Source organism: Stutzerimonas stutzeri (genome assembly GCF_024448955.1).
In the GTDB taxonomy this organism is placed as follows: Bacteria; Pseudomonadota; Gammaproteobacteria; order Pseudomonadales; family Pseudomonadaceae; genus Stutzerimonas; species Stutzerimonas stutzeri_AQ.
This window is the reverse complement of the sequence record NZ_JAMOIH010000022.1, coordinates 1-56,861: the sequence shown is the minus strand read 5'-3', so window position 1 is coordinate 56,861 and position 56,861 is coordinate 1. Positions and strand designations below refer to the sequence as shown.

53 protein-coding genes, 3 tRNA genes and 2 pseudogenes (1 of these 58 running past the window's edge) are annotated in these 56,861 nt (G+C 59.4%); 32 read left to right on the top strand and 26 right to left on the bottom strand.

The window, feature by feature from the left end; all coding sequences use genetic code 11:
- A pseudogene (locus tag NA645_RS19335) lies at positions 1–648 on the bottom strand (Mks condensin complex protein MksB); its annotated part reaches 90 nt to the left of the window's first position; the annotation flags it as partial.
- Between the two features lie 188 nt (positions 649–836).
- Here NA645_RS19335 and NA645_RS19330 point away from each other — a divergent pair.
- From NA645_RS19330 to rimI, 3 genes are read left to right on the top strand one after another with little or no spacing between them, the layout of a single operon-like run.
- A complete protein-coding gene (locus NA645_RS19330) occupies positions 837–2,384 on the top strand; it encodes a 2-isopropylmalate synthase (protein WP_256050294.1) in 1,548 nt (515 codons plus the stop codon).
- A complete protein-coding gene (locus tag NA645_RS19325) occupies positions 2,381–3,208 on the top strand; it encodes an energy transducer TonB (RefSeq protein WP_256050293.1) in 828 nt (275 codons plus the stop codon). Before NA645_RS19330 ends, NA645_RS19325 begins: the two co-directional genes overlap by 4 nt.
- Positions 3,209–3,231: 23 nt before the next feature.
- Positions 3,232–3,684, top strand: a complete 453-nt coding sequence (rimI, locus tag NA645_RS19320; protein ID WP_256050292.1) for a ribosomal protein S18-alanine N-acetyltransferase — start codon at positions 3,232–3,234, stop codon at positions 3,682–3,684.
- A 105-nt stretch (positions 3,685–3,789) separates the two neighbouring features.
- Here the strand turns inward: rimI and NA645_RS19315 are convergent, their stop codons facing one another.
- Positions 3,790–4,332: a hypothetical protein gene (locus NA645_RS19315; protein ID WP_256050291.1), complete on the bottom strand. Its 543-nt coding sequence runs from the start codon at positions 4,330–4,332 to the stop codon at positions 3,790–3,792.
- A 184-nt stretch (positions 4,333–4,516) separates the two neighbouring features.
- Here NA645_RS19315 and otsB point away from each other — a divergent pair, with 184 nt between their 5' ends.
- From otsB to NA645_RS19295, 4 genes are all read left to right on the top strand, one after another.
- Positions 4,517–5,293 carry a trehalose-phosphatase gene (gene otsB / locus NA645_RS19310; RefSeq protein ID WP_256050290.1) on the top strand — a complete coding sequence of 259 codons (777 nt, stop codon included), beginning with the start codon at positions 4,517–4,519 and terminating at the stop codon, positions 5,291–5,293.
- A 13-nt stretch (positions 5,294–5,306) separates the two neighbouring features.
- The gene (gene otsA, locus NA645_RS19305; protein ID WP_256050289.1) at positions 5,307–6,716 is read left to right on the top strand and encodes an alpha,alpha-trehalose-phosphate synthase (UDP-forming); all 1,410 of its coding nucleotides are present in this window, start codon (positions 5,307–5,309) and stop codon (positions 6,714–6,716) included.
- 80 nt (positions 6,717–6,796) lie between these two features.
- Positions 6,797–7,444 (top strand): carbonate dehydratase, encoded by a 648-nt coding sequence (can, locus tag NA645_RS19300; RefSeq protein ID WP_256050288.1) that lies wholly within the window; start codon positions 6,797–6,799, stop codon positions 7,442–7,444.
- Positions 7,444–8,355, top strand: a complete 912-nt coding sequence (locus NA645_RS19295; RefSeq protein WP_256050287.1) for a DMT family transporter — start codon at positions 7,444–7,446, stop codon at positions 8,353–8,355. Before can ends, NA645_RS19295 begins: the two co-directional genes overlap by 1 nt.
- 257 nt (positions 8,356–8,612) lie before the next feature.
- Here the strand turns inward: NA645_RS19295 and NA645_RS19290 are convergent, their stop codons facing one another.
- The gene (locus NA645_RS19290; protein WP_256050286.1) at positions 8,613–8,915 is read right to left on the bottom strand and encodes a putative quinol monooxygenase; all 303 of its coding nucleotides are present in this window, start codon (positions 8,913–8,915) and stop codon (positions 8,613–8,615) included.
- A gap of 58 nt (positions 8,916–8,973) precedes the next feature.
- Here NA645_RS19290 and NA645_RS19285 point away from each other — a divergent pair, with 58 nt between their 5' ends.
- The 6 genes from NA645_RS19285 (at position 8,974) to NA645_RS20200 (ending at position 12,129) form a co-directional block, all read left to right on the top strand.
- On the top strand, positions 8,974–9,378 hold the full coding sequence (locus NA645_RS19285) for a VOC family protein (protein ID WP_256050285.1): 405 nt from the start codon (positions 8,974–8,976) through the stop codon (positions 9,376–9,378).
- Between the two features lie 160 nt (positions 9,379–9,538).
- Positions 9,539–9,922 carry a hypothetical protein gene (locus NA645_RS19280; RefSeq protein WP_256050284.1) on the top strand — a complete coding sequence of 128 codons (384 nt, stop codon included), beginning with the start codon at positions 9,539–9,541 and terminating at the stop codon, positions 9,920–9,922.
- A 484-nt stretch (positions 9,923–10,406) separates the two neighbouring features.
- On the top strand, positions 10,407–10,538 hold the full coding sequence (locus NA645_RS19275) for a hypothetical protein (RefSeq protein ID WP_256050283.1): 132 nt from the start codon (positions 10,407–10,409) through the stop codon (positions 10,536–10,538).
- A complete protein-coding gene (locus tag NA645_RS19270) occupies positions 10,531–11,745 on the top strand; it encodes a hypothetical protein (protein ID WP_256050282.1) in 1,215 nt (404 codons plus the stop codon). The genes NA645_RS19275 and NA645_RS19270 overlap by 8 nt, the downstream gene beginning before the upstream one ends.
- 75 nt (positions 11,746–11,820) lie before the next feature.
- Entirely contained in the window at positions 11,821–12,024 is a 204-nt protein-coding gene (locus tag NA645_RS19265; RefSeq protein WP_336605281.1) for a hypothetical protein, read from the top strand.
- 3 nt (positions 12,025–12,027) lie between these two features.
- On the top strand, positions 12,028–12,129 hold the full coding sequence (locus tag NA645_RS20200) for a hypothetical protein (protein ID WP_423836587.1): 102 nt from the start codon (positions 12,028–12,030) through the stop codon (positions 12,127–12,129).
- Between the two features lie 47 nt (positions 12,130–12,176).
- On the opposite strand, the pseudogene NA645_RS19260 reads toward NA645_RS20200, so the two are convergent.
- Positions 12,177–12,263 (bottom strand): annotated as a pseudogene (locus NA645_RS19260) (integrase); the annotation flags it as partial.
- A gap of 271 nt (positions 12,264–12,534) precedes the next feature.
- Here NA645_RS19260 and NA645_RS19255 point away from each other — a divergent pair.
- Complete coding sequence (locus NA645_RS19255) at positions 12,535–16,299, top strand: hypothetical protein (RefSeq protein WP_256050281.1); 3,765 nt, start codon at positions 12,535–12,537, stop codon at positions 16,297–16,299.
- 471 nt (positions 16,300–16,770) lie between these two features.
- Here NA645_RS19255 and NA645_RS19250 read toward each other — a convergent pair whose 3' ends face one another.
- From NA645_RS19250 to NA645_RS19235, 4 genes are all read right to left on the bottom strand, one after another.
- Complete coding sequence (locus NA645_RS19250) at positions 16,771–16,995, bottom strand: hypothetical protein (protein WP_256050280.1); 225 nt, start codon at positions 16,993–16,995, stop codon at positions 16,771–16,773.
- 76 nt (positions 16,996–17,071) lie between these two features.
- Positions 17,072–17,148 (bottom strand) — tRNA-Met (locus NA645_RS19245).
- Positions 17,149–17,287: 139 nt separating this feature from the next.
- The gene (gene dkgB / locus NA645_RS19240) at positions 17,288–18,088 is read right to left on the bottom strand and encodes a 2,5-didehydrogluconate reductase DkgB (RefSeq protein WP_256050279.1); all 801 of its coding nucleotides are present in this window, start codon (positions 18,086–18,088) and stop codon (positions 17,288–17,290) included.
- A 21-nt stretch (positions 18,089–18,109) separates the two neighbouring features.
- Positions 18,110–19,318 carry an MFS transporter gene (locus NA645_RS19235; RefSeq protein WP_256050278.1) on the bottom strand — a complete coding sequence of 403 codons (1,209 nt, stop codon included), beginning with the start codon at positions 19,316–19,318 and terminating at the stop codon, positions 18,110–18,112.
- Between the two features lie 101 nt (positions 19,319–19,419).
- Between NA645_RS19235 and NA645_RS19230 the strand changes: the two genes are divergently transcribed.
- The 3 genes from NA645_RS19230 to NA645_RS19220 all read left to right on the top strand — a co-directional run bounded on the left by NA645_RS19230 (position 19,420) and on the right by NA645_RS19220 (position 21,970).
- On the top strand, positions 19,420–20,328 hold the full coding sequence (locus NA645_RS19230; RefSeq protein WP_256050277.1) for a LysR substrate-binding domain-containing protein: 909 nt from the start codon (positions 19,420–19,422) through the stop codon (positions 20,326–20,328).
- 64 nt (positions 20,329–20,392) lie between these two features.
- Positions 20,393–20,587 (top strand): hypothetical protein, encoded by a 195-nt coding sequence (locus NA645_RS19225; RefSeq protein ID WP_256050276.1) that lies wholly within the window; start codon positions 20,393–20,395, stop codon positions 20,585–20,587.
- Positions 20,588–20,851: 264 nt separating this feature from the next.
- Positions 20,852–21,970 (top strand): metallophosphoesterase, encoded by a 1,119-nt coding sequence (locus tag NA645_RS19220; protein WP_256050275.1) that lies wholly within the window; start codon positions 20,852–20,854, stop codon positions 21,968–21,970.
- Positions 21,971–21,979: 9 nt separating this feature from the next.
- Here NA645_RS19220 and NA645_RS19215 read toward each other — a convergent pair whose 3' ends face one another.
- The 11 genes from NA645_RS19215 to NA645_RS19165 form a co-directional block, all read right to left on the bottom strand.
- Positions 21,980–22,678 carry a DNA-3-methyladenine glycosylase gene (locus NA645_RS19215; protein ID WP_256050274.1) on the bottom strand — a complete coding sequence of 233 codons (699 nt, stop codon included), beginning with the start codon at positions 22,676–22,678 and terminating at the stop codon, positions 21,980–21,982.
- 289 nt (positions 22,679–22,967) lie between these two features.
- Entirely contained in the window at positions 22,968–24,203 is a 1,236-nt protein-coding gene (locus NA645_RS19210) for a hypothetical protein (protein ID WP_256050273.1), read from the bottom strand.
- A 709-nt stretch (positions 24,204–24,912) separates the two neighbouring features.
- The gene (gene ychF, locus NA645_RS19205; protein ID WP_256050272.1) at positions 24,913–26,013 is read right to left on the bottom strand and encodes a redox-regulated ATPase YchF; all 1,101 of its coding nucleotides are present in this window, start codon (positions 26,011–26,013) and stop codon (positions 24,913–24,915) included.
- 129 nt (positions 26,014–26,142) lie between these two features.
- The gene (pth, locus tag NA645_RS19200) at positions 26,143–26,727 is read right to left on the bottom strand and encodes an aminoacyl-tRNA hydrolase (protein WP_256050271.1); all 585 of its coding nucleotides are present in this window, start codon (positions 26,725–26,727) and stop codon (positions 26,143–26,145) included.
- A 34-nt stretch (positions 26,728–26,761) separates the two neighbouring features.
- On the bottom strand, positions 26,762–27,379 hold the full coding sequence (locus NA645_RS19195; RefSeq protein ID WP_256050270.1) for a 50S ribosomal protein L25/general stress protein Ctc: 618 nt from the start codon (positions 27,377–27,379) through the stop codon (positions 26,762–26,764).
- A gap of 124 nt (positions 27,380–27,503) precedes the next feature.
- Entirely contained in the window at positions 27,504–28,445 is a 942-nt protein-coding gene (locus NA645_RS19190) for a ribose-phosphate pyrophosphokinase (protein ID WP_131650986.1), read from the bottom strand.
- Positions 28,446–28,528: 83 nt separating this feature from the next.
- A tRNA-Gln gene (locus NA645_RS19185) sits at positions 28,529–28,603 on the bottom strand.
- Positions 28,604–28,650: 47 nt separating this feature from the next.
- Positions 28,651–28,725 (bottom strand) — tRNA-Gln (locus tag NA645_RS19180).
- A 14-nt stretch (positions 28,726–28,739) separates the two neighbouring features.
- Positions 28,740–29,600 carry a 4-(cytidine 5'-diphospho)-2-C-methyl-D-erythritol kinase gene (gene ispE / locus NA645_RS19175; protein WP_256050295.1) on the bottom strand — a complete coding sequence of 287 codons (861 nt, stop codon included), beginning with the start codon at positions 29,598–29,600 and terminating at the stop codon, positions 28,740–28,742.
- Positions 29,600–30,220 (bottom strand): lipoprotein insertase outer membrane protein LolB, encoded by a 621-nt coding sequence (gene lolB / locus NA645_RS19170; protein WP_256050269.1) that lies wholly within the window; start codon positions 30,218–30,220, stop codon positions 29,600–29,602. Before lolB ends, ispE begins: the two co-directional genes overlap by 1 nt.
- Before the next feature lie 3 nt (positions 30,221–30,223).
- Positions 30,224–31,951, bottom strand: a complete 1,728-nt coding sequence (locus NA645_RS19165) for a tetratricopeptide repeat protein (protein ID WP_256050268.1) — start codon at positions 31,949–31,951, stop codon at positions 30,224–30,226.
- A 181-nt stretch (positions 31,952–32,132) separates the two neighbouring features.
- On the opposite strand from NA645_RS19165, the gene hemA reads away from it, so the two are divergent.
- From hemA to NA645_RS19135, 6 genes are all read left to right on the top strand, one after another.
- Entirely contained in the window at positions 32,133–33,401 is a 1,269-nt protein-coding gene (gene hemA, locus NA645_RS19160) for a glutamyl-tRNA reductase (protein ID WP_256050267.1), read from the top strand.
- Positions 33,398–34,480 carry a peptide chain release factor 1 gene (gene prfA, locus NA645_RS19155; RefSeq protein ID WP_256050266.1) on the top strand — a complete coding sequence of 361 codons (1,083 nt, stop codon included), beginning with the start codon at positions 33,398–33,400 and terminating at the stop codon, positions 34,478–34,480. Before hemA ends, prfA begins: the two co-directional genes overlap by 4 nt.
- A 78-nt stretch (positions 34,481–34,558) precedes the next feature.
- On the top strand, positions 34,559–35,386 hold the full coding sequence (gene prmC, locus NA645_RS19150; protein ID WP_256050265.1) for a peptide chain release factor N(5)-glutamine methyltransferase: 828 nt from the start codon (positions 34,559–34,561) through the stop codon (positions 35,384–35,386).
- 22 nt (positions 35,387–35,408) lie between these two features.
- The gene (locus NA645_RS19145) at positions 35,409–36,164 is read left to right on the top strand and encodes a molybdopterin-synthase adenylyltransferase MoeB (protein WP_256050264.1); all 756 of its coding nucleotides are present in this window, start codon (positions 35,409–35,411) and stop codon (positions 36,162–36,164) included.
- Positions 36,157–36,948 (top strand): glutamate racemase, encoded by a 792-nt coding sequence (murI, locus tag NA645_RS19140; protein ID WP_256050263.1) that lies wholly within the window; start codon positions 36,157–36,159, stop codon positions 36,946–36,948. Before NA645_RS19145 ends, murI begins: the two co-directional genes overlap by 8 nt.
- Before the next feature lie 85 nt (positions 36,949–37,033).
- Complete coding sequence (locus NA645_RS19135) at positions 37,034–37,552, top strand: acyloxyacyl hydrolase (protein WP_131650994.1); 519 nt, start codon at positions 37,034–37,036, stop codon at positions 37,550–37,552.
- Positions 37,553–37,653: 101 nt separating this feature from the next.
- Here NA645_RS19135 and NA645_RS19130 read toward each other — a convergent pair whose 3' ends face one another.
- From NA645_RS19130 to upp, 3 genes are all read right to left on the bottom strand, one after another.
- On the bottom strand, positions 37,654–37,968 hold the full coding sequence (locus NA645_RS19130; RefSeq protein ID WP_256050262.1) for a YkgJ family cysteine cluster protein: 315 nt from the start codon (positions 37,966–37,968) through the stop codon (positions 37,654–37,656).
- A 110-nt stretch (positions 37,969–38,078) separates the two neighbouring features.
- On the bottom strand, positions 38,079–39,341 hold the full coding sequence (locus NA645_RS19125) for a uracil-xanthine permease family protein (protein ID WP_256050261.1): 1,263 nt from the start codon (positions 39,339–39,341) through the stop codon (positions 38,079–38,081).
- Position 39,342: 1 nt separating this feature from the next.
- Entirely contained in the window at positions 39,343–39,981 is a 639-nt protein-coding gene (gene upp, locus NA645_RS19120; protein WP_256050260.1) for a uracil phosphoribosyltransferase, read from the bottom strand.
- A 176-nt stretch (positions 39,982–40,157) separates the two neighbouring features.
- Between upp and NA645_RS19115 the strand changes: the two genes are divergently transcribed.
- From NA645_RS19115 to NA645_RS19100, 4 genes are all read left to right on the top strand, one after another.
- Positions 40,158–40,715: a hypoxanthine-guanine phosphoribosyltransferase gene (locus NA645_RS19115; RefSeq protein ID WP_256050259.1), complete on the top strand. Its 558-nt coding sequence runs from the start codon at positions 40,158–40,160 to the stop codon at positions 40,713–40,715.
- 581 nt (positions 40,716–41,296) lie between these two features.
- Positions 41,297–43,111, top strand: a complete 1,815-nt coding sequence (locus NA645_RS19110) for a DUF1302 domain-containing protein (protein WP_256050258.1) — start codon at positions 41,297–41,299, stop codon at positions 43,109–43,111.
- A 107-nt stretch (positions 43,112–43,218) separates the two neighbouring features.
- Positions 43,219–44,580, top strand: a complete 1,362-nt coding sequence (locus tag NA645_RS19105; RefSeq protein ID WP_256050257.1) for a DUF1329 domain-containing protein — start codon at positions 43,219–43,221, stop codon at positions 44,578–44,580.
- 273 nt (positions 44,581–44,853) lie between these two features.
- Positions 44,854–47,475 (top strand): LuxR C-terminal-related transcriptional regulator, encoded by a 2,622-nt coding sequence (locus tag NA645_RS19100; protein WP_256050256.1) that lies wholly within the window; start codon positions 44,854–44,856, stop codon positions 47,473–47,475.
- 148 nt (positions 47,476–47,623) lie between these two features.
- Here NA645_RS19100 and NA645_RS19095 read toward each other — a convergent pair whose 3' ends face one another.
- The 4 genes from NA645_RS19095 to NA645_RS19080 all read right to left on the bottom strand — a co-directional run bounded on the left by NA645_RS19095 (position 47,624) and on the right by NA645_RS19080 (position 49,411).
- Complete coding sequence (locus NA645_RS19095; RefSeq protein WP_256050255.1) at positions 47,624–47,893, bottom strand: DUF3509 domain-containing protein; 270 nt, start codon at positions 47,891–47,893, stop codon at positions 47,624–47,626.
- Positions 47,894–48,016: 123 nt separating this feature from the next.
- Positions 48,017–48,277, bottom strand: coding sequence for a YebG family protein (locus NA645_RS19090; RefSeq protein WP_256050254.1), 261 nt, complete (start codon positions 48,275–48,277; stop codon positions 48,017–48,019).
- Positions 48,278–48,369: 92 nt separating this feature from the next.
- Complete coding sequence (locus NA645_RS19085; protein WP_256050253.1) at positions 48,370–48,834, bottom strand: multidrug transporter; 465 nt, start codon at positions 48,832–48,834, stop codon at positions 48,370–48,372.
- 115 nt (positions 48,835–48,949) lie between these two features.
- Complete coding sequence (locus NA645_RS19080) at positions 48,950–49,411, bottom strand: DUF721 domain-containing protein (RefSeq protein WP_256050252.1); 462 nt, start codon at positions 49,409–49,411, stop codon at positions 48,950–48,952.
- A gap of 313 nt (positions 49,412–49,724) precedes the next feature.
- On the opposite strand from NA645_RS19080, the gene secA reads away from it, so the two are divergent.
- From secA to ahpF, 5 genes are all read left to right on the top strand, one after another.
- The gene (gene secA / locus NA645_RS19075) at positions 49,725–52,463 is read left to right on the top strand and encodes a preprotein translocase subunit SecA (protein ID WP_256050251.1); all 2,739 of its coding nucleotides are present in this window, start codon (positions 49,725–49,727) and stop codon (positions 52,461–52,463) included.
- Between the two features lie 110 nt (positions 52,464–52,573).
- Positions 52,574–53,791: a bifunctional glutamate N-acetyltransferase/amino-acid acetyltransferase ArgJ gene (gene argJ, locus NA645_RS19070; RefSeq protein ID WP_256050250.1), complete on the top strand. Its 1,218-nt coding sequence runs from the start codon at positions 52,574–52,576 to the stop codon at positions 53,789–53,791.
- A gap of 93 nt (positions 53,792–53,884) precedes the next feature.
- The gene (locus NA645_RS19065; protein ID WP_256050249.1) at positions 53,885–54,826 is read left to right on the top strand and encodes a Nudix family hydrolase; all 942 of its coding nucleotides are present in this window, start codon (positions 53,885–53,887) and stop codon (positions 54,824–54,826) included.
- 203 nt (positions 54,827–55,029) lie between these two features.
- Entirely contained in the window at positions 55,030–55,593 is a 564-nt protein-coding gene (gene ahpC, locus NA645_RS19060) for an alkyl hydroperoxide reductase subunit C (RefSeq protein WP_131651008.1), read from the top strand.
- Positions 55,594–55,726: 133 nt separating this feature from the next.
- Positions 55,727–56,861: alkyl hydroperoxide reductase subunit F (gene ahpF, locus NA645_RS19055; RefSeq protein ID WP_256050248.1), on the top strand; the 1,135-nt coding region annotated here is incomplete at its 3' end.

Sequence of the window (56,861 nt, the reverse complement as noted above, 5' to 3'; positions counted from 1 at the left end):
GGATGCGCGCATGAGCGTAACGGCAGGCACCAACTAACCGAGTCGCTGCCGCTCGCTGAGCAGCTTTATCAGCACTTACTCGACGTGGCACACGCCTGCCCGAAAGCGCTATCTAGCGCGGCCAGTTGAATCATCGGCTCGACGTATTCATCCTAGATCGCCGGCACATCGGCATAGTGTGAAGCAGCGAAATCTGCCGGTCGCTGGGGCCACGCTGATCAGCGCTGCTTGTCGTTGATGAGTTTCTCAGCACGTCGTGCACGCGCATGCGAGCAGGCTCAGCTGGCAGGCGGGGCCTGACCATCGCGGACTTCGACGGCGTCCTGAGGATGCCCTGCCAGGCGTGCGAGGTCGCAAGTAGGCTTCGGTTTCCAAGCACAGGCCGAGCCGATGTTCGTGGCGCAGATAAGATAGGAAGCCGTGGATCTACGCGTTCAGTTCGAAGCGATTCGGGCTTTTCGCCACCGGGACGAGGATGTCCAGACGAATCCATTGATCGAGCAGGGCGGTGATGTCGGTAGGCGTGCCTTCCGGCAGTTGCGCGGCCAACTGATGTCGCAGTTCGATCAGGCTCAGCGTGCCGGCATCGAAGCGCTCGCACAGGGGCTCAAGCAACGTCCCACGCAGTACGCGCTTGGGTTCGATCATCTGAATCGGCTCTGTCGGCTGCAAAAAATAGTCGGCAACTGTACTGCCTGGGCCGGTGCAAATCAGCCCAAACCGATTGTTGGAGTCGCGCAATGAGCCGCTCGGCCTTCCCGCGTTGTGGGTTTCCGGCCACAATTCACACTTGAGGCGCCGCCTGAGTCCGCACGGCTGGCCAAGAGGAGTTCGATATGAGCAGCAACGACCGCGTCATCATCTTCGACACCACCCTGCGAGACGGCGAACAGAGCCCCGGCGCTTCCATGACCGGTGAAGAAAAACTGCGCATCGCCAAGGCTCTCGAGCGGCTGAAGGTCGATGTGATCGAAGCCGGCTTCGCCATTGCTAGCCCGGGAGATTTCGCCGCGGTCAAAGCGGTAGCCGACCACATCAAGGACAGCACCGTGTGCAGCCTGGCCCGCGCCGTCGATGCAGACATCGAGCGCGCGGCCGAAGCGCTGGCTGGCGCTAGCTCCGGACGGATTCATACTTTCATCGCCACCAGCCCGATCCACATGCAATACAAGCTGCGCATGCAGCCGGATCAGGTCATCGAGCAGGCCGTACGCGCCGTGACCAAAGCACGTAACCTCTGCGCCGATGTGGAGTTTTCTTGCGAGGACGCCGGACGTTCGGAAATCGATTTCCTCTGCCGCATCATCGAAGCGGCGATCAATGCCGGTGCACGGACCATCAATATTCCGGACACCGTCGGCTACGCCATTCCGCATCAATACGCCGATACCATCCGCCAACTGCTCGAGCGCATCCCCAACGCCGACAAGGCCGTGTTTTCCGTGCATTGTCACAATGACCTCGGCCTGGCCGTCGCCAACTCGCTGGCAGCCGTCGTAGCGGGCGCGCGCCAGGTCGAATGCACTATTAATGGCCTCGGCGAACGCGCCGGCAACGCCGCGCTGGAAGAAGTTGTGATGGCGATCAAGACCCGCCAGGACTTGCTCAGCGTGCACACCCGCATCGAGACCGAACATATCCTCAGCGCCTCGCGCTTGGTCTCCGGTATCACCGGCTTTCCGGTGCAGCCAAACAAAGCCATCGTCGGCGCCAATGCATTCGCCCACGAGTCGGGCATTCATCAGGACGGCGTGCTCAAGCACCGCGAAACCTACGAGATCATGTCCGCGCAATCGGTAGGATGGAATGCCAACAAGATGGTCATGGGCAAGCACTCTGGGCGTGCGGCTTTCCGCTCACGGCTGGATGAATTGGGCATCGTCCTGTCCGGCGAAGGCGAGCTGAATGCTGCGTTTGCGCGCTTTAAGGAGTTGGCGGACAAGAAGCACGAAATCTTCGACGAAGACTTGCAGGCGCTGGTCTCCGACACCCTGGCCGAAGACGTCCAGGAGCATTTCAAGCTGGTGACGCTGGAAGTAGCGAGCAAGACAGGCGAGATCCCCGATGCCAAGCTGGTGATCAGCGTAAACGGCAGCGAACAGAGCGCCGCAGGCCAAGGTTCCGGTCCGGTGGACGCGACCTTCAAGGCCATCGAATCGGTGGCCAATTCCGGCGCCACGTTGCAGCTGTATTCGGTCAACGCCATCACCAAAGGCACCGATTCGCAGGGTGAGGTTACCGTGCGTCTGGAGAAGGGTGGGCGCATCGTCAATGGCAACGGCGCCGACACCGATATCGTCGTGGCCTCCGCCAAGGCTTACCTGAATGCCTTGAACCTGATGCAGGTGGGCGCGAAGGCCCATCCGCAGGTGGCCGGGGTTTGATCGCCGAAGATCGGCGTCGGGCCTTTCTCGACGCCATGCAGATCACCACTTGGCTGCCACGGACCGAGCTGCCTTTCGCCGCGCCTTCGCGCCCGGAGCTGCTGCAGTTCGTCGAGCCTGAACCCGAGCCTGCGCCAGCTATCGAGCTCGAACGGCCAACCCCGAAGCCGACCCCTTCGGCGCTCCGGCCGGTAACCGCTACACCCGCTGTCACGGCGAGCCCGGCGGCCGACGCGGTGAGGGCCGCCATGCCACGGATCGCCGTGCCCGAACCGAAAAAGCCGGTCGCGAAAATCAGTGAGGCGCAGGCGGCCGCGGTCGAGCAGAAAGCCGTCGTGCCGCCGCCGCGTTTTGCCTTGCAGCTGCTGCGTGCCGGCAACGTGCTGCTGTTGGTGGAGCTGCCGACAGGCGAATCCTTCCAGAGCCGTGACCCGGCTTACATCCTGCTCAAGGATTTGCTGCGCGCCGCCTGGTTGCCGGACAAGCCCCAGCAGGTCGGCGACGGCGAGCCGATTCGCTGGCCGCTGTTGCATCGCGGCAGCCTTGATCAGGGGATCGAAGCTGCACGCGATTACGTGCAGGGCGTGGTCGCCGCTGAACTGGAGGGAATGGGTTGTGCCTGCCTCTGGCTGATCGGCTCGCCAGCCCTTCGTTTCGCTGGCGAAGTCGAGGCGGATGCCTGCTATCGCGAGCTCACCATAGAAGGTTTGGGACTCGCGCTGACCATGCCAGGGCTCGAACAATTGATGGAGCAGCCTGAAAGCAAGGCGCAGCTGTGGAAGGCCATGCGTCGTAGCATGCCGCGTTGGGTAACCGGTTTATGAGTGGCTCCCTTGAGTAGTGTTGAATGAGTGATGCAGTCAGCTTCCGCCCGATGACCGTGGCGGATATCGAAACCGTCTTGAAAATCGAATACGCCGCTTTCAGCCATCCCTGGACCCGAGGCATCTTCACCGATGCGCTGACGGCTTACGAGTGCTGGGTCATGTTCGAAGGTGACCAGCAGGTCGGGCACGGTGTGATCAACGTCATCCTCGACGAGGCGCACCTGTTGAACATTACCGTCAAACCGCAGAGCCAGGGCCGTGGCCTTGGTTTGCGTCTGCTCGAGCACCTGATGCAGCGGGCTCACGAGCGTGGCGGGCGAGAATGCTTTCTGGAGGTGCGCGCCAGCAATGCACCGGCTTACCGACTGTACGAACGCTATGGCTTTAACGAAGTGGGGCGCCGCCGGGGCTATTACCCGTCCGCTGACGGACGCGAAGATGCCTTGGTGATGGCCTGCACCCTGATCGACTGAACAGCGAAAGGGCATGCACGAAAAGGCCGGGCTCGAATGAGTCCGGCCTTTTCGTTTTGCTCGACAAACCTTTCTGCCTGAGCCCGATGAGGTCCCCTGACGAGATTACCGCCCCGGCGCTTTGTCCCGCCCCGAATCCAGCGGGGCGTCGCCGCCCAGTTCGTTGTCATCCATCACATCGTCGTTCTCGTGCAGTACGGCGTCGCCACCACCGAGGCCAGTATCCGGATCGCCATCGGCAGGACCATCCCAGGCCTTGCCATCCAACGGGTCATAACGGGCCTCTTCGGCCTCGTCCAGATCCATGCCGGCGCCGATGCGGTGCTCGGAAACTTCACTCAGTTCCTGATCGGCTGGGCCGCCATGGCCGCGCTCGTGGGGCGATCGTGCACCGTCTTCCTTGATCAGTGTTTCCGGTGCCAGGTCATCCATGGTTGCGCCGTCATCCGGCACTTCGCCGGCAGACATGCCGGCTTCGGCTACACGCTCCGGCGGAAACTCATCCTCAATCTCTTGCGCAGGGGCCTCGTCACCGATACGGCCCTTGCGCTCGTCCCGACGCTGGTCGAAATCGAGCTGCTCAATCGAACCCATGCGGTCTTCGGTATCGTCGATTTCAGTGGGTGTGTAGGGCTTGCGATCATTCATGACAACCTCCTGCGAAAGTGCGGTCTTGCAGATTGTGACCCGGTGTCGGGGTGAAGATTCAGGCTGGCCGCTGGCCGGCTCGGGCTTTATGAACCAAGCTGCAAGAGTCTTTCGCGTAACGCTTCCGGGGCTGTCGCGTTGCAAGCCGCGCGAACCACTGACGAGGATCAAGAGTCTCAGAAGCATGAACGAATCCCATGATCTATCCGGGCTGGACGTCCGCCACTGCGCTTTTTTCTTCGATGTCGATGGCACGCTGGCTGAGATACAGCCTCGTCCCGAACTCGTTTTCATCCCGCCTGGCTCGTTGACGGCGCTCGAACATCTGCATGTCAGCGAGATCCCCATAGCCGTTATTTCGGGACGCCCGCTCAGCCAGCTCGACGATCTGCTTGCGCCACTGCGCCTGCCAGCTGCCGGCGTGCACGGCGCCGAAAGACGCACCGCCGAAGGCCAATTGCGGAATCTGGCGCTGGACAACGTTCTGTTCGACCGCATCCACCAAGAGCTGGCCCGAGCGTGCGCCGAGCTTCCCGGCCTATCGCTGGAAAACAAGGATGTCGCCTTCGCGCTGCATTTCCGGCTGGCTCCAGAGCTGGAAGAGGCCGCTCGTGCTCTGGCTGAAGACTTCATTGGTCGCTACGGCGACGTGCTGGCCCTGCAACCAGGCAAATGCGTGTTCGAACTCAAACCGCGTGGCGCCAGCAAGGGCGAGGTGATTCGCACCTTCATGCAGGAAGCGCCTTTCAAGGGGCGAACGCCTGTCTTCATCGGTGACGATCTCACCGACGAGGCGGGCTTCAAGGCTGTCAATGAGTTGGGCGGGTTGAGCGTCAAGGTCGGCACCGGCGCGACCGAAGCCACGCAGCGTCTGGATTCGGTAGAAGCCGTCGGCGCCTGGCTCGAAAGCCTACTTAGCGCCCTGTCCGAACAGCCGGTAAATCCAATAAAACCAGACTGAAGCGAGAACCATCATGAGCCGACTAGTAGTGGTTTCCAACCGCGTAGCGCCTATCAAGGCGGGGAAGGTCGCTGCTGGCGGACTTGCAGTGGGCGTCTATGACGCGTTGCGCCAGGCCGGAGGCATCTGGTTTGGCTGGAGCGGTGAGGTAAGCAGCTCCCCGCAAACCAATAGCGAGACCATCGGTAACATCACCTACGTGACCCTCGGGCTGACCAAGCAAGACTACGATCAGTATTACCGCGGCTTTTCTAACGCCACGCTTTGGCCGATCTTCCATTACCGCATCGACCTGGCTCGCTACAACCGTCAGGAATACGATGGTTACAGACGGGTCAACGCCATGCTGGCGGAGAAACTCAAGCCGCTGCTCAAACCCGACGACATTATCTGGATCCATGACTACCACCTGATTCCCTTCGCCGAATGCTGCCGCCAGTTGGGCATTCGTAACCGCATCGGCTTTTTTCTGCATATCCCGTTTCCGCCGCCGGAAATTCTCACTGTTATCCCGCCGCACAATGAGTTGCTGAAGACGCTCTGCTTCTACGACCTCATCGGGTTTCAGACCGAAACCGATCGTCTCGCCTTTCAGGACTACATGACCCGTGAAGTGCGCGGCATTCTGGAGTCCGATGGCAGCCTGACCGCTTACGGCCAGAACTTCCGTGCCGGGGTCTATCCGATCGGGGTGGTCCCGGATGAAATCCACGACCTCGCCGAGTCTTACAAAGGTCGACGCAAGCCGATGCGGCGCACCACGGACATCGCCCGCAAGAAAATCATCAGCGTCGACCGCCTCGACTACTCAAAAGGTCTGTTGGAGCGTTTCAAGGCCTACGAGGCGTTTCTCGAACGTTACCCAGAGCACCGCCGCTCGGTCGAGTTCATCCAGATTGCGCCCACTTCCCGTTCCGATGTGAAGACCTACCAGCACATTCGTCAGCAACTTGAAAGCGCGGCGGGGCACATCAACGGTTGGCTATCGGATCTGGACTGGACACCGCTGCACTACCTCAACAAGAGCCATGATCGGCGCGTGCTGATGGGCCTGTTCCGTAACGCCGACATTGGTTTCGTTACGCCGCTGCGCGACGGCATGAACCTCGTCGCCAAAGAATACGTCGCCTCGCAAGACCCTGAAGACCCCGGCGTGCTCGTGCTGTCGCGCTTTGCCGGCGCCGCTCGCGAGTTGACCTCGGCGCTTATCGTCAATCCCTACGACTGCATCGGCATGGCCGAAGCGCTGGATCGAGCCCTGCGCATGTCGCTCTCAGAACGCAAGGATCGTTACGAGCACATGATGCGCGCCATTCGCGCCGCCGATCTCAATGCCTGGCGTGACAACTTTTTACGCGACCTGCGCGCCTTTTCGTCCCGACCGCGAGCCGAAGTCCCTTCCAATCCGCTCTTCACTGTCTAGCCTGTGACGTCCCGGCCTGCATGCTTGTCAAAACGTGGTCCGGTTCGTAACGTGCGTATCGGAGCACAAAGGGACAATCGATGAGCAACGATCTTCAACAGTTATTCGAAAACAATGCGCGTTGGGCTGAAGCCATCAACGAGGAAGACCCGACGTTTTTCGCCAAACTGGCCAAGCAGCAGACGCCGGAATATCTCTGGATCGGCTGCTCGGATGCCCGCGTGCCGGCCAACGAGATCGTCGGCATGCTGCCGGGCGATCTGTTCGTTCACCGCAACGTCGCCAATGTCGTGTTGCATACCGACCTCAACTGCCTGTCCGTCATTCAGTACGCCGTCGACGTACTCAAGGTGAAGCACATTCTGGTCACCGGCCATTACGGCTGTGGTGGCGTTCGCGCTTCCATGCGTGACGACCAGCTGGGTCTGATCGATGGCTGGCTACGCACCATCCGCGACCTCTATTACGAGCACCGTGACCATATCTCCACCTTTGCGACAGAAGAGGAGCAGGTGGACCGCATGTGCGAGCTCAACGTCATTCAGCAGGTCGCCAACGTCAGCCACACCAGCATCGTCCAGAACGCTTGGCATCGCGGCCAGGCACTGTCCGTGCACGGCTGCATCTACGGGATCAAGGACGGCATCTGGAAGGACCTCAACGTCACCATCAGCGGCCCCGAGCAAGTGCCACCGCAATACCGTCTGCGCCCGCAACGGTCAGTCTGATGGCGAGTCGCCAAGGATGGGCCTTCGCTGGTCTGCTGCTCGCTGTGCTTTGCTGGAGCGGTAATGCGCTGGTCGCACGGGCCTTCCACGACGCAATCCCTCCGTTGACTTTGTCTTTCTGGCGTTGGGTTCTGGCGACCTGTCTGCTGCTCCCTTTCGTCGCGCGATCGATCTGGGCTCACCGCACAGTGCTACGCGCGGCAAGCTGGCGTCTGCCGGTCATCGCTGCGCTGGGCATCAGCAGCTATAACTCGCTGCTGTACACGGCAGCGCAAAGCACCGAAGCCATCAACCTCACATTGGTGAATACCTGCCTGCCGCTTTTCACCTTCATCGGTGGTGGACTGCTGCTGAATGAATGGCCGGCGCGGCGCGCTTGGTTCGGTATGGCCATTGCGGCTGGAGGGCTGGTTTATCTCATCAGCCGGGGCAGCTGGGAGGTGTTCAGTGGGCTGTCGTTTCAGGCAGGTGACCTGATTATGCTGGTGGCGGTACTGGTTTGGGCGCTATACACCCTGCTGTTGCGGCGCTGGTCAGGCTTTCTCCAGCTTCCGCCGTTGACGTTGCTCGGCGTACTAATGCTGTTCGGCGTGCCGATGATCCTGCCGTTCTACCTGTTCGAACTGGCCCAAGTGGGTGGCTTCACGCCCACCCCAACCAACCTCGCCGCAATCGGCTACACCGCCATCTTCGCCTCGCTGGTGGCTTATCTATCCTGGAACCACGGCGTCAAAACCGTTGGCGCGGCGAAGGCCGCCATGACGACCTACCTGATGCCGGTTTTCACCGCGATTCTCGCCTGGCTGGTGCTGGGGGAAGGGGTGCAGCTGTTCCATCTGGTTGGTGGTGGGCTGATCTTTGCCGGCCTGCTGTTGGCGACCCAGACCACCATGCGCAAGGCGGCTCGCTGACGTCGAGCCCAGATAGCTTCAAATAGCCCTGCTTCGGCGCAATGCTGTTCGTTCGTAAGTTCGCCTCGAGGTCGGACCTCTCACGTTAAACGGCAGGTGCACACCAGCTCCTGTGGGAGGCGCAACCTCGCGGCGAATACAGGCCGCAGGCCTGTCCGAAACGCAGCGTGCCTAGAGTCGATAGTGTTCAAGTGAACAGCATTCACGCTCTTCGGCGGGGCTTGTCGTCGTCCGGCTATTTTCTATCGCCGTGTCCTTCAGCGTTTGCTGTTACCGCAAACCATCTGGCCCTTCATGGCCTCTTGCTTGACGATGAATTCGCCTACCAGCGGGCGACTCTGCAGATAGTGCTCAGTGGTCTTGTGGTAAGTGAAGGCCGATTCGTCGCGGTATAGCTCATAGAGATACACCAGATCAGGGTCATTCAGATCCTGCACGACATCGAACACAAGGCAATCCGGCTCGTTCTGCACCGAAGCGGCGGCGTTGACGCGCATGGCCTCCATGAACTGAGCGAACGAGCCAGGCTTGAGCTGCGTTTTCAAAATGAGACAGTACATAAGCATCCTGTTTTGTTTTATGGTTACGGCCTGATTGTATACAAAGAAGGATCAAGCCATGCCAACCCGTCCCGGTCGCCTGAATGGCCTGCGTCACCTGGCGCTGACCGCCCCGAATCTTGAAGAGTGCGAACGTTTCTATGTCGATGTGCTGGGCATGGAAGTGCTCAACCGAGCCAGCAAGGACCTCGTCTACCTGACCTGCGGCAACGACAACCTCTCCCTGGGCCGCGCACGGGAAAAAAGCAGCGGCGTCCAGGCGATGGATCACTACGGCTTTATTGTCGATAGCCTGGACGAGCTACATGCCTGGTATGAATACCTGAAAGGCCAAGGCGTAACGTTGCTGGATCGCCCTTTTGCCCACAGCGACGGCGCATATAGCTTTCATATGCTCGACCCTGCTGGGAACACGGTTCAGCCGCTTTATCATCCGGCAGTATCGGGGCAGCGGTTGCGTTGATGTAAACGCAGCGCGAGGTCGTGGCGAAGCTTGCTGATAGCACACGCCTCCGAATAATTAGGGACATGACCGTTCCCCTATCTAGCGGCAGCCATATGAAAAACAGTGCCGGTCAAGCAGTACTGACATAGTGGCAGTTGCAACAGACGAAAGCAGGCCTATGTCGAAGTCCGCTTTTGCCGATGACCATGACCGGCAGCTTTCGGCCAAAAGCAGCCTGAAGCCATGGCTAGCTCGGACGCTGGCTCATCAAGATTTACACGAAACCATCTTGAACTCCCTGATGCAGGCCCAGCTAAAGATAGCGGCTTGCCTGCATGTCCCTCCACGCTTTCAATTGCGAAATGCATTGCAGAAACTGATTAAGGCTGAAGCAGACTTAGCCAAATCAGAAGCAAATTTAGCTGCCGTAACCGCTGACCTAGCTGAGGCAAGAGATCGTCTACGTAAAAATCTGCGCGATAGCTGGAATTCCGGGGAAAGCCTGACCGAGTTGAGAACAATCCTAACAAGGACAACGCGCATTCTTAACAACTGGGACTAAGGACACCTAGTATGTCCATGGCGGTACGGGTATCGCCACAATGTTCAGTTTGCCGAGTCAGCACAGGGGCAGCTCCGGAAATTAACCTCAGCCCCCTATCTGAGATTTAGTGTACGAATCGGTACATCCACTATGACCATTAACGACACTAGGACTGCTTCGTAGTATGGGCTCACGGGATGCATCCAGGCCGTCTGAATGCCCCGAACACAGGTCCGAAATCATGTTGCCAGCTATCTTTCTTCCCCAAATTCTGATTGTCGCCGCTGAAATTGTAGCCACCGTAGCCGTAAGCACCCTTGCTGCCCGAGCTGCATCAGATGTCTACGACTCCGTAGTCAATAACTCCACTCCTGCACAGGCCCAGAGCGGTCAGGAGGATGTATGAGTCTCCTTGGCTGCTTGTGCATAAAGCTACCCACTTCACCAAAAGGGCATACGGCTGGGTTTGTTCCGTATGGCCAGTCGAAGCGAGATGGCTCTCATGACCACCGATACAATCGAGGTGGTGACCGAACTCCTGCTCAGAAGAGCGGCGATTCAAAGCGAACGAAGTGACCACTTGATCATGGAGAGCGATGCCGCTGCGGCGGCACGCGACGAAAAGAATGGCTAGAACATCACCTGACAAAGCAGCTGCAATTGACCTGCTAGACCGGCTCTACTTCAATCAGCTGCAGGTTCACATCGTTATGCGAAACCGCGAGCCGTATGCCTTTATGGCGCTACGCCGGCTCACACTCAAAGTTCAGGCAAGTGTGCAACAGAAAGGCTTACAGGGTGCTCGTGCTGCGAATGTGAAGCACTGGGTGTATTGCATACTGGAAATCTTTCTGTCCGACCACATCGACATGTTCAAGGCGCATTACGAAGCCCTGCCAGCGTCCGAAAAAAACGATGGGTTGGATCTGGAAACCATTACGCGCTTCTTGGAACACAGCCGCAATTTTTTTGCAGCAATGGGGATCGCCGTTTGCCACAAGACCGGTACCCAAGGAGACGGTCACATAGCGTCGGATATCGCTTTTTCAATTCTCGATGAGCTGCGAACGGAGCCGGCATGCATCAGGTACAGGCTTAGTGAACGAGCGCTGGCCATGGAGTTCGCAGACGCGCCGCTGGAGCTCTACTCCTGGCTATCAAAACTGGAAATTGTCCCGTCTGCAAAATTCAGCGGAAGGCGTGAGGTATTTACACATCAAGAAGTTGTCCTGAGAGCTGCGTCGATCGCGTCCTTCGAATCTATGCGTACTTACGTTGCGAGCCAGGTTAACGCAGAAGACGACCTTGGGGTGACAAGTCATTTATTAGGCACATTGGGAAAGTACGTCCGGCGCGATCTAAAGGAACACGTTCTCGACGCGGCCCAAGCGGTGCAGCGAAGGAGGATGTCACCATCGAAATCACATACATTCCAAGCAATCCCCTCCGACCTGAATGATCCGGAATTGGTAAAGATATTCTTTGCACGCTGCAAAGCCCTGGCCCCGTACATGCGCGCATGCCTCAGTAAGCAATCCACAGCGCTTACTGATATTGCGGCGGCAATGGTTGCGATTAGGAAGAGAACGGCTTCGCCACTTAAGGCTTTGTATGTCGAAGAAGGACACAGCGATTCGATAGCCCATGACGTTGTTTCTATCATGTTGGAAGGTGGCTTCAAGCTCAACGCTCGTACGGTACACCGACATTACGTAGAGGCTTTGCCTGCACACATTCAAAGCGCGGAGCGATATCACAGCTTTCTTTGCTCTGCTGGATACGTCCTGGCTGCGCACTACGATGATCAATTCCATTACATGCAAGTTACATACGAGCGGTGAAGCGCGTCTTTGTCGTCCGGAGGTCTCGTTACAGTTCTGGCAACACAAAGACCATGATCTGTATCGAGACCCGACATGACCGCCGAACGTAAATCTGCAGCTCTTGCCGCTGCACTGAGTGAAATCGAGCTTAGAGCAAATGCTCGCACTGAGACTCTGTCTCATGAAGGCAGAGCAATTCGGAACGAGGTATTTCCGTCAGGTAGCCTGGCCTTGGACATTGACCTAGGTTTTGGTGGTTTTCCGGCTGGTCACTTTGTTGAAAATTGCCGGCTCTGAGAGCTGCGCAAAACCACGATCTGTCTTGAGACGATCGCCAGAGCGCAGGCGAACGGCGGCACATGTGCCTTTTTAGATGCCGAGCATGCTCTTGTCGCAGCTTAGCTGTTCGGTGCTACCGTCTCAAACTTGGCCAATAGTCCCGTCGATGTCATATCTCTAAGTCGGAGCGGGGTTTTCTGCCCGACCAGTTTTCCTTTGTTCCAGGGCTGACGGCTGCAGGTAGCGATGGCGTTCATGGCAAGTCCTCCACGTGTGGGAGGACAAGGATGGCCAGCCAGAGCAGTGGTCGCTAACCGGCCAGAAGTGGCCAGTCTGCCCGATAAATACATACGTCCTCTTTTCCACCTATTCCATTGGAGACTTGTCTGCCGAGGCATGGCACAAGCCGCTGTCTGTAGCCATGCTGAGTGCCTAGCAGTTTCATTCTGGCGTGCGTTAGAGTCGCTTCTGCAAGGGGGGCATGCCGTCTCGGCCACCACCGCTGCGCCATGTGAAAGGAGAAAAACATTGAAGTGGATCAGTGCGCTTGAACTAGGGCAGTGGGCCGACACCCTCCAAGGCAGGGATAAAGTTCCCGAACTGGTGGCTGACCTCATCTGGGCCACCGCCTCCCGGGTGCGCCGGCTTCGTTTTTTGCACGGAGACATGGGGCAAGTTCGAGGCTTCGATGGCTATCTCGACGTCGATGCAACATCCCCGTTCGTGCCCGACGGAAAGTCGATTTGGGAGTTCGGAACCAACGGTGCCGGCAAAACCAAGGCCGAAGGTGACTACAGCAAGCGCACCAAAGAGGTCACTGCTGACGATCGTGCTGAGTGCACCTTAGTCATCGTTTCGCCCAGGACATGGGACACGCCACAGGTAAAAGTTGAGGACTGGCTTGATGAAAAAAACGAGCTAGGTGAGTGGAAGCGTGTCGTCTATCTTGATGGCCCGTTGCTGGAGGATTGGCTTGCGCAAAACCCGGCAGTCGCCTCGCGTTGGGCACGGCATGCATTCAGACGCGCCCCCCAACACGGAGTGCTCAGCACGGATGAGTTCTGGGAGTCCTTTTCCCGTCGCTTCGAACCTGCACTAGTCGAAGATGTTCTGCTCGCCGGGCGCGAATCCCAGGCAGAAGACTTGCTGCGAAACCTGGCCCAAGGAAGTGGGCGACTGGCGTTTGCCGCAGACACTACAGATGAGGTCATCGCCTTTGCGGTAGCAGCTATCCGCAAAGCACCCGAGCCGGTGCGCAAGTCGCTGGAAGCACGTACATTGATCGTTGAGACGGAGGAAGCCGCTCGACACCTAGTTAACACGAGCAACCTTATCTACTTGCCCAGACTGGCCGCGCGCAGCTGTGTTGGAATCCTGAAGACTTCGGGGCCAACAGTGATAAGCGCCGGAGCAGAGGACAAGAAGAGTGATCATGTAGAACTGGCACGTCCCACCAGTACTCAGCTTGGCAAAGCGTTCACCGGCATGGGCATGTCTGAAAGCGAAGGGTATAACGCTGCGCGTACCTGTGGTCGCAGTCTGGCGGTCTTGGCTCGACAGAAGCCAAGTGGTACCGCTGAATTGCCCACGTGGGTCGGCGATGCTGACGCACTGATACCGGCCATGCTGGCAGGAGCGTGGGTCTGCGATGTTGAACATGATCAAGAAGTCCTCAGCTCGCTCAGCCAGAAACCTTATGACGAAACCGAGGACGAACTGCTCAGATTCCTAGCCATGCAGGATTCGCCCATCGAGCGCATTGAGAATTTGTGGGCCACCAAAGCTCCAGTCGATGCGTTTCTACACCTTGCCCATCGGGTTGGGCGCCGGCACCTGGAACAGTTTAAAGCGGCTCTGATCGCCGTTTTCCAGAGTGCTGCGGCGTCGCACAAACCACCCACTGCAGACGAACCCTTCCTGCTACGCAGCAAACGCGACCAGGATACTTCTCATAGCGAACAGCTCAGAAACGGCCTGATGACTACACTGCTTCACATGGCCGTGCTGCATAGACATGCGGGGTTCACAGTTGCCGGAGGTAATCCGCAAGCCTTTGTAGACGACTTGGTCAGATCCATTCCTGGGCTATCGAGCGACTCCACGTTGATGGCCAGTCTGAGCCAGAATCTCGTGCTACTTGCAGAGGCATCTCCAGGCCCTTTTCTTGAGGCCCTCGAGCGCCAGCTTGAGGGCGCCTCGCCGAGCATCTTGCCCATTTTCGACGAGCATCCTGGAATGCTCACGCCAGTCACATACCACTGCGGAATGTTGTGGGCGCTGGAAGTGATCGCTTGGGATGCGAACTACTTTGAACGGGCAGTGCTGTGCCTGGCCAAGCTTGCGTCGATCGACCCGGGCGGCAAGTTAATCAACCGTCCCATCAACAGCCTGCGCGCTATCTTCCTCTCTTGGGTGCCGAGCACTTCTGTGAGGACGAAGCGTCGGTTGGCCGTTCTGCAATCTACCGTGAACACTGTCCCGAGCATTGCTTGGCCGCTCCTCGTCAGCTTGCTTCCCAGTTCAGGGGATACCAGCTCGCCAACCGAAAAGCCGAAATTTCGGGAGTATGGGCAGGATCACGGTGAAACCCTGACTTATGGTTTGGTCTGGGAGAGCGAGGCCAAGATCATCGCGCTAGCGATCGAAGCTGCAGGCTCGCTGCCAGAGCGCTGGATCACTTTGATTGAATCATTGCATAGCTTCCAGCAAGATCCATTCGAGTCCGCTGTCGAGCGGCTCGGCGAGGTGTTGAGCGTCGCCGACGTGGATAACCGAACGCAAATCTGGAAGGCCTTGAACGTGCAGGTCAAGCATCACCAGAAGTATCCGAGCGCAAATTGGGCGATGTCGGCGGAGCGGATTGAACGCTTGATGCCGCTGATCGACCAGTACGCACCCGAAGCGCTGGTAGAAAAGCATACTTGGTTGTTTGATGACTGGACGCCACCTGTGGACGGCATTGATGACGAAGGTGCCGATTTTGTCCAGCTCGTTGAAAATGCCCGCTTGCAGGCCATGACGGCGGTGCATGAGATGCTAGGCGTTCAGGGCGTCCTGCAGCTGGCGGGCCGCGCTAAGATTTCGCACTTCGTGATTTACTCCGCGTTGCGTCTTGAGCTGTCCTACGACGAGCGCCTTGCGTTGTTCACAGGCCTGCTTGCGAGTGCTGTGCAGGAGCGTGAGCTCGCAGCTGGAGCAGTTATGGCGGACGGGATCGTACGCTTCGAGGATAGGTGGAAAGAGGAGGTGCGTTCGGCGCTTCTGGGCAGTGGCCTGCCTTCTGACTGTGTAGCGAGGGTGATCGAGCGTATCCCAGAGGATAGGCAGACATGGCTGTACGTCGAATCTTTCGGCGATGAGATAGCGCGAGCTTATTGGACTGAAAAATCACCATACCCCCTCGAAGTAAGCACCGACGAGCTGCTTTATGCAGTGGGAAAATACCGAGAGATCGGACGTCCTGTCGCCGCCTTGAGCGCCGTATCCCGTAGAATCGGTGAGATTCCGACAGAGGAAGTCGTGTCGCTGTTGATGGAAGGCGTTGCAGAGCAAAACGCCAAGACTGGTGCTCGGCTGGCCACAGGTTTCTTTGACATTGAAAAGGTCATCAGGGAGTTGGCCGAGCGACCGGACATGACGCTGGAACAAATGGCGAGCTTGGAGTTTGCCTACCTACCTATGCTGCGCCATGACCCTAAAGCTTTGCATCGAATGCTGCTTGAGCAGCCGAGCTTCTTCCTGCAGATGGTATGTCTGGTTTTCAGGGCTAAGGGGGCAGAGCCGGTGGAAGCCTCTGCATTGCAGAAGAGCCGTGCCACTACTGCGTATCAATTGCTGAAAAGCTTGAAGTCCCTGCCAGGTCAGACGGATCGAGAGGTTAATCAGGATGCCTTGCTGGCGTGGTGCCTCGAGCTCCGATGCCTGGCAGCGGAACAGAATCGTCAGGACATTACCGATCAGCTGATCGGCCAAGTACTGGCGCATGCGCCAATGAGCCCTACGGATGGAGCCTGGCCACACGAAGCCGTTCGGCATGTCATCGAGACGATCGCTTCTTCGCATGTAGAACTTGGGATTCGAATCGAAAGGGTCAACATGCGAGGCGTGTTCTGCAAAGCGTTCGGAGAGGGTGGTGACCAGGAGCGGAGCTTGGCTCAACAAGCACAAGAATGGGCGCAGGCGTCGTTGGACTTCGTACGTACCCACGCAATGCTCGAGCTTATTGCGCAATCGTGGCTGGAAGATGCTGAACGTGCAGACACGATGGCCGCGCAGGAAGCGCTGCGTCATTGATCCGCGGTATGCGCGTTGCCAAGATGGTCAGGAGCCAGTTATTTGTTCCTGATCAATCCCAGTCGGGGCGGATTGCCTCATCGGTTATCACTTGCTGCAGGATATAGCACGACAGTACGCCTGTTACCGCTCAGCCAAACAACGGTTTCGACCAGATTATCTTGAAGGAACGTCGCTTGTTGAGCAGTGATCACTTGCCAAGGGGTTGAGCAGATGATCACTGCTGCTGTGTCGCTGCTCATTGGGAAAAACAGTCAGGTGACCGCTTTTGGCCGATAGCTGCCTTTCGCGTCAATCAGCAAGAGCAGCCGCTGTCGGAATGTCTAGCGGAGAGGAGGTAGCCCAGAAATGTCAGTCACTGCCTGCTCAAGCAGGGGCTGGCCAGTTATTCGTTAAGCCGAAACGGGAACAGGTTTGGTTTTTCGCCCTGTTTTAATCTTTCTCAGATGCAGCGCAGAAACCACATCATCCCTATTGCTTCCCCGCCCAGGGCATGACGATCTGCAAATCCCCAACAAGCAGCTGCGCCGCAACCATCCAAACCACCGCGCCAATCAACCCCAACGATAGATGCCCAACCACGATGCCGATCGCGATCTGTTTCCAGAGCCCGGCATGCTGATTGGATTGAGTCGCTGAGGAGGTGCGATAGGGCGTTTCGCGCTCAGCGCGGATGTTGTCGAAGTCGTCTCTCATGGTGCGCTCTCGGTGATGCTGGGCTAAACGGCGGGCACAAAAAAAGGGTTCAGCTTTCGCTGAACCCTTTTGAATTTGGTGGCTACGCAGGGACTTGAACCCCGGACCCCAGCATTATGAATGCTATGCTCTAACCAACTGAGCTACGTAGCCAAGTGGCGCGCATTATTCTCGTCGCGCCTGTGGCTGTCAACCCTCCTTCCGTGATTTTTCGTCCGTCTATCAAATGCTTATGCCGCGCCGCCGGTGGGCGCTTGAAGCCCGCGCGGTGGCGCGTCTGTTTGTGTGCCGATCAATCCCACATTGGCGCGAAGCCGGGGTTGGCCAGGCGCTCGTTGCGATCCAGCGTGGCGATCTGCTGCATCTCTTCATCAGTCAAGCGCAGCTCCTGAGCAGCCAGATTGGCGGCGAGGTTTTCGCGTTTGGTGGAGGAGGGGATGACGGCGAAGCCCTGTTGCAGCAGCCAGGCGAGGGCGACTTGCGCGGGGCTGGCGTTGTGGCTTTCGCCGATGCGTTGCAGCACCTCGTCCTGCATCACCTTGCCGTAGGCCAGCGGCATATAGGCGGTGATGTGGATGCCATGGCTGCGGGCAAAGTCGATCACCTTGCGGTTCTGCAGGAAGGGATGCACCTCGACCTGGTTGGTGGCGATGTTCTCGGCGCCAATGGCATCGATGGCTTGCTGCATATGGGCAATGGTGAAGTTGGAGATGCCGATGGCGCGGGTCAGGCCGCGCTCTTTGGCTTCCATCATGCAGGCCAGGTAGTCGGCGACTGCTTGTTCGTCGTTCGGTGATGGCCAGTGCACCAGGGTGAGGTCGACCTGCTGCAGGCGCAGCTTGGTCAGGCTTTCCTCAAGGCTGGGAATCAGCCGGTCAGCACCAAGGTTGCTGGTCCAGACCTTGGTGGTCACGAACAGCTCTTCGCGAGGCACATCGCTCTCGGCAATGGCCTGGCCGACTTCCGCTTCGTTCTCGTAGATCTGCGCGGTGTCGACGTGGCGATAGCCGAGCTCAAGGCCCATCTTCACCGAGTCGATGGCTTGCTGGCCCTTGAGGCGGAAGGTGCCGAGGCCGAAAGCGGGGATGCTCATGGGGGTCTCCTGTGTGATTGATCAATGCGAGGCGGCGAGGGCCGACTCTTGCGTGTCGTTGCCGGAGCTTGTGTCCAAGCTATCCAGCCGGCCGCTCCAATACGTGAGGGCCAGGGCGATCAGCACGACCAGCGCGCCGATCCAGGCGGTATGGATCAGACCCATGGATGCGACGATGTGTCCCCCGAGCCATGCGCCACCGGCGATGCCAAGGTTGAATGCGGCGATGTTCAGGCCGGAGGCGACGTCCACGGCGCTCGGCGTGTAGTGCTCGGCCTGACGTACCACGTAGACCTGCAGGCCGGGCACGTTGCCGAACGCTACCGCACCCCAGAGCAGAACCGTCGCCAGTGCCAGCCAAGGGTTGGCCGCGGTAAAGGTGAGCGTGAAGAGCACGGCGGCCAGCAGCGTGAAGATCAGCTTGAGCGCACTGATCGGCCCGCGCCGGTCGGCCAGCTTGCCGCCCCATATATTGCCCACCGCGACCGACACGCCATACACCAGCAGCACCAGGCTCACCGCGCCTGCGCCGAAGCCGCTGATCTCTTGCAGGATGGGCGCAAGAAAGGTGAAGGCGATGAAGGTGCCGCCATAGCCGACGGCAGTCATCGCATAGACCAACAGCAGGCGGGGCTGTTTCAGTACGGCCAGCTGCTCGCCGAGAGACGCGGGTTTGCTGTGCTGGATGTCGCGCGGCACGAACAGCAGGCTGCCGATAAAGGCGAACACGCCGAGCAGGGATACCGCGAGAAAGGTTTCCCGCCAGCCGAACTGCTGGCCAATGAAGGTGCCCAGTGGCACGCCCGTGACCAGCGCGACGGTAAGCCCGGTGAACATGATGGCAATGGCGCTGGCGGCCTTTTCCTTCGAGACCAGGCTGGTGGCGATGGTCGAGCCGATGGAAAAGAACACGCCATGGGCGAGGCCGGTGACGATGCGCGCGAGAATCAACGACTCGTACCCCGGAGCTTGCCAGGCGAGCAGGTTGCCGGCGGTGAACAGCACCATCAGCGACAGCAGCAACAACTTGCGTGGCACCTTGCCGGTCAGCGCCGTGAGCAGCGGCGCGCCGACCGCGACGCCGAGGGCGTAGAGGCTTACCAGCAGCCCGGCCGAGGGCAGGCTGACGGCCAGGTCATTGGCGATGGTGGGGATGAGGCCGACGATGACGAACTCCGTCGTGCCGATGGCGAATGCGCTGAGGGTCAGCGCGAGCAAGGCGATGGGCATGGAATGAAACTCCGGTTGGTTTGCATGGCGCGCAGTGTCTACCGCAGACTCATGCGGAAAAACCGGGTCTCAGGCCAAACATAATTGACTGTGAGTCACTAATGAAAACGACGCTCGACGAGTTGCAGGCCTTCACTGCGGTGATCGACACCGGCTCCATCTCCAGCGCTGCGGTGCAATTGGGGCAGACCGCCTCGGGCGTCAGTCGGGCCCTTAGCCGGCTCGAAGCCAAGCTCGCCACCACGCTGTTGCGCCGCACGACCCGGCGCCTGGAGCTGACGGAGGAGGGCGCGGCCTTTCTGATTCAGGCGCGACGGATTCTTGAGGCGGTGGAGGAAGCCGAGGAACAGATGTCGCGTCGGTTGCAGCATCCGGCCGGGCGCCTGCGGATCAATGCATCAGCACCGTTCATGCTGCATGTGCTGGTGCCGCTTATTGGTGGGTTTCGCGAGCGCTACCCGGATATCGAGCTGGAACTGCACAGCAGCGACCAGATCATCGATCTGCTCGAGCACCGCACCGATCTGGCGCTGCGCCATGGGCCGCTGCGTGATTCCACCTTGCATGCGCGGCCGCTGGGGCGCAGTCGGCTGCGTGCAGTGGCCAGTCCCGAATACCTGGCGCGGCGTGGTACGCCGCAGCAGGTGGAAGACTTGGCGGCGCACAGCCTCATCGGTTTCACCCAACCGGAAAGCCTCAATCATTGGCCGCTGCGCCACCCGCTCGGCGAAACCTGGCCTATCGTGCCGAGCGTGTGGGCATCGAGCGGTGAAACGGTGAGACATCTGGCGCTGGCCGGGCAGGGCATCGCCTGCTTATCGGACTTCATGACTGCGCGGGACCGCGTCGAGGGCACCCTGGTCGAGGTGCTGGCTGAAGCGAACGTCCGCGTGCTGCAGCCGATCAATGCGGTGTACTACCGCAATACCGCGCTGGCCTCACGCATTACCTGCTTTCTCGATTATCTGAGTGAATGCCTGGCGGAGCAGGCGTGGACGCATCACGGATGACCGGTCCGAACGATGCGAGGGTGTGCCTGCCTAATGTCGCAGGCACACCTGCGAGGAGACTTTCATGCTCAGCACAGCCTTTCCAAGCGATCAGCCGCAGCCCCCTTGGCTGGCGGATGAATCACCTCTGAACGATCTCGATGACGCCGAGAGTGACACCGAGCTGGACGACGGCGACACGCTGCCGGACGAAGTGCTCGAACAGCTGGAGAAAGAGCCGCCGCCACCGGACCCGATGCCTGACCCTGGGGTGATGTAGCTGCGGTTGTTTACTGGCGATGCGCTCGACAGGCGGCTTGCGCATCGGTCTGATGCCTTACGACCGGTCGAATAAATTCGACCCTACGGACAGGGATGCAGGACCCGATGCGTTCGGTCCGGCTGCGTAGCGCCCATTTCCTGATGAATGCTGTCGGACGTGCCCATGTCCCGCGTGGGTACGCTACCTTTCGTGCACCGAAACGCAGCCAGCTCAGCACGCTGCGCATGCCAAACGTATCCATCCCTTCTGTAGAGACGAAGCATGAACAGGCGGTTGTTGATAGGAATATTGCTGATTGGCCTGCATGTGTTCGTTGGTGTCACGCTGATTCCAGATCTCCCGCTCGGGCCGCTCGGTAGCGCTCTCGCTTGGCTGTACCTCGCGCTTTCAGCCGTGCTGATGCGCTACGGCGTGCTGGTGCGAGGGGCTGGCAACCCGTTGCTGGCGTGGTCCGGACTGTTGGCGATGGGGATATTTTCCAGCCTGTCGATATTTTCACTGCTGCGTGCTTTCGTGTTGGCGCTGGGATCGCTGCTGGGCTGGGAATCGGCGGGCTTCGCGAGTGGCTCGGCGCTTGTCGTCATCGTTGCGGTGATGGCGGTGACGCTGTTCGGGGTGCTCAACGCCCGGCGGACGGCGCGGGTGGTCGAGCGCGACATCGCTTTGCGGAACCTGCCCGCCGCGCTGGAAGGTTTCAGCATCGTGCAGCTCAGCGACATCCATGTGGGGCCGACGATCAAGCAGGGCTATATCGATGCGATCGTGAAGCGAGTCAACGAGCTCTCGCCTGACCTCGTCGTCATCACTGGCGACTTGGTAGATGGCAGCGTTGCCGATCTGACCGGGGATATCGCGCCGCTGGCACAGCTAAGCGCTCGGCACGGTGTCTACGTGGTGACAGGTAACCACGAGTATTACTCCGGCGCGGACAGCTGGATCGCTGAATTCGAGCGGCTGGGCATGAAGGTGCTGCTCAACCGCCACGTCCAACTCGAACACAGTGGCGCTCGGTTAGTGCTGGCGGGTATCGCCGACTATTCGGCCGAACTGTTCAGACCCAGTCATCGCAGTGACCCGGTTGCGGCATTCGCTGGCGCACCGAATGATGTGCCGCGCATTCTGCTGGCGCATCAGCCGCGTTCGGCGAAGGCCGCGCTGGAGGTGGGTTGCGATCTGCAGCTGTCGGGTCATACGCACGGCGGGCAGTTCTGGCCCTGGATGCATTTCGTGCGCTGGCAGCAGCCGTGGGTGGCGGGGCTGCAGCGTGTCGGCGAGATGCAGATCTACATCAGCCGCGGCACCGGCTATTGGGGGCCGCCGCTGCGCTTCGGTGCCCCTTCGGAAATATCCCGGCTTCGTCTGGTGAAAGCCGGCGAGTGAGCTGTACTGCTAACTCGCCAGCAGTTCGCGGCGCAGCATGACGTAGTCCTGGCCTTCCAGTTGCCCACGGCGCAGCGGATTGCGCGTGCAGTGCGCGGCGAAGCCCGCATCGACGAAACGGTACGGTAAATGCTCGTCGCGGCCGGCCGGGATGCCCAGGCGCGTGGTCTGAACGATGTCGGGACGCGCGCCGATGTCGTCTACGCGCAGCCGAGCGGGGTCCATGCGCTGAGCGTTCCACTCCGTGACGGTCAATCCCAATGCTTTGCACAGCAGGGTCTGGCCGGAGCATAGGCGAGTCAATGGACGGGGACCGCCAGCCGCTGCGGGGCTGTTGTTGCGCATGCGGGCGATGGATTCTTCGCACGACAGCGAGTCGACCCAGGGGTAGCCGGCCTTGATGCACACTGCGTTGCCGTCACCCTGCACGCTGAAGTTCAGCGAATCCCCGCCACGCGAGTAATACAGATAGAGATGGCCGGCCGGCATGAACATCGCGCGCCGTGACGGGCTGTAGCCGAGCGAGGAGTGGCTGGCCTTTTCGTCGACGTAATAGGCTTCGGTCTCGATGATGCGAGCCGACAACCACAGTCCATCGACGCAATGGCGAATCACGGTTCCCAACAGATCCTGGGCGACTAGCTGCGCGTCTCGGTCGAAAAAAGCGTCGTCGAGAAACTGTGATGGCGGTTCGGTAAGGCTGTTCATCTGCGCTCCGGCTTCGGCAAGTCTGCCTGTTCCGACCGCATAAGCAGGGCGAATATTCCGCATTTGATGAATGGATTCCGTGCCGGTCGTCAGACAGATGTCCGGGGCAGAGCCATTTTTCGGTGTTTCAGAGCGGGTGGTTCGGCCCTCAGAATGCAAAAAAGCCCCGCGTTAGCGAGGCTTTCGGATAGTGCAATTAGCGAGTGCCAATCTGGCAGATTCGCTTAGAGGTAACGTATTGAGTCTAAAGCCGGCCCGGCAGCACGGCGACTGCCGGCGGCGATAAGCTTTAGCGCTGCACTACCCGCGCCGAGTTGGTAGAGCCGCTCTGGAGGACGCTGGCACTGTCGCTGGCGCCATACTGCGAAACGTCTGCAAAGTTTGCAGTGCCGGCTTGGCTGACAAGCGCGTAGTTGCCCTCGTTGTATTGCGAGGCCTGGATGATGTTGCTCTCACCGTTCTGCTCCAGATCCAGTTCGTTTACCTCACCCACTCCAACCTGAACGGTCACGATGCTGTTGTCGTTTCCTGTCGTCACGGCACGCAATACGTTGCCGACCGCGATCTGCGAGAGGCTGGCCGTGTTGCGATTGCCGGTCTGCACGATGGCGATGCTGCTGTCTCTGCCGGCTTGTGCAAGTTCGACCGCGTTGTCATTGCCGGTCTGGGAAGAAACGGATGTGTTCTGCCGGCCACCTTGGCTCGCTACGACCTCGTTGCGGTCGCCATTCTGCTCGCTCGAGAAATTCATCAAGATGTCGGATTGGGTGACCGTCGCGCTGTTGTAGCTGCCAGTGCCTTCAATCTCGGCTTTCGAGGCGATCGCAGAGGACTGAACGACGGTCGCCGAATTGCCAACGCCAAAGGACAAAATCGTGACATCAGAAACACTGCCGAAGTCCTGCCTCACACTGGCAATGTTCGCAGTACCATCCTGCCAAACATAGGCCGTGTCGCCTAAGGCATCGTTTTGGAGGGTATTGCTGACGTTGTCGTTACCGTACTGTTGGCTGGTGGATTTCGCTTCGGCGAACGATTGGTTCGCGGTAGCAGAATTCCCGTCGCCTACTTGCAGCTGGTAGAGCTCTGCTCCGACGGAATCCGACTGGGTACCCTCCGCAGAGTTCGAGCTGCCATGTTGGCCTTGTGAAATGACACTGCCGGTGGAGTTGGTCTGAGTGGCGTTTGCAACATTTTCAGAACCAACTGCCTGGTGCTGCAGGATCATGTTGCCTGAGGCGAGGCTCGCTACGGTGTAATCCGATTGACGCGCTTCGCTGTAGTTGGCGCTGCCTTGCTGGTATTGATTGATCGAGTCGCCTATACCGGCTTGCTGGAAGGAAATCGCTTCGTTGGACGCGCCGCCCTGGGTGATTGAGGTTGTGTTATCCATACCACCAGTCTGTGTGACAGTGGCTTGCAGCGAGACGCCGGACTGATCAACGTTGGCGGAGTTTTGAGCTGCGAATGCCGGTGAGGACATTGCAGCAATCACAGCAAGGGCAAGCGGCTTCAGGGTGCGCATGAAGTAGCTCCGATTAGGTGTGTTTCTGCTTACGGAAATCAGTCCTGACTGATCACGACTGTACAAGCTGTCGGACTTTGAAGAACCACAGCCCTATTTCCCGTTTCCACCTGGTCGACCTCGATGGCCCATAGGAGCCGCCCTGATCCAGTGTTGTGGTGTTCTTTGACCCAAATTGGGTAATGACAGCACCGTTACGCTTAATGCGGTTACGAACAGTAGTGACGCGCGTCTTGAGTGCGGCTGACATGACAGACCCCTAAGTTCCATTGCCTGACGGAGGCCGGCACAGGCCCAGCCATAGCCGGGGCTGGTCTGTCTCAGCATTGAAAGCCATCTGAGGCAAATGCTGCGGGCGACAGGCAGGATCGCAAGAAGGGCGGTGAAAAGCCCGGTCCATTCCTCGTCCAATCTGTCCTGGGCGCACCTTTGTTTATCTCAGTCGTGTCGCACCATCATGCTCGCGCATACGCAGTCAGGCATATCCCCTATTCGGTTGAAAAAGAGGGATTAACACGTTGGGAGCATCGGGGCGAGCGCGCCTCGCTGGTCGTGCTTCGGCAACGAGGGCAAATGTACATTCCATTTCGTGAGCAAGTAATTCGGGTAGTTCTTGAAACAAAAAGGCCGCGCTAATGCGCGGCCTTTTTATTGTTTCGTTACTTTCAGGAGGTTTTTTCACGAAACGTGCCGAAGTTACTGCTTCGACTTAAACGTTGAAGCGGAAGTGCATCACGTCACCATCCTTGATGATGTACTCCTTGCCTTCCAGGCGCCATTTGCCAGCTTCCTTGGCGCCAGCTTCGCCTTTGAACTGGATGAAGTCGTTATAGGCGACCACTTCGGCGCGGATGAAGCCTTTCTCGAAATCGGTGTGAATCACGCCGGCGCCCTGGGGCGCGGTAGCGCCGACCTTTACGGTCCAGGCGCGGACTTCCTTCACGCCGGCGGTGAAGTAGGTCTGCAGGTTGAGCAGTTCGTAGCCGGCGCGGATCACGCGATTCAAGCCCGGCTCTTCGAGGCCGAGGGATTCGAGGAACATGTCCTTTTCCTCGCCATCGTCCAGTTCGGCGATTTCCGCTTCGATCTTGTTGCACACCGGCACTACGACGGCGCCTTCTTCGGCGGCGATGGCGTTGACCACGTCCAGGTGCGGATTGTTCTCGAAGCCGTCTTCGGCAACGTTGGCGATGTACATCACCGGCTTGCTGGTCAGCAGGTGGAAGCCCTTGGCCAGCTGGATTTCATCGTCACCCAGCTTCTTCAGCAGTGTGCGAGCCGGCTTGCCTTCGGTGAAGTGGGGAATGAGTTTTTCCAACAATGCCTTTTGCGCCACGGCTTCCTTGTCGCCGCCCTTGGCGTTGCGGGTGACGCGCTGCAGTTGCTTTTCGCAGCTGTCGAGGTCGGCGAAGATCAGCTCGAGTTCGATGATTTCGATGTCGCGCTTGGGATCGACCGAATTGGAAACATGAATGACGTTGTCGTCTTCGAAGCAACGCACCACGTGGGCGATGGCATCGGTCTCACGGATGTTGGCTAGGAACTTGTTGCCCAGGCCCTCACCCTTGGACGCGCCTTCGACGAGGCCGGCAATGTCGACGAACTCCATGGTGGTCGGCAGTATCCGTTCAGGCTTGACGATGTCAGCCAGTGCCTGGAGACGCGGATCGGGCATCGGTACGATGCCGCTGTTCGGCTCGATGGTGCAGAAGGGGAAGTTTTCCGCAGCGATACCGGATTTGGTCAGTGCGTTGAACAGGGTGGACTTGCCGACGTTGGGCAGGCCGACGATGCCGCAATTGAATCCCATGGTGTCTTTGCCTCGGTGTGGCTGGCAGCTGGAAAGCTACCGGCGTTGCCAAACTGCGTTAACGGCGTCGGGGTGCGCTGTGATGCAAGCGTCCTGTCCAGCCGTCGCCTAGTAGTGTGTGCTTGTGCCTCAGGCCTTCTGGCTATGCAGCTTATGCATCGCCCGCGTCCAGTCGCCTGCAAGGATCTCGGGCAGCACGTCGAAACTGAAATCGATACTGGCGTCCAGCTTTTCGCGCTCGGCCTGAGGCGCTCGCCCCAATACGTAGCCCGTAACCAAGCTACTGTGCCCGGGATGGCCGATGCCCAGACGCAGGCGGTAGAAATTGTTCTGGTTGCCGAGCTTGGCGATGATGTCGCGAAGCCCGTTATGCCCGCCATGGCCGCCGCCCTGTTTGAGCTTGGCGACGCCGGGAGGCATGTCGAGTTCATCATGGGCAACCAGGATGGACTCGGGGGGAACTCGGAAAAATCCGGCCAGTGCCGCCACCGCCTGACCGCTGCGGTTCATGTAGGTGGTGGGGATCAACAGGCGGACGTCTTCGTCCTGATGGCGAAACTTGCCGACCAGACCGAAGTATTTGCGATCGACGCTGAGGTTGACGCCCTTGTGGGCGGCCAGACGCTCAACGAAAAGGGCCCCTGCGTTATGCCGGGTCTGGTCGTACTCAGGGCCTGGATTACCCAGGCCAACGATCAGTTTGACGGCAGTCACGACAGAGGCCCTTCCTCAGGTGATGACGAGTGGATTACTCGGCAGCGCCTTCTTCTTTCGGAGTGTCATCCTGGCTCACGCGCGGAGCGTGAACGTTGGCGACCGGCAGATCGCTGCCATGTGCCAGAGCGACCAGTTCAACGCCTTTCGGCAGCGTAAGGTCGGTCATGTGCAGAACCTGGCCCACTTCGACCTTGGCCATGTCGACCTCGATGAACTCCGGCAGATCCTGCGGCAGGCAGGACACTTCGACTTCGTTGAGGTTGTGCAGGATTTCGCCACCCTGCTGCTTCACGCCAACCGAGGTTTCCTGGTTGATGAAGTGCAGCGGAACGATAGCGGTCAGCTTCTGGCCAGCGACAACGCGAACGAAGTCAGCGTGCAGAACGAAGCCCTTGGCCGGATGACGCTGCAGCGCCTTGATCAGAACGGATTCGTTCTGGCCATCGACGTCCAGGGTCAGCACGTGGCTGAAGGAAGCTTCGTTTTCCAGCATCTTGGCCAGATCTTTCGCCAGCAGGCTGATGGATTGCGGAGCCTTGTCGCCACCGTAGATTACGGCCGGGACGAGGTTGGCGTTACGACGCAGGCGGCGGCTCGCACCTTTCCCCAGGTCGGAACGCACTTGGGCATTCAGAGTGAAGTCAGTCATTGTGTTTCTCCAGGATAACAACGCGCCCGAAACACTCGCGACCAGTGCTATCGGGCGGTTGGGCAAAAAGCCCCGCACGCGGCGGGGCACATTTTCGTTCGGCGTGAAGGGCCAAGCTTTCGGCTTAGCGGAACATCGCGCTGATCGATTCAGCATTGCTGATGCGGCGAACCGCCTCAGCCACCATTGGCGCAATGTCCAATTGGCGAATACGGGTACAGGCTTGCGCCGCTGCGGACAGCGGAATGGTATTGGTCACCACCAGTTCGTCGAGCACCGAGCCGTCGATGTTCTCGATGGCGCGACCGGACAGAATCGGATGCGTGCAATACGCGTAGACTTTAGAAGCACCGTGATTTTTCAAAGCGGTCGCTGCGTGGCACAGAGTACCGGCGGTATCGACCATGTCGTCAACGAGGATGCAGGTACGGCCTTCGATGTCGCCGATGATGTGCATCACTTCGGACTGGTTGGCTTTCGGACGACGCTTGTCGATGATGGCCAGATCCACGCCCAGCGACTTGGCTACGGCGCGAGCACGCACCACACCGCCAATGTCGGGGGAAACGATCATCAGGTTCTCGAAGCGCTGAGCCTGGATGTCATCGACCAGGACCGGCGAGCCGTAGATGTTGTCTACCGGCATGTCGAAGAAGCCCTGGATCTGATCGGCGTGCAGGTCGACGGTGAGGACGCGGTTGACCCCAACCACATCGAGCATGTCGGCCACGACCTTGGCGCTGATCGGTACGCGAGCGGAGCGCGGACGGCGATCTTGGCGGGCATAACCGAAGTAGGGGATGACTGCCGTGATGCGGGTAGCGGAAGAACGGCGGAAGGCGTCTGCCATCACCACCAGTTCCATCAGGTTGTCATTGGTGGGAGCGCAGGTCGGTTGAATCAGAAAGACGTCCTTACCGCGAACGTTCTCGTTGATCTCGACACTGATTTCGCCGTCGGAGAATTTTCCGACGTAGGCATCACCGAGGGGGATATGCAGCTGACGTACAACACGCCGGGCCAGGTCGGGGTTGGCGTTCCCCGTGAAGACCATCATCTTGGACACGCGCAGTACCTGCCTGAGGGTGGATCCGATGAAACAAAAAGCTGTTCAAAAGGCCAGGCGTTTTGAACAGCTCTCGTGATGTTTGGCAGGGGCGGCTGGATTCGAACCAACGCATGGCAGGATCAAAACCTGCTGCCTTACCGCTTGGCGACGCCCCTGTGGATATAAAACTTGAAGTGTTGCTGCTGTACCAACCCGAAGGTTATGGCAGGGGCGGCTGGATTCGAACCAACGCATGGCAGGATCAAAACCTGCTGCCTTACCGCTTGGCGACGCCCCTGTAACGTACAACCTCTAACCACTCACTTCCTGCGCCAGTTGCGCGAGCCTGCGGTGCAGCATCGAAATGTTGCGGCCTTGAGCTACGAAAGCTGGTAAATCGGCTGGAAGTTGGCGGCAAACTTTATCAGCCTCACCTTTGTTTGGGAAGCTCCCAAACACACAAGCTCCAGTGCCGGTCATTCTTGCTGGAACGAAATTGTTCAACAAGCTCAAAGCGTTACGAACTTCTGGATAACGCTTCTCGACCACCGGCTGACAGTCGTTATGACCGCCCCCTGCAAGAAGGCTGCGAACTGTAATGGCGGGGGTATTGCGTGTCAACTCCGGGTCGGAAAATATTTCCGCTGTACTAACAGAGACTTGCGGGGCGATCACGAGGAACCACGGCTCGCTCAATTCGACCGGTTGCAGGCGCTCGCCAACGCCTTCGGCAAAGGCTGCACGACCCCGTACGAAGACCGGCACATCGGCCCCGAGCGACAGGCCGATCTCCGTCAGCCGGTCCTCGCCCAGCTCTGTTTGCCAAAGATGATCGAGGCCGACGAGCGTGGTTGCCGCATCAGAGCTGCCGCCGCCTATGCCGCCGCCCATGGGCAGGCGCTTGGTTAGCTCGATGTCGGCGCCCTGGCGGCATCCGCCGTGGCGCTGCAGCAGACGGGCGGCGCGCACGATCAGGTTGTTTTCATGATCGACGCCAGGCAGTTCGGTGTGCAGTTGGATCTGGCCATCGGCACGAGGCGTGAAGCTCAGCTCGTCGCCATAGTCGAGAAACTGAAACAGCGTCTGCAGCTCGTGGTAGCCATCGGCGCGACGACCGAGGATGTGCAACATCAGATTGAGCTTGGCCGGGGCCGGCAGGGTCAGCCTATGCATCATTGGCCGAGCTGGCGCGGCTGCCAGTCCTTGACCACCAAAGTGATCTGCAGGTCGCGGCCTGCCAGCTTGATGCGCGACGGCAGCGCGTAGCCGTCTTCTTCGCTGTAGCCGAGATACTGGATGTCCCAGCCGTCCTGCTGCAGGTTGGCGAGGCGGCCGTTGGCGTCCAGCGCGATACGGCTGCGGCTGTCCGGCGCGGGGAGTCCGCGCACCCACCAGAGCAGATTCGATACGGGTAATTGCCAGCCGAGCTGACTTTCCACCAGCGCTTCTGGGGATTCGGCTTCGAAGCGGCCCTGGCCTGCGACTTCCAGCGCGACGGCGTCTGGCCGACCAGTCAGGCGAGTGGCGCCACGTCCCAGCGGGCCGGAGAGGCGAATATCGAAATAGTCCTGACGCTGCAGCCAGAACAGCGTGCCGCTGCCCGAGTCCTGCGGCGCGCGAATGCCGATCTTCCCGCTGATCTGCCAGCCATCTATTTCACTGAGCCGCGCCTTGTGAGTCGCCCAGTCTTCCTTGTTGCCAGGGCCTTCGATCGATTCCTGCGGGCCGAGACCGGCGCAGCCGGCGAGCAACAGCACGAGAGCGGGGAGCAGCAGGTTGCACATCAGCTTCATGGGTCAGGGATTCTCCGAGCCTGTCAGGCGTTTGATAGTTTCGCGCAGGATCTGGCTGTCCGGCTGTTGCTTTAGCGCTTCGGTCCAGACGGCCCGCGCTTCACGTTGTTCGCCAGACACCCAGAGCACCTCGCCGAGATGGGCGGCGACTTCGTGGTCTGGAAAGCGCTCGAGGGCTTTGCGCAACTGGGTTTCCGCTTCCTTCAGGTTGCCCAGGCGATAATTGACCCAGCCGAGGCTGTCGAGAATAGCGGCGTCATCGGGGCTGAGCCGGTAGGCCTGCTCGATGAGCGCGAGGGCTTCCTCGTATCGATCGGTGCGATCGGCAAGGGTGTAGCCCAGCGCGTTGATGGCCATGGCGTTGTCGGGTTCGCGCTCGATGATGAAGCGTAAGTCCAGCTCAAGTTGCGCCAGGTCGCCACGCTTTTCGGCGATCATCGCGCGGGTATAGAGCAGGTTGAGGTCTTCCGGAAACTGCTGCAGCGCTTGCTCGGTAAGTTGCCAGGCCGCGTCGAGGCGCTGTTGTCCAGAGAGTGCTTCGATCTCGATCAGATACAGCTGGATGGCATAGTCGGGCTGTTCGTCGCGGGCGCTGGCCAGCAACCGCGAGGCTTCTTCGTTGCGATCGAGGGTGAACAGCAGTTCCGCCTGCATCAGCTTTGCTGGCAGATATTCGTTGCCGGGACCGACCTTGGCGAACGCGCTCAACGCCTGCTCGGGCTGGTTCAGCTCACGATAGGCGCGGCCGAGGTTGAAGTGGGCCGCATCGCGATGACTGCCGCGCGCGATCAGGTCTTCCAGATACACGATCGCTTCGCGCCAGGCTTGTGCTTCGAGGCATACCAAGGCCATCGAAAAACGCAGGTCGTCATCGCCGGGGTGCTGCTGGACCAGCGTGGCGAATTCACCCATGGCCTCGTCGAGGCGATCCTGCTCGACCAGCAGGCGCGCATAGGTCAATCGGAGGCGTTTGTCCTCGGGGTGCTGGCGCAGGCCCTTCTCCAGCAGCGGCAATGCTTCCTTGCCGCGCTCGAGGATCTGCAGCAGACGAGCCTGGAGCAGTATTGACGGAACCTCCTGCTCGCTGGTGCTCTGCGCTTCAAGCAATGCGAGCGCCTCTTCCGGGCGTCCATCCTGCTGTAGCAGCACCGCCTTGCCGAATTTGAGCTGGGGGTTGTCGGGGTGTTTGACCAGCAGCTGGTCGAAGCTCTTCAGCAGGCCGGTCCGGGTATCCGGGTCGGTTTCGGCGGCGGACAAGGCGAGGAAGTCGAAGTGGGTATCACCCTGACCCTGCAGCACTTTTTCCATGAATTCCATCGATTGCTCGTAATGCCCGGCACGCGCCAGCTGCACGGCTGCGGCGCGCTGGGCGTCGAGGTTGGCCGGCGCGTTGCTCGCCCAGATCATCGCTGTGTCCAGCGCGGCCTGTTCGGCGCCGAGGTATTCGGCGATGCGGAATCCGCGCTCGGCGACGCCCGCATCCTGGGTCGCATTGGCCTGCTGGACGTAATTGCCCAGGGCAATGTCGAAGCGATTGCGTTGGCCCGCCAGTTCGGCCACCAGTAGGGCATAAAGCGTGTCGCTGCTGAACGAGCCATAGGTGCCGGTATCTGGCTCAACGGCTTGCGGAGTGGCCTCCTCGACCGGCGGGCTGCTTTCGGGCGTGCTCTGCATGATGCTTTGGCAGCCACCGAGAAACAGAAGGGCGCTGAGGGCGAGGAGTTTTTTCATAGGGGATTACAAGGCTGGTCTGGGGTCGCGGCATCATGACACAAGCCGTCAGGCAAGCGCACGGGCTGGCATGCGAGGCGAGTGGGAAGGCTCGATAGGTACAGACAATGAAGGGCAATGGTTGTTCTGAGACAGGCGAAGTAGGAGAATCGCGCGCTCCGTTTTCGATCAGCGACCCTGCATGGCTTTCATCGCGCTTGGCATTAATCACAAGACCGCATCGGTGGACGTGCGCGAGCGTGTTGCATTCACGCCTGAACAAACGGTCGAGGCGCTCCAGCAGCTGTGCCGTGTCACGCCGACGCGAGAGGCCGCGATTCTTTCGACCTGTAACCGCAGCGAACTTTACCTAGAGCAGGACCAGGTCGAGGCCGAGGCGGTGCTGGCCTGGTTGGCCAATTACCATCGGCTGAATCTCGAAGACGTCCGGGCCTGTGCCTACGTTCATACCGACGATCAGGCGGTGCGCCACATGATGCGCGTCGCGTCCGGGTTGGATTCGATGGTGCTCGGCGAGCCCCAGATTCTCGGGCAGATGAAGTCGGCTTATGCCGTCGCGCGCGAAGCCGGCAGCGTTGGTCCGCTGCTGGGGCGTCTGTTCCAGGCGACGTTCAGCACCGCCAAGACTGTACGGACCGATACCGCCATTGGTGAGAGTCCGGTGTCGGTGGCCTTTGCAGCGGTCAGTCTGGCCAAGCAGATCTTCGCCGACCTTCATCGCAGCCAGGCCCTGCTGATCGGCGCTGGCGAGACCATCACACTGGTCGCTCGTCATCTGCACGAGCAGGGGGTCAAGCGCATCGTGGTCGCCAACCGTACCCTCGAACGCGCCAGCATGCTGGCAGAGCAGTTCGGTGCCCATGCGATCCTGCTCGCCGATATCCCGCAGGAGCTCTATAACAGCGACATCGTCATCAGTTCCACTGCCAGCCAATTGCCGATTCTGGGCAAGGGCGCCGTGGAGCAGGCGCTGAAGAAGCGCAAGCACAAGCCGATGTTCATGGTCGATATCGCCGTGCCCCGCGACATAGAGGCGCAGGTCGGCGAGCTGGACGACGTCTACCTCTATACCGTCGATGATCTGCATGAGGTGGTGGCGGAGAATCTCAAGAGTCGCCAGGGTGCCGCCCAGGCCGCCGAAGAGCTGGTCGCCGCCGGAACCGATGAGTTCATGGGGCGGCTGCGGGAACTGGCTGCGGTAGACGTGCTCAAGTCCTATCGACAGCACGCGGAGCGCATTCGAGATGAAGAGTTCGTTAAGGCCCAGCGGCTGCTGGCCAATGGCGGTACGCCCGAGGATGCGCTGGCCCAGCTGGCTCGAGGGCTGACCAACAAACTGCTGCACGCGCCCAGCGTTCAGCTGAAAAAACTTTCCGCCGAAGGGCGAGTGGAGGCACTGAGCATCGTTCAGGAACTCTTCGCCTTGCCGGACAGCACGGACAAACCATGAAAGCGTCGCTGCTCAACAAACTCGACATTCTGCAGGACCGCTTCGAAGAGCTGACGGCGTTGCTTGGCGACGCCGAGGTGATCAGCGATCAAACGCGGTTTCGTGCCTATTCGCGCGAGTACGCCGAGGTCGAACCGGTCATCGCCACCTATCGTGAGTTTCTCAAGCTGCAGTCCGATCTCGAAGGCGCTCAGGCGCTGCTCAAGGACAACGATCCGGACGTGCGCGAGATGGCCGAAGAGGAAGTGGCCGACGCACGCGCGAAGCTGGAGGAGATCGAAGCCCGCCTGCAGCGCATGCTGCTGCCGAAGGACCCTAAGGACGGACGCAACGTCTTTCTCGAGATCCGCGCCGGCACGGGTGGCGATGAGGCGGCGATCTTCTCTGGTGATCTGTTCCGCATGTATTCCCGTTACGCCGAGCGGCAAGGGTGGCGCGTCGAGATCCTCTCCGAGAGCCCGGGTGAGCACGGCGGCTATAAGGAAGTCATCTCGCGCGTGGAAGGGGACAACGTCTACGCCAAGCTGAAGTTCGAGTCTGGCGCCCACCGCGTCCAGCGCGTCCCGGAAACCGAATCTCAGGGCCGTATCCATACCTCGGCCTGCACCGTCGCCGTGCTGCCGGAGCCGGACGAGCAGATCGCTATCGAAATCAATCCGGCCGATCTGCGCGTCGATACCTACCGTGCATCCGGCGCCGGTGGGCAGCACATCAACAAGACCGATTCGGCGGTGCGTATCACCCATATGCCCAGCGGCATCGTCGTCGAGTGCCAGGAAGAGCGCTCGCAGCACAAGAATCGCGCCCGCGCCATGTCGTGGCTGGCGGCCAAGCTGCAGGACGTGCAGGACAGCGCCGCGCACAAGGAAATCTCCGATACCCGCAAGCTGCTGGTTGGCTCCGGTGACCGCTCCGAGCGCATCCGTACCTACAATTTTCCTCAAGGCCGCGTGACCGACCACCGTATCAACCTGACCCTGTACTCGCTCGGCGAAGTCATCGGCGGCGCGGTGGAGCAAGTCATCGAACCTTTGCTGCAGGAATATCAGGCGGATCAGCTGGCGGCGTTGGGAGATTAACGACGGCGGCAAGCCTCAAGCCACAAGTTGAGTATGTGGTGTGTTGTCGTTTGAGGCTTTCGCTTGAGGCTTAACCTTATGGCCACCATTGAATCCCTGCTTAACGACAGCAACTTGCCCGACTCACCGAGCGCCAGGCTCGACGCGGAGCTATTGCTCGCCCATGTGCTAGGCAAGTCGCGCAGCTATTTGCACACCTGGCCGGAGAAAGAGCTCGACGCCGAGCAGTGTCAGGCCTTCGCCGAATGCCTGGAGCGCCGTAGCCGTGGCGAGCCGGTGGCCTATATCCTCGGTCGGCAAGGGTTCTGGAGTCTGGATCTCGAAGTCGCGCCGAATACGCTGATTCCGCGACCGGACACCGAACTGCTGGTCGAAACCGCGCTGCAACTGATTCCGACGACTGCGGCGCAGGTTCTCGACCTCGGCACCGGCACGGGTGCGATTGCCCTGGCATTGGCCAGCGAGCGTCCGGCCTGGCAGGTGACGGGTGTAGATCGCGTCGCTGAGGCGGTTGCCCTGGCGGGCCGTAACGCCCAACAGTTGCGCCTGGTCAATGTGCGCTTTCATGAAAGCCATTGGTTTTCCACGGTGGGGAATCAGCGCTATCGGCTGATCGTCAGCAATCCGCCTTATATTCCTGCCGGCGATCCGCATCTGGAGCAAGGTGACGTGCGTTTCGAGCCGGGCAGCGCCCTGATTGCCGGTGTGGATGGCCTCGATGACATTCGCCAGATCATCGCGCAGGCACCGGAGTATCTGCAGGATGACGGCTGGTTGCTGCTGGAGCATGGCTACGATCAGGCAGCGGCGGTGCGCGAGCTGCTCGCTGCAGGCGGATTCGCCGACGTCGAAAGCCGCAGGGATTTCGGTGGGCACGAGCGCATCAGCTTAGGCCGTCGACCATGATTTCATCATCCAGGAGAGCAACATGCTGAGCGATGACGAGCTGCTGCGTTACAGCAGGCAGATATTGCTGAAACAGGTCGACATCGAGGGCCAGCTGAAACTCAAACAGAGCCGGGTGTTGATCGTCGGGCTAGGCGGGCTGGGGGCGCCCGTGGCGCTTTATCTGGCCGCAGCAGGGGTGGGAGAGCTGCATCTGGCGGACTTCGATAGTGTCGATCTGACCAATCTGCAGCGGCAGATCATTCATGATTCGTCTTCGGTCGGGGTGCAGAAGGTGGACTCGGCGATTGCGAGGTTGTCGGCGCTCAATCCCTTGGTGAAGCTGGTGCCGCATCGCGCCGCGATGGATGTCGATACCCTAGGTGCGGCTGTGGCTGCTGTGGATCTGGTACTCGATTGCACCGACAACTTCACCGTGAGGGAAGCCGTGAATTCCGCTTGCGTCAGCGCGAACAAACCCTTGGTGAGCGGTGCTGCGATCCGTCTCGAGGGGCAACTGTCAGTGTTCGATCCGCGAGTAACGACAAGTCCGTGCTACCACTGCCTCTACGGCCATGGCAGCGAAGCCGAACTGACCTGTAGCGAGGCCGGCGTAGTGGGGCCATTGGTGGGAATGGTTGGTAGTCTGCAGGCGCTTGAAGCGCTGAAGCTGCTCGCCGGATTCGGTGAGCCTTTGGTAGGCCGGCTGCTGTTGATAGACGCGCTGTCCGGTCGCTTTCGCGAACTGAAGGTCAAGCGCGACCCGGCCTGTGCGGTTTGCGGCGACCGCCATGGCTGATAACGCGCCGATTGGCGTCTTTGATTCAGGCGTGGGCGGGCTGTCGGTGCTGCAGGAGATTCGCGCGCGCTTGCCGCAGGAGTCGTTGTTGTACCTGGCCGACAGCGGTCATGTGCCCTACGGCGAAAAAAGCCCAGAATTCATTCGTCAGCGGTGCCGATCGATCGCTGACTTCTTGCTGGGGCAGGGCGCCAAGGCTTTGGTGCTGGCTTGCAATACTGCAACTGCCGCGGGAGTGGCCGAGCTTCGCGAATTGTATCCGAGCATCCCGGTAGTGGGGATGGAGCCGGCGGTAAAGCCCGCCGCACTAGCCACTCGTAGCGGTGTGGTGGGCGTGCTGGCAACCACCGGCACGCTGAAAAGCGCGAAATTTGCAGCATTGCTCGACCGTTTTGCCAGCGACGTACGGGTCATCACCCAGCCGTGCCCCGGTCTGGTCGAGTGCATCGAGGCCGGCGAGCTCAATGGCGACACGACGCGTTCGTTGCTGCAGGGGTTCGTCCAGCCTTTGATCGAACAGGGCTGCGACACACTGATACTGGGGTGCACTCACTATCCGTTCATCAAACCGCTGCTAACCGAGCTGCTGCCGTCTAACGTAACTCTGGTGGATACTGGGGCCGCGGTGGCGCGGCATCTCGAAGCGGTACTGGCAGCGCGCGACCTGCTGGGGCATGGCGAGCCGGCGACACGGTTCTGGAGCAGTGGCGATCCCCGCCAATTGGCCAGCGTACTCCCGCTACTTTGGGGCGAAAACGGCACGGTAGCCGACTACTCTGATTAGGAACTCCCCGCTGCGCCTGCTTTCTGTATTCGAGTTAATGCTCGAAAAAAACAAGCGACGCCAACTTTTCGATAAGGAAATTCCGATGAAAAAACTGATCTCCCTCGCTGCGATTGCCGCCGTTTCGCTGGGTCAGGTGGCTGCTGTTCATGCGCTGGACCTAACCGCTGCCGTCGGCCAGACCGGTGAGTCGACAATGACCTATCGCCTTGGTGCGCAATTCGACTTCAACCGCAGCTGGTTCCAGACGAGCGTGGGGCGGCTCACGGGATATTGGGATGCTGGGTACACCTATTGGGAAGGTGATGAAACCTCGAGTAACCATAGCGTGTCGCTGGCACCGGTGTTCGTCTACGAGTTCGCCGGGGATGCGGTGAAGCCTTATCTGGAGCTGGGTATCGGTGTTGCGGCATTCGAGAACACCAAAGTGGAAGATAAGGATCTGGGGTCATCGTTCCAGTTCGAAGATCGCTTCGGCGCGGGGCTGCGATTCGCTGGCGGGCACGAAGTTGGTATTCGGGCGATCCACTATTCCAACGCCGGGATCAAGAATCCGAACGATGGCATCGAAAGTTACGCAGTGCATTATCGGGCGTCGTTCTAAGCGCCGGAGGCCACGTGCCCGTAGCGTGGTGCGGGCCGCGCAGGTGAAACCCATCGGCTATTTAAGGTCGATGGGTCTTACTTAAAGTTGTGCTCCCCCGCTCATTCTTGATAAGCCCGTTCAGAGCCCTTTCGCTCCTCCAGGCAATCGTCCGAGCCGAGTTCGAACTCTCTGCAGATCAGCGGGCGCTTCTCATAGATGGTGCAGCGCATGCTGTCGCGGTCGAGCGCCGCGCACCAGCCATCATCGAGACGGCGCATGACCTGGCCACCCCAGGCGTCCTCATCGATAAAGCGCTCCGGTACGCCGGTATCGGTGATGAGAAGAACCTCAAGCCGACAGCAACAGGCGGCGCAAGTGGAGCAGCTCACAGCAGCTCCGCTCAGTTGTCGATGGGGAATGTTCGGCAGGCTCATCGCGGCAGTCTACCGTTCCTGTCCAGCAATAGCTGCAACGGTGATGACAGCCCGCTCGACGCGCAGCGGCGAAGGCCAGCTCACGAAAATGCGGCTGGCCAGATATCGCGTCAGCTATTTTCTTCGAGCTGCTTGTTCTTCCAACCTTCTCCGCCCGGCAGCAGCAGGTTGAGGAGCAGCGCGATGATCGCGCAAAGGGAGATGCCCGACAGCGTGAATTCGCCATAGCCGATCGCCATGCCGCCAATGCCGAACACCAGCGTCACCGAAACGATGATCAGATTACGCGCTTCCGCCAGATCCACCTGATGGCGGATCAGAGTGCTCAGGCCGACTACGGCAATCGAGCCGAACAGCAGGCAAAGGATGCCGCCCATCACCGGCACTGGAATGCTCAGCAAGCCCGCTCCGAACTTGCCGATGAAGGCTAGGACGATGGCGAAGATGGCTGCCCAGGTCATGATTTTCGGGTTGTAATTCTTGGTCAGCATCACCGCGCCGGTGACTTCCGCGTAGGTGGTGTTGGGCGGGCCGCCGAACAGGCCAGCGGCCGAGGTGGCCAGACCGTCACCCAGCAATGTGCGGTGCAGCCCCGGCTTTTTGATGAAGTTGTTGCCAGTGACCCCGCCGATGGCCACCACGCCGCCGATGTGTTCGATCGCCGGGGCTAGCGCCACCGGGACCATGAACAGAATCGCGCCCCAATGAAACTCGGGTGCGACGAAGTTTGGAATGGCCAGCCAGGGCGCGGCGGCAATGCCGGTGGTATCCACGACGCCGAAAGCGAATGACAGACCGTAGCCCATCGCAACGCCTGCGAGGATCGGCACCAGTCGGAACAGCCCTTTGCCGAGGACGGCCACCAGCAGTGTGGTCACCAGCGCAGGCATCGAGATCAGCATGGCTGTCTCGTACGGCACCAGTTGGGCGCTGCCGTCGCCGGCCTTGCCCATGGCCATGTTCACCGCGACAGGCGAAAGCGCGAGGCCGATGGAGATGATGACCGGAGCGATTACAACGGGTGGCAGCAGCCGGTCGATAAAGCCCGGGCCTTTAAGGCGAACCGCAAAACCGAGAATTATATAGACGATGCCCGCTGCGACTACGCCGCCGAGTACCGCGGGCAGGCCGAAGTCACCTTTGGCCGCGATGATCGGCGCGATGAAGGCGAAGCTCGATGCCAGAAACACGGGCACCTGACGCTTAGTGACCATTTGAAACAGAAGAGTGCCGATACCGGCAGTGAACAGCGCAACGTTAGGGTCCATGCCGGTGATCAACGGCATCAGCACCAGTGCGCCGAACGCCACGAACAGCATCTGCGCGCCGGCGAGAACCTGGCGGCCGAGCGCTTCTTCCATGGGCTGCGGCATCTCAGATGTCCTTCTGCTTGGTGCCGAAGATCTTGTCCCCCGCATCGCCCAGGCCGGGCACGATATAGCCATGCTCGTCCAGGCGCTCATCGATGGAGGCGGTATAGATAATGACGTCCGGGTGAGCCTTTTCTACGGCATCGATGCCCTCCGGCGCAGCGACCAGCACCAGCGCGCGGATCTCCTTGCAGCCAGCTTTTTTCAGCATGTCGATTGCCGCGACCATGGAACCGCCGGTTGCCAGCATCGGATCGATGATCATCGCCAGACGCTGATCGAGGTCGTCCACCAGACGTTCCAGATAGGTGTGTGCCTGCAGTGTTTCCTCATTACGGGCGATGCCTACCGCGCTGACCTTGGCGCCGGGAATCAAAGTGAGCACGCCGTCGAGCATCCCGATGCCGGCCCGAAGGATCGGTACCACAGTGATTTTCTTGCCGGAAATCTTTTCCACCTGGACCGGGCCGCACCAGCCCTCGATGGTGTAGTTCTCGAGCGGCAGGTCGCGAGTGGCTTCGTACGTCAGAATCGACCCGACCTCCTGCGCCAGTTCGCGAAAGTTCTTGGTGCTGATATCGGCGCGACGCATCAACCCAAGTTTGTGGCGAATAAGCGGGTGGCGGATCTCTCGAATGGTCATGGTGACTCCGGCGGTCGAATAAACCGGCGTAGATTAATGCATCGGGGTGTTAGCGGCTATTGATGTATCAATCAGCGCTTGCCCTGGCCGCAACTGCATCGGTATCGTCGCGCCCCTTATTTTGTGCGCAGCCTACTGAGCTGCTACTCCTTTATTACTGTCCTGGAGCATCGCCCATGTCCGTCGATCTCGCACATATCCGCCAGATCATGGCCGAAGCCGATTGTCTTTATTCCGAAGCCGAAGTTGAGGCGGCAATCGATGCGGTGGCCGCAAAAATCAATGGCGAGCTGGCCGACCGTAACCCGGTGGTGTTCTGCGTCATGAACGGAGGGCTAATCTTCTCCGGCAAGCTGGTTCCCAAGCTCAACTTTCCGCTGGAGCTCTCCTACCTGCACGCCACGCGTTATCGCAACGAGACGAGCGGTGGCGACTTGTTCTGGAAGGCCAAGCCGGAGATTTCCTTCATTGACCGCGATGTGTTGATCATCGACGACATTCTGGATGAAGGGCATACCCTCGGCGCGATCATCGATTTCTGTCGTCATGCCGGTGCCACTGCCGTGCATACCGCGGTGCTGGTCGACAAGGAGCACCAGCGCAAGGCCCGTCCAGACCTGAAAGCAGATTACGTCGGGCTAAGCTGTGCCGATCGCTACGTGTTCGGTTACGGCATGGACTACAAGGGCTATTGGCGCAACGCTCCTGGTATCTACGCCGTTAAAGGAATGTAAGGCGGCGCGCCTTGTTATCCCGTCAGGGCCGCGTGCTCGGCTCTGATTTCTGACTAAGCGGCTATCTCGCCACACATTTCCTGTTCCGGTTGGGCTATCCCTTCGCGCCGAGCGACGGGTGTTTGCTCGGCTTCTCCCTCCTTGTCTCTAGACCGGCGCGAATGCGCTACCGGCGACTTCGGCCTTCCGGTTGTTTCGTTTCGCCCCAGGACGCTGTGCTTGGGTAACGCTCCGGCTCGCCGATGGCGTTTTGCCTTCCTTGCAGCCTGTGAGTTGCAATGCGGATTACGGGCGCTTCAGTTCAAATCGCCTGGGGCTGATTGAGCGTAGTTCTGCAGATTTTCCGCAAACGGCGTCGCAGCTGCTCTAATTCGGGGCTTGCACCAATTTGCCTTGCGGCTAAGCTCTTCGATAGCTTCGCTGGGGGCGGCATTTCCGATAGGGTGATGCTCCGTTGCAAGCCAGTAACGGGAAGGCCGTTCATACTTTAGGATTACAAAACAAATCAAACCTTAGTGCGCTTAACCCTCCGCTGCCGTGTGGTTAGGGTGAGCCTACTTCGAACCAACCAGGAGCGCCTCATGACAAAAACAACAAGGCAAGGAATCTTCCAGCCCAAGGCATTGGCTCTCGCCGTTGCGCTGGGCACTGCCGCACCGGCTTATGCCGTTAATTTCAATATCGGGGAAATTGAGGGGCAATTCGACTCGGCGATGTCGATTGGGGCGAGTTGGGCGATGGATGATCCCGATATGGATCTGGTAGGTGCGGCCAATGGCGGTACCGGCTTTACTCAGACTGGTGACGATGGCCGTCTGAACTTCAAGAAGGGCGAGACCTTCTCGAAAATATTTAAAGGCATTCATGACCTCGAACTGCGCTATCGCGACAGCGGCGCATTCATTCGTGGCAAGTACTGGTATGACTTTGAGCTGAAGGATGAAGATCGTCTGTTCAAGGATATTAGCGACAGCAACCGTAAAGAGGCTGCGCAGTCATCTGGTGCTCAGATTCTCGATGCCTTCCTTTACCACAACTATTACGTAGGCGACCTGCCTGGCACGGTGCGTGTCGGTAGGCAGGTCGTGAGCTGGGGTGAAAGTACCTTTATCGGTAACTCGATTAACTCCATCAACCCGCTCGACGCCGCCGCCTTCCGCCGCCCTGGTGCGGAAATCAAGGAAGGTCTGATTCCGGTCAATATGCTGTACGTGTCCCAAAGCTTGAGCGATCGCCTAAGCATGGAGGCGTTTTATCAGTTGGAGTGGGACCAAACCATCGTAGATAACTGCGGCACCTTCTTTTCTAGCGCAGACGTAGCGGCCGACGGTTGTGACGACAACTATCACATCCTTGGCCCATTCGGTGCGGCTCAAACTGCTGCTTTGCAACAAGCAGGCTTGACGGTAACTGACGAGGGGTTAATGGTTCCTCGCGGCGGCGATCGTGACGCTCGTGATTCTGGTCAGTTCGGGATTGCGTTGCGTTGGCTTGGTGATGCTACGGAATACGGCGCTTATTTCATGAATTACCACAGCCGCACGCCTAACTTGAGTATGCAAAACACAAGCAATCCCTTAGTGATTGGTGGTGCACTTCAAGCGGCCGGTGCTGGGCAAATTTCAACTGCTCAAGCTCTTTTGCTTGGCAATGGGCAGTATTTTCTTGAATACCCGGAAGATATACGTCTATACGGGCTTAGCTTTTCCACAACCCTGCCCACCGGCACTGCGTGGTCGGGCGAGTTGAGCTATAGGCCGAATCTGCCCATCCAAATTAATACTACTGACACCACGGGTAGGCTGGCGCTGAGCTTTGTTGAAGCATTGTTAGCTGGTGGCCCTGACTTGGCCGCCGCTCAAGCTGGTCTCGATACGCATGGTTACAACCGAAAAGAAGTAACGCAGCTTCAAACAACGTTCACGCACTTCTTTGATCAAGTACTTGGCGCTGGGCGGGTTACGCTCGTTGGCGAAATCGGTTATGCGCACGTTGGTGGATTAGAAAGTCGGCGCGACATTCGCTATGGGCGCGACGCAATCTACGGTTCACCGGCTGGAACTCAGCCCAGCAACGCCGCTTCGGAGGCGCGATATGGCTGGGACGGGTTCGTAACTGCCAACTCCTGGGGCTACCGTCTGCGCGCTCTGGCTGATTACAGCAACGTATTCGCCGGCGTGAACCTGACGCCGAACGTGTCCTTCTCTCATGACGTCGATGGCTACGGCCCGAACGGCTTGTTCAACGAAGGTTCCAAGGCTGTCAGCGTTGGCGTAGACGCCGTCTACCAGAACACCTACACCGCCAGCCTGTCGTACACCGACTTCTTCGGTGGCGATTACAACACACTGGTCGACCGTGACTTCCTCGCACTGAGCGTGGGTGTGAACTTTTAAAGGAGGCCGCTTCAAAGTCGTCGAGCGGGGCCTGCGAAGGCTCCGCTGCGCGACTAGCTTCATGCAAGGCCTCCGGCCAAAACAAGATCAAGAGGAACTGGAAGCGTATGAAAACAACAAGAAAACTATTCAGTGTCTTGGCCCTCTCGCTGCTCGCAAGCAGCGTCATGGCCGCTGTATCTCCCGAGGAAGCCGCGAAGCTCGGCACTTCATTGACTCCGCTCGGTGCCGAAAAAGCCGGTAACGCCGACGGGACCATCCCTGCGTGGACTGGCGGTCTGCCTACCGATGCCGCTCCGTTGGATAACGGCCACCTGACCAACCCCTTCAAGGACGAAAAACCCGAGTTCGTCATCACCGCGCAGAACGTCGAACAATACAAGGACAAGCTGACCGCAGGTCAGCAGGCGATGTTCAAGCGTTATCCGGAAACCTACAAGATTCGCGTATTCCCGACGCATCGCAGCGCTGCAGTGCCGGACGCCATTTACGAAGCGGCCAAGAAAAGCGCATTGAATACCGAACTGGTTGCCGGGGGTAACGGGGTCGACAATTTCGCCGACAGTCGCTACTACGCCTTCCCGATTCCGAAGAGCGGTCTGGAAGTCGTCTGGAACCACATCACCCGTTACCGCGGAGGTAACGTACGCCGCAATATCGTCCAGGCCACCCCGCAAACGAACGGCAGCTACACCCTGGTGCACTTCGAGGATGAGGTGGCCTTCCCGAGCGACATGACGGATCTGGATCCGGAGCGCGCCAAGAATGCGCTGCTGTTCTTCAAACAGCGGGTAACGGCGCCATCACGCCTCGCCGGTAACGTGCTGCTGGTGCACGACTCGCTTAATCAGGTGAAAGAGCCGCGTCAGGCCTGGATCTACAATGCCGGTCAGCGTCGCGTTCGTCGCGCTCCGCAGGTTGCCTACGACGGTCCGGGTACCGCGTCCGACGGTATGCGTACCACGGACAACTTCGACATGTTCAGTGGTGCACCGGACCGTTACGACTGGAAGCTGATTGGCAAAAAAGAGCTGTATATCCCTTATAACAGCTACGAAATCAATTCCAGCGATGTGAAATACAGCGACATCCTTAAAGCTGGTCACGTCAATCAGGACTTGGCACGTTACGAGCTGCACCGCGTCTGGGAGATCGAAGCCAACCTAAAAGATGGTGAGCGCAACATCTACGCCAAGCGCCGTTTCTTCGTCGACGAGGATAGCTGGACTATCGTGCAATCCGAGCTCTATGACGGTCGCGGCCAGCTGTGGCGCGTCGGTGAAGGGCATATGGTGCAGTACTATCAGCACAAGGTTCCTACCTTCGCCTTCGAAGCGCTTTACGACATCATCTCAGGTCGCTATATCGCGATCGGTATGAGCAACGAAGAGAAAGCGCACGAGTTCGGTTACAAGGCGTCGGCTCGGGACTTCACGCCCGCCGCATTGCGTAACGCCGGGGTGCGCTGATCGATTGAAATCCACGTAATGAATAAGGCGGCCGTTTGGCCGCCTTTTTTTTTCTTGCGAAGCGGAGGATGATACTTTTTAGCCAGTAGTGAGGCCGGATATCAGGCAGAACAGGCTGAGCACTTTACTCGAGTCGACAAAAGCAGCGGGATCGTGCAGGTTATTACGGCAAAAGCGCAACGATACGGTTCAAGTTTGTTGGCCCTCGGAGCTGGGCCTTTGGCTGCGCTCATCGCGTTTTCAATGGACTGACACGAATAAGAGAACCTCGCCATGTCCGTACGCTTCAACCCTGGTGCGCTTAGCACAGAGGCCGCCGCGCAGGTTCAAGTTGCGACTATTCCGCGTTTACCCCCCATTCATATTTCCAGACCGCGGCTGGTAGAGGCACTGCTCGAAGCCCGTTGCCGCCTGCGTTTGATCTGCGCACCAGCGGGTTTCGGCAAAAGCGTGTTGATGAACGAGTGTGCTCGGCGAATGCCTGCCGACACGCATCTCGTATGGCTTGATCTTGGCGGGCGGCCGTTCTCCGTCGAGGCGCTGCATGCTCAACTGAGTCGGGTCCTCGGTATCCCCTCGGCACCGAGCGGAGACGTGCAGCAGGATCTCGTCGATCTGTTGAATGACTTTCCGCGACCGCTCTGGATCATGCTCGATGACTATCCGCGTGAGGCCGCCGTACAGTTCGATGCCTGCCTTGACCTGCTTCTGGAACGAGGTCCTGAGTCCGTCAGTTGGTGGGTGAGTAGCCGCCGGCAACCAGCGTGGAAATTGCCCCGGCTTTTGCTGCAGGGTGACCTGTTCGAGCTGGAAGCCGAGACGTTGGCGCTCACAGCTGGCGAGCTCAGGCAACTGCTCGAAGCACACCGTCTGGAGTTGGCTGACGACACCTTCAAGAGATTGTTGGCCGGTAGCGAAGGCTGGTTGGCCGGCGTCAGCCTGTTGCTGCTGAATGCAGATGAACAGGCGGTGCGCGAGCGACTGGTAGCGGGAACGCCATTGCTGAAGGATTACGTTCAGCGAGAAGTACTCGAAGGGCAGAGCGAAGACGTTTGCCGGGCACTGTTCGCGCTGGCGCAAATGCCGCGTTTTTCGCCGCAGCTCTGCGAACATGTGCTCGACGGAAGCGGTAGCGACATTCTGGATGTGCTGAAGACTTTCCAGCTGTTCATTCGGCAGATCGACAATTGCGGCGAGTGGTTTCGTCTGTGGCGCCCCTTTGCATCGATGCTACGACGGATGCCGGAGACAGTTTCACCGACTCAGGTCCATTTGCGTGCGTGCCAGTGGTTCGCCAACCGCGGCGAGATGCGTGAGGCAGTGGAACATGCGCTTTGGGCGGGACAGCCCGAGGTCGCCGCCAATTTTCTGCAGCGTTACGGGCAGGAGCAATTACTGATCGGTGACAACGTCTCGCATTTTCTGAAATGGCGCAGCGAGCTGCCGCAGGATTTGTTCAACAGCACTACTCGACTGATCGTGCTGCATGGCTGGGCACTGATCATCTCCGCCCGGCTCGATGAGGTAGATGATTGTCTTGCCGATCTGGCGAAGTTCTTTCCTCAGCCCGATGCTCGTCGCCAGGCGCAACTGCTGGCCCAATGGCAAGCGCTACGCGGCTTTCTTGCGCGACTGCGAGGGGAGCCGGAGGCCAGGAGTTATTGCCTCCAGGCGCTTGAGGTTTTGTCAGATCATGCCTGGGCGCAGCGAGTGCTCTGTTACCAGGCGTTATCTCAGCACGCAATGGCCGAGAGCCAGCTCGAGCTTGCGCAGCATTACAACAGCGAAGGAATGAAGCTGGCTCGGCTCAAGGGCAGCGTACTGTATGAAGCGATGCTCAATGTCGACCGAATCCAGCTACTGGAGCTGACTGGGGAGTTCGAGCGCGCCGTAGGCGTGCTGGACGAGTCGCTGCTGGTGCTGCGCGACAGCGTCAGGCACAGCCCCATCATTGGTCGCCTTAAGCTGCTGCAGGGCCACTTGTTGGCATATCAGGGGCTCGACGAGCTGGCACGGGAGGCTTATCAGCAAGGGCGAATCGAGACCGAAACCTGCGGAGATTCCTACGTTTTCTTTGGCTATGCCGGGTTGGCGGAGCTGTCGGCTCGCAAGCAGGAATTTCCGACGGCGTACCATTGGTTGCGTGAAGCTGAGCGGCTGGCGCAGTGGCGGCATGTGCCGGAGGCGCGATTCCGCGGCATCCTGCTATTGATAACAGGTCTGACCTGGCTTCATCAGGAACAACTGAAAAAAGCCAGGGCAGTTTTCATGCAGGTGCTGGAGCTTTACAGAGGGCACAGCTATCTAGCGCCGTCGGGGTTTTACGAGTTGCTGCCACGGGTGCAACGCTATCTTGCGGTGATTGATCTGCTTTCGGGGCGCTGCTCGCTGGCCATCGATACGCTGCGCGAGCTGATCGAGCAGAATCTGCGTTCACAGCGATTAGGTCTGGCCTGTGAGTGCAGGTTCACGTTGGCCGAAGCGCTGCAGCTGGATGGTCGGCATGAAGAGGCGGAAGTGGAGCTGCGCAAAGCCCTCGGGGAGGCGGCAAGGCAGCACTTGATCAAGCCGTTGTACGAATTGCAGCATCGTCAACCACAATGGCTCGCCAGAATTTTGCCAGTCAGTAAAGGTGAAAGTCTGCGAGATCGGCTTCTGCAGTTCGAGCGTGAGCCTGACGAGGCTGTTGCGTCAAACGAGGAGGTGGTTTTGAGCAATCGTGAGCTCACGGTACTGCGCCTTATCGCCCAAGGGTGTTCGAACCAGGAAATTGCCGAACAACTCTTTATTTCGCTTCACACCGTCAAAACCCACGCTCGTCGTATCAATACCAAGCTAGGCGTGGCCAGGCGTACGCAGGCTGTAGCTCGCGCCAAGGCGTTGGCTTGGCTCTGATCGGTTCGACTGAAGGCGAAAACGACCGAGACGGGCCCAGTGGTATGGCTCGCGGTGCCAAAACATCGCGTCGGCATGACCTGAAAACTTTTTATTTTTGTTGGAAGAACAGCGCGGGGTTGCAGCTACTGCAGGCGTCAGACGTTGGTTACTGAGTGGCTGAGGTTGAATGCTTGGCTGGCTGATAGAAACTGGCGTGCTCACCACGCTCTATCGCCAGGCTGAACTGCAGGCTGGTGATCAAGCGTTCGAGCTGCTGCTGGTCCCGCCATTGACTGGTGCTAATGAAGCGTTTGACCGCCACGCCAGCTGCGTCGGTCAGCGTCAGTAGAATACTACCGTCAGGTTTTTCGATACTGAAATTGACGTTGTAGTGGGGCTGAAACACATCGCTGATTTTCTTGAATGGACTGTCCATGCCGGTACCTGGTTGGGATGACTGCACGCAATGGACCGGCGGATCGAATGACAAGTTTCGCCCGTCGGGCGTGTTTCGCTGTGGCGATACGTAGCACCAGACGGATGCGATGAGGGGGCGCCATCACGCTTCGGTCGTGGCTGGCAGCTCAGTCAGTACTTCTGGATTGTTCTTGAAAGCCTTGGCAAATAGATCTCGATGCCGGGCCATGAAGATGCCTATGTCATCGGCCTGCTGTTCGCTCAGGGATGGAGAGGCCTTCTGCAACGCCGCAGCGAGGGCTTCGGCCAGCTCAAGCATTTTGTCGTGACGATCGGCTTCGGCTTTATCCATGAATAAACGCTCCAGGTCCCGGCTGCTGCGGTACACCACTTCGACGGCCATCAACCACCTCGGCTAAATTGACTTACTGGTTTTTTATACAGCATATGCCGCCTGGCGACGAATGAAAAGCGCTTGTGTGTCCTATGGCCATCTCAATGGTCGAAGTGCCCTTGAAGCCGCTCGGCCCGAAACTCCAGGCTACTACCGCGATAGCCGGCGCGCAGCGGCGGCAAGGGGAAGCAGGATTCCCAGCGTTGGCCGGGTTGCAGGTCGCCCGGCCCCCGGTATTGAGGTGCGTCGTAGTTCGAGGTCACCAAATCCAGGCTGGAGCCGGGCGAATAGGCGCCGACCTCCCAACGTAGGCTTTGCAATGGCTGCGGACTATGGTTGTCGAGCGTGATACGCAACGGCTGTGCCGCCGGACAGGTCGCGGGTGCGTATTCCAGCCGTAGTTCGAGCTGAGCAAGCAGGTGTTCTTCACGTTGTTCCTGCCAGATCACCCACGCGGCAACCAGGCCCAACCCGAATAGTGCTCCCAGTGAGATTGGAATCGCTCGAAGGGGATAGCGAATCAGCAGAATCACCCAGGTGGCGATCAACAGGGCGCCGATCAGCACGATCGGTCGCCTTTCGAGTGGGCAGGCATCAATACCTCGATTTCGATTGAGTCCGCGAACATGCTAACCCTGACTAGGCTAGGTTGCGACCGCGTCATGCGCAGATACGTGCTGGTCAGTCGCCTTTGGCCGGTTGGGCATGGCTAGCGAGTCGCTCGAGCGCGGCCCTGAGTCTCGGGTCTGTAATGCCCTGCGCCGTTTGCTGGATGTTGTCCGCCGCGCTTGCCGACAGTTCCGGTGCCGGCCCGGGTTTATATCGGGGCGCCTCGGGAGGTTGGACCTTGAACTGGATCCGGCTCAGCCCGGTGAATTCGTTCATGCCTTGCAGTTGCCGCTGCAACCGGCGTTGTTGATAGCGCAGACGCGTCGCCCAATGGCCGTCGGTGACGATGAGAAGAAGAGTGCCCTCACGCCACGAGGCCACACGGCAATACTCTCGCGCTGCGGGCTGCAACTGGCTTTCGACCAGCCGCTGCAGATGGTCGAGTCGTCTTGCCTCGCCGAACAAGGCTTTCAGCGGCTTCGCCTCGCGTAGTAGCGCAACGGGTGCTCGGGCCGGCAGGGGACGCAGCGACATGGTCAAAGCTCGAACTAGAAAGGGTGAGCGGGCTATGTTAGCAGAAGCTCGAATATCGCCGTGTCGGCCGATCGAGGCGGTGAACGCAGTAAGCGACTGGCCCATCTGAAGTCGGGCCGTCGGTACTGGCAGATAGCCCTTGCGGGTTCGGACGTGACCGTGCGGTCGGCAACTTACCGCATGCTTGGCTGCCTTGGCTGCGCAGTAAGGCACCTTTCCTCTCGGACGTTTCCGAGTAGAATGCCCCCTTTGCACGCAGCCGTGGTGGCCCTGCGGCCGTGCCTCCATCCCCAGCATGGAAGTCCTTGTCGATATGTTTGCGCCTTTAATGAAGAAGCTCTTTGGTAGCAAGAATGACCGTGAGGTCAAGCGCATGCTCAAGGCGGTACAAGCCGTCAATGCGCTCGAAGAGCAGATGCTGTCTCTATCCGACGAGCAATTGCGAAGCAAAACCGAAGAGTTCAAGGCCCGCCTCGGCCAAGGCGAGACCCTCGACCAGATTCTCCCCGAAGCCTTCGCGGTCTGCCGCGAAGCCGGCAAGCGCGTGATGGGCATGCGTCACTTCGATGTACAGCTGATCGGTGGCATGACCCTGCACGAGGGCAAGATCGCCGAGATGCGCACCGGTGAAGGCAAGACCCTGGTGGCAACGCTCGCGGTCTACCTCAACGCGCTCGCTGGGAAGGGCGTTCACGTGGTCACGGTGAACGACTACCTGGCGCGCCGCGACGCCAACTGGATGCGTCCGTTGTACGAGTTTCTCGGTCTCTCTGTAGGCATCGTCACGCCGTTCCAGCCACCGGAAGAAAAGCGTGCCGCCTATGCCGCCGACATTACCTACGGCACCAACAACGAGTTTGGCTTCGACTACCTGCGCGACAACATGGCGTTCAGCCTTGCGGACAAGAACCAGCGCGAACTCAACTTCGCGGTGATCGACGAGGTGGACTCGATCCTCATCGACGAAGCGCGGACGCCGCTGATCATTTCCGGGCAAGCCGAGGACAGCTCCAAGCTTTATCAGCAGATCAACCAGCTGATTCCGCTACTTACGCAGCACATCGAGGAAGAAGAGGGCGTCGTCACTCAGGAGGGCCACTTCTCCATCGATGAAAAGACCCGCCAGGTCGAGCTGAACGAGCAGGGCCACCAGTTCGTCGAGGAGATGCTCACCCGCGCCGGGTTGCTGGCCGAAGGTGAAAGTCTTTATTCCGCGCACAATTTGGGATTGCTGACACACGTCTATTCCAGTCTGCGCGCGCACAAGCTGTTCCATCGCAACGTCGAGTACATCGTGCAGAACAACCAGGTTCTGCTGATTGACGAGCACACCGGTCGTACCATGCCGGGTCGCCGCCTCTCCGAAGGCCTGCACCAAGCCATCGAGGCGAAGGAAAACCTGCCGATCCAGCCGGAAAGCCAGACCCTGGCCTCCACTACCTTCCAGAATTACTTCCGTCTGTACAGCAAGCTTTCCGGTATGACCGGCACCGCCGATACCGAAGCCTTTGAGTTCATGCAGATCTACAGCCTGCCGGTCATGGTCATTCCGACCAACAAGCCGCTCGCGCGCAAGGACTACAACGACTTGGTCTATCTGACCCAGGAGGAGAAGTTCGCTGCGATCATCACCGACATCAAGGATTGCCAGAACAACGGCCGCCCGGTTCTGGTCGGTACGGCGACAATCGAGAGTTCCGAGTACGTGTCGCGGCTGCTGGAAAAGGAAGGCATCGAGCACAAGGTACTCAACGCCAAGCACCACGATAAGGAAGCCGAGATCATTGCGCAGGCCGGTCGCCCGGGTGCGGTGACCATCGCCACCAACATGGCCGGCCGCGGTACCGACATCCTGCTGGGCGGCAACTGGGAAGTCGAAGTTGCGGCGATGGAGAATCCCACCGAGGAGCAGATCGCACAAATCAAGGCAGACTGGCAGAAGCGCCACCAGGCCGTGCTGGAGGCTGGCGGGCTGCATGTGATCGCTTCCGAACGCCACGAATCGCGTCGTATCGACAACCAGTTGCGCGGTCGTGCCGGTCGTCAGGGCGATGCCGGTTCCAGCCGTTTTTATCTGTCCCTTGAGGACAGCCTGATGCGCATCTTCGCCTCGGATCGGGTGAAGAACTTCATGAAGGCGCTTGGCATGGAATCTGGTGAGGCCATCGAGCATCGCATGGTCACCAATGCCATCGAGAAAGCGCAGCGCAAAGTCGAAGGGCGCAACTTCGACATGCGTAAGCAGTTGCTGGAATACGATGATGTTGCCAACGAACAGCGCAAGGTCATTTACCACATGCGCAACAGCCTGCTAGCGGCCGATGAAATCGGCGAGACCATCGCCGAGTTCCGACGTGAAGCGCTCGATTCGGCTATCAGCCAGCACATTCCGCCGCAGTCGCTGCCAGAGCAGTGGGATATCGCCGGCCTAGAAGCGGTGCTGTACAGCGATTTTGGTGTTCGTTTGCCGGTTCAGCAGTGGCTTGACGAAGACGAGAAGCTCTACGAGGAAACCCTGCGCGAGCGCATCCTGCAGGCCTTGGTCGATGCCTACAACGAGAAGGAAGAAATGGCTGGCGCAGAGGCGCTGCGATCCTTCGAGAAGCAAATCGTCCTGCGTGTGCTTGATGATCTGTGGAAAGACCATTTGTCGACCATGGATCACTTGCGTCACGGTATCCATCTGCGCGGGTACGCCCAAAAGAATCCGAAGCAGGAATACAAACGTGAGTCGTTCACGTTGTTCCAGGAACTGCTCGAGTCGATCAAGCGCGACAGCATTCGCGTCCTTTCCCACGTCCAGGTCCGCCGCGAGGACCCGGCCGAGGAAGAGCAGCGTCTGCGCCGCGAGGCCGAGGAGCTGGCGCAGCGCATGCAGTTTCAGCATGCCGAAGTCTCTGCCCTGGAACAGCCCGACGAGGAGCCGGAAGCTGCCGGTGGTGCCGCCGCACCTGTCGCTCCGGTGCGTGTCGAACCGAAGATCGGGCGCAACGAGCCGTGCCCCTGTGGCTCCGGCAAGAAATACAAGCATTGTCACGGGCAGGTCCAATAACCTGAGCCGCTCGTTATGACCCGCGCCGCGACCGGCTTAGCCGCTCGCGGCGTTTTTATCCCTGTTTAGTGGTGGCTGAAGGCCATCCGTTCGTCCTGAGGAGTGCATCAATGGCTGTCGGTCTTGGTCCTTTACCTACATTGCACCCGGTGCCAGGGTTTGAACTTGGCATTGCATCGGCTGGTATCAAGCGACCAGGGCGCAAAGATGTGGTGGTGATGCGCTGTGCGGAAGGCTCGACCATTGCCGGCGTATTCACGCTCAATGCTTTCTGCGCCGCGCCGGTAATCCTGGCCAAACAACGTGCACAAGGAGCGGTCCGCTATCTGCTCACCAATACCGGGAATGCAAACGCCGGTACTGGTGAACCGGGAATGCAGGCGGCGATTCGTAGCTGCGCTAGTCTTGCCAAGTTGGCCGGCGTCGATGAAGCGGCCATTCTGCCATTCTCCACCGGTGTGATCGGCGAGCCGCTTCCGGTCGAGAAGATCGAGGCGGCATTGCCGGCCGCCCTGGCTGACCTGGACGAAAATCGCTGGGCCGAAGCCGCAACCGGGATCATGACCACCGATACCCTGCCCAAGGGCGCCAGCCGTCAGTTCGAGCACCAGGGCGTTACCGTTACCGTTACCGGCATATCCAAAGGCGCCGGCATGATCCGCCCGAACATGGCCACCATGCTCGGCTACATCGCTACAGATGCGAAGGTCAGCCAGGCCGTATTGCAGGACCTGCTACGCGATGCGGCTAACAAGTCCTTCAATCGCATCACCATCGATGGCGATACCTCGACCAACGACTGCTGCATGTTGGTAGCGACCGGAAAGGCGGCGTTGCCGGAAATCACCGAAGCCAGCGGCGAGCTGTTCGCCAAGCTCAAGCAGGCCGTGTTCGAGGTGAGCATGGACGTTGCGCAATCCATCGTCCGCGACGGCGAAGGCGCCACCAAGTTCGTCACGGTGACAGTCAACGGCGGCAAGAACCATCAGGAGTGCCTGGATGTCGGCTATGCCGTTGCTCATTCGCCGCTGATCAAGACCGCACTGTTCGCCTCCGATCCGAACTGGGGTCGCATCCTCGCGGCGGTTGGCCGTGCCGGCGTGCCGGAGCTGGATGTCAGCAAGATCGATGTTTATCTCGGTGCGGTCTGTATCGCCAGTAAAGGCGGCCGATCGCCGAGTTACACGGAAGAGCAGGGCGCTGCGGTGATGGCCGAAGAGGAGATTGAGATCCGTATCGAGCTGGGCCGCGGTAGCTGCAGCGAGACCATCTGGACCACCGATCTGTCGCATGAGTACGTGCGGATCAATGCCGAATATCGAACGTAAAGCAGCTTGCTGAAAGCTTGAAGACAGAGCGTGGCAGGCCGTGCAGGCTGGACTGCCCGACACTTCTTCCAGTTTCCAGCTAACGAATTAGCCATGAACCGAATCCATGTCGCCGCCGCGGTGATCCGCTCCCCTGACGGCCTCGTTCTGATCGCCAAGCGACCGCTCGACAAGCACCAGGGCGGGCTTTGGGAGTTCCCCGGCGGTAAGGTCGAGGTTGGCGAAACCGTCGAGGCCGCGCTGGCGCGAGAGCTGCAGGAAGAACTGAACATCACCGTTACCGAGGCTCGTCCGCTGATACAGGTGCGTCACGACTATCCGGACAAGCAGGTTTTGCTGGATGTATGGGAGGTGCTGGCCTTCTCGGGTGAGCCGCACGGCGCTGAGGGTCAACCGCTGGGCTGGGTGGAGCCTGCGGACTTGCCGAACTACCGTTTTCCGGCGGCGAACCGGCCGATCATTACGGCGGCGCGTCTGCCGGATCACTATCTGATTACTCCTGACGGCCTGTCTCCGCAACAATTGCTGGACGGCGTTGCTCGGGCACTGGATGCAGGCATTCGGCTGATCCAGTTGCGAGCCCCATCCCTGTGCCATCTCGACTACCGAGCGTTGGCGGCTGAGGTAACGGCGATGTGTGGCGGACGGGCGCAGCTGATGCTGAAGGGGCCGCTGCAGTGGGCGGACGAATTTCCCACGGCCGGCTGGCATCTGACCGCTGAACAGCTGCGCGATCATGCCGGGCAGGGCAGGCCGGTCCCGCTCCGGCAATGGCTCGCAGCCTCGTGTCATGATGCTGCTGAACTGGACCTGGCCATGACGATGGGAGTCGATTTCGTTACGCTCTCACCGGTACTACCTACCGCCACTCATCCAGAGGTACAGCCTTTGGGATGGTCACGCGCCGCTGAATTGCTGGTAGGCTTCAGCCAGCCCGCTTACCTATTGGGCGGGCTCGGTCCTGCCGATCTGGCGCAGGCCCTGCGGGCGGGCGGCCAAGGGGTCGCAGCGATCCGAGCATTCTGGCCGAATTGATGGCTGAGCGCGATCACTCCGTCTCGACAGGCTGATCCGAATTGCCGGTCGATGCAGTGGTCGTATCCGATGCCGTCATAATAGGGAAGATGGTTTTGATAGTTAAAACTTATCGCTTCTATTCCCTCAATCAATTAACCGTATGCGGTCAGCTGCGTTATCGTAGGCCCCGTTAAATTTCTAATCCCAAAAGGAGTTAGCAGATGTCTCTGATCAACACTCAAGTTCAGCCGTTCAAAGTCAACGCTTTCCACAATGGCAAGTTCATCGAAGTCACCGAAGAGTCCCTGAAGGGCAAGTGGTCGGTGCTGATCTTCATGCCGGCAGCCTTCACCTTCAACTGCCCGACTGAGATCGAAGACGCTGCCAACAGCTACGCCGAATTCCAGAAGGCTGGCACCGAGGTGTACATCGTCACCACCGATACCCACTTCTCGCACAAAGTCTGGCACGAGACTTCCCCGGCTGTAGGCAAGGCTCAGTTCCCGCTGATCGGTGACCCGACTCATCAGCTGACCAACGCTTTTGGCGTACATATCGCTGAAGAAGGTCTGGCTCTGCGTGGCACTTTCCTGATCAACCCGGAAGGCGTGATCAAGACCGTAGAAATCCACTCCAACGAAATCGCTCGTGACGTCAGCGAAACCCTGCGCAAGCTGAAAGCTGCTCAGTACACCGCCGCGCATCCTGGCGAAGTCTGCCCGGCCAAGTGGAAAGAAGGCGAGAAGACCCTGGCTCCGTCGCTGGACCTGGTCGGCAAGATCTAAGGTTCATTCGCTCGAATGCCTTGCATGCTATAGGGGCTGTAACCCAGCCTCTCTAGCCCAACGCCTGGATGCGGTTTATCCAGGCGTTTTATTTTCTGCATTTTCATATCCGCACTACGGGGTACCGCTGCTCATGCTGGACACCAATCTCAAGACCCAGTTGAAAGCCTATCTGGAAAAGGTCACTCAGCCGTTCGAGATCGTCGCGTCCCTCGATGACGGCGAGAAATCCCAGGAAATGCTCGCCCTGCTGGAAGACATTGTCAGCCTGAGCGACCAGATCACCCTGCGCACCGATGGTGATGATGCTCGTCGCCCATCGTTCGCACTCAACCGCATCGGTGGCAACATCAGCCTGCGTTTCGCCGGCATCCCGATGGGCCACGAGTTCACCTCGCTGGTGCTCGCCCTGTTGCAGGTCGGCGGCCATCCGTCGAAGACCGCACCGGAAGTCATCGAGCAGATCAAGAACATCGACGGCGACTACACCTTCGAAACCTACTTCTCGCTGTCCTGCCAGAACTGCCCGGACGTCGTCCAGGCGCTGAACCTGATGGCCGTGCTCAACCCGAACATCCGCCACGTCGCCATCGACGGCGCGCTGTTCCAGGACGAAGTCGAGCGCCGTCAGATCATGTCCGTGCCGAGCATCTACCTCAACGGTGAACTGTTCGGTCAGGGCCGCATGGGCGAGGAAGAAATTATCGCCAAGCTCGACACCGGTGCCTCGGCGCGTGACGCCGAGAAGCTCAGCGCCAAGGAGGCCTTCGACGTGCTCGTCGTTGGTGGTGGCCCTGCCGGAGCGGCCGCGGCCATCTATGCCGCGCGTAAGGGCATCCGCACCGGCGTGGCAGCTGAGCGCTTCGGCGGTCAGGTGCTGGACACCATGGCCATCGAGAACTTCATCTCGGTCAACGAGACCGAAGGCCCGAAACTGGCCCGCGCACTGGAAAACCATGTGCGCGAATACGACGTTGACATCATGAACCTGCAGCGTGCTGCGGCTCTGATACCCGCTACAGGTGAAGGCGGCCTGCACGAAATCAAACTGGAAAACGGCGGCTCGCTCAAGGCAAAGACGCTGATTATTGCCACCGGTGCCCGCTGGCGTGAAATGAACGTGCCGGGCGAGCAGCAATACCGTGGCCGTGGCGTCGCCTACTGCCCGCACTGCGACGGCCCGCTGTTCAAGGGCAAGCGTGTCGCGGTGATCGGCGGTGGCAACTCTGGCGTGGAAGCGGCCATCGACCTGGCGGGTATCGTCGCTC

Bases quoted from the DNA above. Each gene is read 5' to 3' on its own strand.
- otsA (WP_256050289.1), top strand. From the start codon at position 5,307: ATGAGCCGACTAGTAGTGGTTTCCAACCGCGTAGCGCCTATCAAGGCG.
- NA645_RS19230 (WP_256050277.1), top strand. From the start codon at position 19,420: ATGAAAACGACGCTCGACGAGTTGCAGGCCTTCACTGCGGTGATCGAC.
- NA645_RS19315 (WP_256050291.1), bottom strand. From the start codon at position 4,332: ATGAATGATCGCAAGCCCTACACACCCACTGAAATCGACGATACCGAA.
- NA645_RS19215 (WP_256050274.1), bottom strand. From the start codon at position 22,678: ATGAACAGCCTTACCGAACCGCCATCACAGTTTCTCGACGACGCTTTT.
- ahpC (WP_131651008.1), top strand. From the start codon at position 55,030: ATGTCTCTGATCAACACTCAAGTTCAGCCGTTCAAAGTCAACGCTTTC.
- rimI (WP_256050292.1), top strand. From the start codon at position 3,232: ATGAGTGATGCAGTCAGCTTCCGCCCGATGACCGTGGCGGATATCGAA.
- NA645_RS19105 (WP_256050257.1), top strand. From the start codon at position 43,219: ATGAAAACAACAAGAAAACTATTCAGTGTCTTGGCCCTCTCGCTGCTC.
- argJ (WP_256050250.1), top strand. From the start codon at position 52,574: ATGGCTGTCGGTCTTGGTCCTTTACCTACATTGCACCCGGTGCCAGGG.
- NA645_RS19210 (WP_256050273.1), bottom strand. From the start codon at position 24,203: ATGCGCACCCTGAAGCCGCTTGCCCTTGCTGTGATTGCTGCAATGTCC.
- NA645_RS19090 (WP_256050254.1), bottom strand. From the start codon at position 48,277: ATGGCCGTCGAAGTGGTGTACCGCAGCAGCCGGGACCTGGAGCGTTTA.
- NA645_RS19235 (WP_256050278.1), bottom strand. From the start codon at position 19,318: ATGCCCATCGCCTTGCTCGCGCTGACCCTCAGCGCATTCGCCATCGGC.
- prfA (WP_256050266.1), top strand. From the start codon at position 33,398: ATGAAAGCGTCGCTGCTCAACAAACTCGACATTCTGCAGGACCGCTTC.
- NA645_RS19125 (WP_256050261.1), bottom strand. From the start codon at position 39,341: ATGCCGCAGCCCATGGAAGAAGCGCTCGGCCGCCAGGTTCTCGCCGGC.
- NA645_RS19290 (WP_256050286.1), bottom strand. From the start codon at position 8,915: ATGTACTGTCTCATTTTGAAAACGCAGCTCAAGCCTGGCTCGTTCGCT.
- NA645_RS19080 (WP_256050252.1), bottom strand. From the start codon at position 49,411: ATGTCGCTGCGTCCCCTGCCGGCCCGAGCACCCGTTGCGCTACTACGC.
- dkgB (WP_256050279.1), bottom strand. From the start codon at position 18,088: ATGAGCATCCCCGCTTTCGGCCTCGGCACCTTCCGCCTCAAGGGCCAG.
- NA645_RS19065 (WP_256050249.1), top strand. From the start codon at position 53,885: ATGAACCGAATCCATGTCGCCGCCGCGGTGATCCGCTCCCCTGACGGC.
- NA645_RS19280 (WP_256050284.1), top strand. From the start codon at position 9,539: ATGTCGAAGTCCGCTTTTGCCGATGACCATGACCGGCAGCTTTCGGCC.
- NA645_RS19145 (WP_256050264.1), top strand. From the start codon at position 35,409: ATGCTGAGCGATGACGAGCTGCTGCGTTACAGCAGGCAGATATTGCTG.
- can (WP_256050288.1), top strand. From the start codon at position 6,797: ATGAGCAACGATCTTCAACAGTTATTCGAAAACAATGCGCGTTGGGCT.
- NA645_RS19100 (WP_256050256.1), top strand. From the start codon at position 44,854: ATGTCCGTACGCTTCAACCCTGGTGCGCTTAGCACAGAGGCCGCCGCG.
- NA645_RS19250 (WP_256050280.1), bottom strand. From the start codon at position 16,995: ATGAGAGACGACTTCGACAACATCCGCGCTGAGCGCGAAACGCCCTAT.
- NA645_RS19270 (WP_256050282.1), top strand. From the start codon at position 10,531: ATGGCTAGAACATCACCTGACAAAGCAGCTGCAATTGACCTGCTAGAC.
- NA645_RS19135 (WP_131650994.1), top strand. From the start codon at position 37,034: ATGAAAAAACTGATCTCCCTCGCTGCGATTGCCGCCGTTTCGCTGGGT.
- NA645_RS19115 (WP_256050259.1), top strand. From the start codon at position 40,158: ATGTCCGTCGATCTCGCACATATCCGCCAGATCATGGCCGAAGCCGAT.
- lolB (WP_256050269.1), bottom strand. From the start codon at position 30,220: ATGAAGCTGATGTGCAACCTGCTGCTCCCCGCTCTCGTGCTGTTGCTC.
- ispE (WP_256050295.1), bottom strand. From the start codon at position 29,600: ATGCATAGGCTGACCCTGCCGGCCCCGGCCAAGCTCAATCTGATGTTG.
- otsB (WP_256050290.1), top strand. From the start codon at position 4,517: ATGAACGAATCCCATGATCTATCCGGGCTGGACGTCCGCCACTGCGCT.
- upp (WP_256050260.1), bottom strand. From the start codon at position 39,981: ATGACCATTCGAGAGATCCGCCACCCGCTTATTCGCCACAAACTTGGG.
- NA645_RS19165 (WP_256050268.1), bottom strand. From the start codon at position 31,951: ATGAAAAAACTCCTCGCCCTCAGCGCCCTTCTGTTTCTCGGTGGCTGC.
- prmC (WP_256050265.1), top strand. From the start codon at position 34,559: ATGGCCACCATTGAATCCCTGCTTAACGACAGCAACTTGCCCGACTCA.
- NA645_RS19285 (WP_256050285.1), top strand. From the start codon at position 8,974: ATGCCAACCCGTCCCGGTCGCCTGAATGGCCTGCGTCACCTGGCGCTG.
- hemA (WP_256050267.1), top strand. From the start codon at position 32,133: ATGGCTTTCATCGCGCTTGGCATTAATCACAAGACCGCATCGGTGGAC.
- NA645_RS19220 (WP_256050275.1), top strand. From the start codon at position 20,852: ATGAACAGGCGGTTGTTGATAGGAATATTGCTGATTGGCCTGCATGTG.
- NA645_RS19095 (WP_256050255.1), bottom strand. From the start codon at position 47,893: ATGGACAGTCCATTCAAGAAAATCAGCGATGTGTTTCAGCCCCACTAC.
- NA645_RS19295 (WP_256050287.1), top strand. From the start codon at position 7,444: ATGGCGAGTCGCCAAGGATGGGCCTTCGCTGGTCTGCTGCTCGCTGTG.
- NA645_RS19330 (WP_256050294.1), top strand. From the start codon at position 837: ATGAGCAGCAACGACCGCGTCATCATCTTCGACACCACCCTGCGAGAC.
- secA (WP_256050251.1), top strand. From the start codon at position 49,725: ATGTTTGCGCCTTTAATGAAGAAGCTCTTTGGTAGCAAGAATGACCGT.
- NA645_RS19265 (WP_336605281.1), top strand. From the start codon at position 11,821: ATGACCGCCGAACGTAAATCTGCAGCTCTTGCCGCTGCACTGAGTGAA.
- ychF (WP_256050272.1), bottom strand. From the start codon at position 26,013: ATGGGATTCAATTGCGGCATCGTCGGCCTGCCCAACGTCGGCAAGTCC.
- NA645_RS19110 (WP_256050258.1), top strand. From the start codon at position 41,297: ATGACAAAAACAACAAGGCAAGGAATCTTCCAGCCCAAGGCATTGGCT.
- NA645_RS19225 (WP_256050276.1), top strand. From the start codon at position 20,393: ATGCTCAGCACAGCCTTTCCAAGCGATCAGCCGCAGCCCCCTTGGCTG.
- NA645_RS19275 (WP_256050283.1), top strand. From the start codon at position 10,407: ATGACCACCGATACAATCGAGGTGGTGACCGAACTCCTGCTCAGAAGA.
- NA645_RS19130 (WP_256050262.1), bottom strand. From the start codon at position 37,968: ATGAGCCTGCCGAACATTCCCCATCGACAACTGAGCGGAGCTGCTGTG.
- murI (WP_256050263.1), top strand. From the start codon at position 36,157: ATGGCTGATAACGCGCCGATTGGCGTCTTTGATTCAGGCGTGGGCGGG.
- NA645_RS19195 (WP_256050270.1), bottom strand. From the start codon at position 27,379: ATGACTGACTTCACTCTGAATGCCCAAGTGCGTTCCGACCTGGGGAAA.